This is a genomic window from Marinomonas shanghaiensis, from assembly GCF_003259175.1.
Taxonomy (GTDB): Bacteria; Pseudomonadota; Gammaproteobacteria; order Pseudomonadales; family Marinomonadaceae; genus Marinomonas; species Marinomonas shanghaiensis.
Map to the genome: position 1 here is coordinate 1 of NZ_QGOK01000001.1, position 57671 is coordinate 57671.

At 44.3% G+C, this 57671-nt stretch carries 47 protein-coding genes (1 of these 47 running past the window's edge); 23 read left to right on the top strand and 24 right to left on the bottom strand.

Going from position 1 to position 57671, the window contains the following annotated elements:
• Positions 1-144 precede the first annotated feature (144 nt).
• On the top strand, positions 145-555 hold the full coding sequence (gene rnk / locus DKT73_RS00005; protein WP_111636622.1) for a nucleoside diphosphate kinase regulator: 411 nt from the start codon (positions 145-147) through the stop codon (positions 553-555).
• An 82-nt stretch (positions 556-637) separates the two neighbouring features.
• Here the strand turns inward: rnk and DKT73_RS00010 are convergent, their stop codons facing one another.
• From DKT73_RS00010 to DKT73_RS00035, 6 genes are all read right to left on the bottom strand, one after another.
• Positions 638-4651: a non-ribosomal peptide synthetase gene (locus DKT73_RS00010; RefSeq protein ID WP_111636575.1), complete on the bottom strand. Its 4014-nt coding sequence runs from the start codon at positions 4649-4651 to the stop codon at positions 638-640.
• A 186-nt stretch (positions 4652-4837) separates the two neighbouring features.
• Positions 4838-6067, bottom strand: a complete 1230-nt coding sequence (locus tag DKT73_RS00015) for an MFS transporter (protein ID WP_111636576.1) — start codon at positions 6065-6067, stop codon at positions 4838-4840.
• A gap of 18 nt (positions 6068-6085) precedes the next feature.
• The gene (locus DKT73_RS00020; protein ID WP_111636577.1) at positions 6086-6532 is read right to left on the bottom strand and encodes a pseudoazurin; all 447 of its coding nucleotides are present in this window, start codon (positions 6530-6532) and stop codon (positions 6086-6088) included.
• The gene (locus DKT73_RS00025) at positions 6522-7370 is read right to left on the bottom strand and encodes an ABC transporter ATP-binding protein (protein WP_111636578.1); all 849 of its coding nucleotides are present in this window, start codon (positions 7368-7370) and stop codon (positions 6522-6524) included. The genes DKT73_RS00020 and DKT73_RS00025 overlap by 11 nt, the downstream gene beginning before the upstream one ends.
• A 2-nt stretch (positions 7371-7372) precedes the next feature.
• Positions 7373-8425: a FecCD family ABC transporter permease gene (locus DKT73_RS00030; protein ID WP_111636579.1), complete on the bottom strand. Its 1053-nt coding sequence runs from the start codon at positions 8423-8425 to the stop codon at positions 7373-7375.
• Positions 8426-8462: 37 nt separating this feature from the next.
• A complete protein-coding gene (locus DKT73_RS00035) occupies positions 8463-9563 on the bottom strand; it encodes an ABC transporter substrate-binding protein (protein ID WP_111636580.1) in 1101 nt (366 codons plus the stop codon).
• A gap of 262 nt (positions 9564-9825) precedes the next feature.
• On the opposite strand from DKT73_RS00035, the gene DKT73_RS00040 reads away from it, so the two are divergent.
• Genes DKT73_RS00040 through dhbA form a run of 4 tightly spaced genes read left to right on the top strand, consistent with a single transcriptional unit; the run spans position 9826 to position 14290 of the window.
• The gene (locus tag DKT73_RS00040) at positions 9826-11001 is read left to right on the top strand and encodes an isochorismate synthase (protein ID WP_111636623.1); all 1176 of its coding nucleotides are present in this window, start codon (positions 9826-9828) and stop codon (positions 10999-11001) included.
• A complete protein-coding gene (locus tag DKT73_RS00045; protein WP_111636581.1) occupies positions 10998-12638 on the top strand; it encodes a (2,3-dihydroxybenzoyl)adenylate synthase in 1641 nt (546 codons plus the stop codon). Before DKT73_RS00040 ends, DKT73_RS00045 begins: the two co-directional genes overlap by 4 nt.
• 12 nt (positions 12639-12650) lie before the next feature.
• Positions 12651-13535 (top strand): isochorismatase, encoded by an 885-nt coding sequence (locus DKT73_RS00050; protein ID WP_111636582.1) that lies wholly within the window; start codon positions 12651-12653, stop codon positions 13533-13535.
• Positions 13532-14290, top strand: a complete 759-nt coding sequence (gene dhbA, locus DKT73_RS00055; protein ID WP_111636583.1) for a 2,3-dihydro-2,3-dihydroxybenzoate dehydrogenase — start codon at positions 13532-13534, stop codon at positions 14288-14290. Before DKT73_RS00050 ends, dhbA begins: the two co-directional genes overlap by 4 nt.
• 79 nt (positions 14291-14369) lie before the next feature.
• Here the strand turns inward: dhbA and DKT73_RS00060 are convergent, their stop codons facing one another.
• Complete coding sequence (locus tag DKT73_RS00060; RefSeq protein ID WP_111636584.1) at positions 14370-16442, bottom strand: TonB-dependent receptor; 2073 nt, start codon at positions 16440-16442, stop codon at positions 14370-14372.
• A gap of 112 nt (positions 16443-16554) precedes the next feature.
• On the opposite strand from DKT73_RS00060, the gene fes reads away from it, so the two are divergent.
• The 4 genes from fes (at position 16555) to entS (ending at position 28059) form a co-directional block, all read left to right on the top strand.
• Positions 16555-17877 (top strand): enterochelin esterase, encoded by a 1323-nt coding sequence (gene fes, locus DKT73_RS00065; protein ID WP_111636585.1) that lies wholly within the window; start codon positions 16555-16557, stop codon positions 17875-17877.
• A 27-nt stretch (positions 17878-17904) separates the two neighbouring features.
• A complete protein-coding gene (locus DKT73_RS00070) occupies positions 17905-18129 on the top strand; it encodes an MbtH family protein (protein ID WP_111636586.1) in 225 nt (74 codons plus the stop codon).
• Positions 18130-18140: 11 nt separating this feature from the next.
• Complete coding sequence (locus tag DKT73_RS00075; RefSeq protein ID WP_111636587.1) at positions 18141-26678, top strand: non-ribosomal peptide synthetase; 8538 nt, start codon at positions 18141-18143, stop codon at positions 26676-26678.
• A 67-nt stretch (positions 26679-26745) separates the two neighbouring features.
• The gene (gene entS / locus DKT73_RS00080; RefSeq protein WP_111636588.1) at positions 26746-28059 is read left to right on the top strand and encodes an enterobactin transporter EntS; all 1314 of its coding nucleotides are present in this window, start codon (positions 26746-26748) and stop codon (positions 28057-28059) included.
• A 61-nt stretch (positions 28060-28120) separates the two neighbouring features.
• On the opposite strand, the gene DKT73_RS00085 is transcribed toward entS, so the two are convergent.
• The 5 genes from DKT73_RS00085 to DKT73_RS00105 all read right to left on the bottom strand — a co-directional run bounded on the left by DKT73_RS00085 (position 28121) and on the right by DKT73_RS00105 (position 33618).
• Entirely contained in the window at positions 28121-28990 is an 870-nt protein-coding gene (locus DKT73_RS00085; RefSeq protein WP_111636589.1) for an ABC transporter ATP-binding protein, read from the bottom strand.
• On the bottom strand, positions 28987-30003 hold the full coding sequence (locus DKT73_RS00090) for a FecCD family ABC transporter permease (protein ID WP_111636590.1): 1017 nt from the start codon (positions 30001-30003) through the stop codon (positions 28987-28989). The genes DKT73_RS00085 and DKT73_RS00090 overlap by 4 nt, the downstream gene beginning before the upstream one ends.
• Positions 30000-31016, bottom strand: coding sequence for a Fe(3+)-siderophore ABC transporter permease (fepD, locus tag DKT73_RS00095; protein ID WP_232827744.1), 1017 nt, complete (start codon positions 31014-31016; stop codon positions 30000-30002). The genes DKT73_RS00090 and fepD overlap by 4 nt, the downstream gene beginning before the upstream one ends.
• Positions 31013-32032, bottom strand: a complete 1020-nt coding sequence (gene fepB, locus DKT73_RS00100) for a Fe2+-enterobactin ABC transporter substrate-binding protein (RefSeq protein WP_111636625.1) — start codon at positions 32030-32032, stop codon at positions 31013-31015. The genes fepD and fepB overlap by 4 nt, the downstream gene beginning before the upstream one ends.
• Positions 32033-32151: 119 nt before the next feature.
• Entirely contained in the window at positions 32152-33618 is a 1467-nt protein-coding gene (locus DKT73_RS00105) for a glycosyl hydrolase family 79 N-terminal domain-containing protein (RefSeq protein WP_111636591.1), read from the bottom strand.
• 96 nt (positions 33619-33714) lie between these two features.
• On the opposite strand from DKT73_RS00105, the gene DKT73_RS00110 reads away from it, so the two are divergent.
• Positions 33715-34248 (top strand): lipocalin family protein, encoded by a 534-nt coding sequence (locus DKT73_RS00110; protein WP_332871621.1) that lies wholly within the window; start codon positions 33715-33717, stop codon positions 34246-34248.
• Here the strand turns inward: DKT73_RS00110 and DKT73_RS00115 are convergent.
• Complete coding sequence (locus DKT73_RS00115; RefSeq protein WP_157959131.1) at positions 34240-34788, bottom strand: hypothetical protein; 549 nt, start codon at positions 34786-34788, stop codon at positions 34240-34242. The genes DKT73_RS00110 and DKT73_RS00115 overlap by 9 nt on opposite strands.
• 153 nt (positions 34789-34941) lie before the next feature.
• On the opposite strand from DKT73_RS00115, the gene DKT73_RS00120 reads away from it, so the two are divergent.
• The 5 genes from DKT73_RS00120 to DKT73_RS00140 are packed head-to-tail and all read left to right on the top strand — an operon-like array spanning position 34942 to position 41610.
• Positions 34942-36165: a pepsin-like aspartic protease gene (locus tag DKT73_RS00120; RefSeq protein WP_111636593.1), complete on the top strand. Its 1224-nt coding sequence runs from the start codon at positions 34942-34944 to the stop codon at positions 36163-36165.
• A gap of 15 nt (positions 36166-36180) precedes the next feature.
• Positions 36181-36954 (top strand): avidin/streptavidin family protein, encoded by a 774-nt coding sequence (locus DKT73_RS00125; protein ID WP_111636594.1) that lies wholly within the window; start codon positions 36181-36183, stop codon positions 36952-36954.
• Positions 36955-36989: 35 nt separating this feature from the next.
• A complete protein-coding gene (locus tag DKT73_RS00130; protein ID WP_111636595.1) occupies positions 36990-39332 on the top strand; it encodes an ATP-binding protein in 2343 nt (780 codons plus the stop codon).
• 5 nt (positions 39333-39337) lie between these two features.
• On the top strand, positions 39338-40264 hold the full coding sequence (locus tag DKT73_RS00135) for a GGDEF domain-containing response regulator (RefSeq protein WP_111636596.1): 927 nt from the start codon (positions 39338-39340) through the stop codon (positions 40262-40264).
• Between the two features lie 26 nt (positions 40265-40290).
• Positions 40291-41610 (top strand): DUF3422 family protein, encoded by a 1320-nt coding sequence (locus DKT73_RS00140; RefSeq protein WP_111636597.1) that lies wholly within the window; start codon positions 40291-40293, stop codon positions 41608-41610.
• Between the two features lie 96 nt (positions 41611-41706).
• Here the strand turns inward: DKT73_RS00140 and DKT73_RS00145 are convergent, their stop codons facing one another.
• The 5 genes from DKT73_RS00145 to DKT73_RS00165 form a co-directional block, all read right to left on the bottom strand.
• Entirely contained in the window at positions 41707-42462 is a 756-nt protein-coding gene (locus tag DKT73_RS00145) for a GntR family transcriptional regulator (protein ID WP_111636598.1), read from the bottom strand.
• A gap of 61 nt (positions 42463-42523) precedes the next feature.
• Positions 42524-43639: an ABC transporter ATP-binding protein gene (locus DKT73_RS00150; protein WP_111636599.1), complete on the bottom strand. Its 1116-nt coding sequence runs from the start codon at positions 43637-43639 to the stop codon at positions 42524-42526.
• Between the two features lie 34 nt (positions 43640-43673).
• Complete coding sequence (locus DKT73_RS00155; RefSeq protein WP_111636600.1) at positions 43674-44537, bottom strand: carbohydrate ABC transporter permease; 864 nt, start codon at positions 44535-44537, stop codon at positions 43674-43676.
• A 10-nt stretch (positions 44538-44547) separates the two neighbouring features.
• Entirely contained in the window at positions 44548-45483 is a 936-nt protein-coding gene (locus DKT73_RS00160) for a carbohydrate ABC transporter permease (RefSeq protein WP_111636601.1), read from the bottom strand.
• 101 nt (positions 45484-45584) lie between these two features.
• A complete protein-coding gene (locus tag DKT73_RS00165; RefSeq protein WP_111636602.1) occupies positions 45585-46880 on the bottom strand; it encodes an ABC transporter substrate-binding protein in 1296 nt (431 codons plus the stop codon).
• A gap of 223 nt (positions 46881-47103) precedes the next feature.
• On the opposite strand from DKT73_RS00165, the gene nagB reads away from it, so the two are divergent.
• The 6 genes from nagB (at position 47104) to DKT73_RS00195 (ending at position 51737) form a co-directional block, all read left to right on the top strand.
• Positions 47104-47904: a glucosamine-6-phosphate deaminase gene (nagB, locus tag DKT73_RS00170; protein WP_111636603.1), complete on the top strand. Its 801-nt coding sequence runs from the start codon at positions 47104-47106 to the stop codon at positions 47902-47904.
• The gene (locus tag DKT73_RS00175; RefSeq protein WP_111636604.1) at positions 47901-48782 is read left to right on the top strand and encodes a glucosamine kinase nucleotide-binding domain-containing protein; all 882 of its coding nucleotides are present in this window, start codon (positions 47901-47903) and stop codon (positions 48780-48782) included. The genes nagB and DKT73_RS00175 overlap by 4 nt, the downstream gene beginning before the upstream one ends.
• Entirely contained in the window at positions 48779-49930 is a 1152-nt protein-coding gene (nagA, locus tag DKT73_RS00180; RefSeq protein ID WP_111636605.1) for an N-acetylglucosamine-6-phosphate deacetylase, read from the top strand. Before DKT73_RS00175 ends, nagA begins: the two co-directional genes overlap by 4 nt.
• Positions 49931-50147: 217 nt before the next feature.
• Entirely contained in the window at positions 50148-50357 is a 210-nt protein-coding gene (locus DKT73_RS00185; protein WP_111636606.1) for a cold-shock protein, read from the top strand.
• 214 nt (positions 50358-50571) lie between these two features.
• Complete coding sequence (gene msrB, locus DKT73_RS00190) at positions 50572-51060, top strand: peptide-methionine (R)-S-oxide reductase MsrB (protein ID WP_111636607.1); 489 nt, start codon at positions 50572-50574, stop codon at positions 51058-51060.
• A 104-nt stretch (positions 51061-51164) separates the two neighbouring features.
• A complete protein-coding gene (locus tag DKT73_RS00195) occupies positions 51165-51737 on the top strand; it encodes a fasciclin domain-containing protein (RefSeq protein ID WP_111636608.1) in 573 nt (190 codons plus the stop codon).
• Between the two features lie 74 nt (positions 51738-51811).
• Here DKT73_RS00195 and DKT73_RS00200 read toward each other — a convergent pair whose 3' ends face one another.
• Positions 51812-52750 carry a DMT family transporter gene (locus tag DKT73_RS00200; protein WP_111636609.1) on the bottom strand — a complete coding sequence of 313 codons (939 nt, stop codon included), beginning with the start codon at positions 52748-52750 and terminating at the stop codon, positions 51812-51814.
• 97 nt (positions 52751-52847) lie between these two features.
• Here DKT73_RS00200 and DKT73_RS00205 point away from each other — a divergent pair, with 97 nt between their 5' ends.
• Positions 52848-53765, top strand: coding sequence for a LysR family transcriptional regulator (locus tag DKT73_RS00205; RefSeq protein ID WP_111636610.1), 918 nt, complete (start codon positions 52848-52850; stop codon positions 53763-53765).
• Here the strand turns inward: DKT73_RS00205 and map are convergent.
• From map to trpB, 4 genes are all read right to left on the bottom strand, one after another.
• A complete protein-coding gene (gene map, locus DKT73_RS00210) occupies positions 53762-54547 on the bottom strand; it encodes a type I methionyl aminopeptidase (RefSeq protein ID WP_111636611.1) in 786 nt (261 codons plus the stop codon). The two genes, DKT73_RS00205 and map, sit on opposite strands and share 4 nt — an antisense overlap.
• Before the next feature lies 1 nt (position 54548).
• Positions 54549-54755 carry a ParD-like family protein gene (locus DKT73_RS00215; RefSeq protein ID WP_111636612.1) on the bottom strand — a complete coding sequence of 69 codons (207 nt, stop codon included), beginning with the start codon at positions 54753-54755 and terminating at the stop codon, positions 54549-54551.
• A gap of 67 nt (positions 54756-54822) precedes the next feature.
• A complete protein-coding gene (gene trpA, locus DKT73_RS00220; RefSeq protein ID WP_111636613.1) occupies positions 54823-55623 on the bottom strand; it encodes a tryptophan synthase subunit alpha in 801 nt (266 codons plus the stop codon).
• Entirely contained in the window at positions 55620-56882 is a 1263-nt protein-coding gene (trpB, locus tag DKT73_RS00225; protein ID WP_111636614.1) for a tryptophan synthase subunit beta, read from the bottom strand. The genes trpA and trpB overlap by 4 nt, the downstream gene beginning before the upstream one ends.
• Before the next feature lie 164 nt (positions 56883-57046).
• Here trpB and DKT73_RS00230 point away from each other — a divergent pair, with 164 nt between their 5' ends.
• A complete protein-coding gene (locus DKT73_RS00230) occupies positions 57047-57607 on the top strand; it encodes a TetR/AcrR family transcriptional regulator (protein WP_111636615.1) in 561 nt (186 codons plus the stop codon).
• Positions 57608-57619: 12 nt separating this feature from the next.
• Here the strand turns inward: DKT73_RS00230 and DKT73_RS00235 are convergent, their stop codons facing one another.
• A protein-coding gene (locus DKT73_RS00235) for a lipoprotein N-acyltransferase Lnb domain-containing protein (RefSeq protein ID WP_111636616.1) crosses the window boundary here: on the bottom strand, positions 57620-57671 show its 3' end. Its footprint extends 1622 nt past the window's final position; the window shows 52 of its 1674 coding nt (coding positions 1623-1674); its start codon lies off the right edge, out of view — the gene reads right to left on this strand; its stop codon occupies positions 57620-57622.

Consider the following 57671-nt stretch of genomic DNA (forward strand, 5'->3'; position numbering starts at 1 on the left):
GACGGCCTAAAGGCCGACCTACATGTGATTGTTTTTTTACACACTGGAAAAATGTCTGAATGAAGTCGTAGGTAACGTGTTTACTTACGACTTTTTCTATTTTATGTCATACGTTAGATCAAGAAAAAGAAAAGGTAGATGATTATGCAAAGACCGCCAATAACCATTTCATCATTAGATGCTGTGAGACTTGAGAAAATACTGGATTCATTAAGCTATTCTCAATTCCCCAACAAGGATGATTTGCAAGAGGAGATTAATCGCGCCGACATTGTTGAACCACGAGAGATGCCAGACAATATTGTGACAATGAACTCGACGGTAACATTTAAAGTGGCATCATCTGGAAAAGAGTTTTCGAAAACCTTGGTGTATCCAAAAGACGCCAATGGGGCAGAAGATGTGATATCGGTTTTGGCACCAGCGGGTAGTGCGTTACTTGGTCTTAAAGAAGGTGATCAAATTGATTGGCCAAAGCCCAATGGAGAGGTGCTTTCTGTGGCTATCATTAAAGTAGATTATCAGCCTGAACGTGCGGGTGAGTTCCAGCTTTAGTGCATGTTGCTCAACCCTTGCCTTGTGAATAAAAATAACCCCTTGCCGTATCGCTTGGGGTTATTTTTTGTCTTGTTGGTTCCTACTGTTTTTCCAGAGTTTTGTCTATTCCAGTCGATTGTTGAAGACGTTCCGCAATGATAGGGGCGATGGCATTAAGCGGCTCGGAATCAAGCATGTCTTGATGTCGACATGGGATGTGGTGAGTCTCTATGGTGCCTGTTATCCTTGACGTCCAAGTGCTGGCCTGATGTTCGAGTATATTCCCCATTGAGCCGTTTGCACTGTCTTCAGCAACAAAAAACAATAGATCGGCATTTACTGTGCCGGGTTGGAAGCGGCCCGCCAATTCTAAATTGTTTTCGATAATATGTTGAACTCGGTTCATAATATCGGCTTGTTTTTTCTGCATGTCTTGCACCACAGACATGGATGAATCATCGTAATCACGCCATAACAATGAGGCTAACTCTTCCTTGTTAATGGGCAGTGTCTCTAATGTGCTGAGATCATAGCCAAGAAAGAGCAGAGCGGCTCTGACAATGTCCGCTTCGTTGTTGGGTTGCTGGTAATCTAGCTTGTATGGGTAGGTGTCTAACATACATAAAAATGACACGCTGTCATTTTCTGCTTGCAGTTTTTCAGCGATGGCATGGGCAACCAGTCCGCCAAATGACCAGCCTAATAGACGATAGGGACCTTCAGGCTGTACGCGTTTAATTTGCTGTAAGTACTCTTCTGCCATGTCTTTAATTGACGTTGGCAAACGCGCTGCGTGGCGTAATCCCGTTGCTTGTAAGCCATATACAGGGGTTGATTTGGACAGATGGCGCAGCAAACCAGCGTAGCCCCAAGCTAGCCCTAGCGCAGGGTGGATACAAAATAGCGGTGGCTCTGTGCCGTGCGATTTGATTGGTAGCATACCAATCATCGGATCCCAATCTTCGTTTTGGTTGAGATACTCGGAAAGGTCCGCAATGGTTGAGGCTTTAAATAAAACCCCTAATGGAACCTCGACTAATAAATTCTTTTGAATGTGATTCAATATTTTTGTGGCGGAGATGGAGTCGCCACCAATTTCAAAAAAGTTATCGTGAATGCCAACAAGAGTAAGGCCTAGCGTTTCGGCCCAAAGATGGGTCAGCATTTCTTCTAACTGGTTTCTGGGTGGTTCATAACGATTGGATGTTTGCCAAGTGGGTAAGGGAAGCGCCTTGCGGTCTACTTTGCCATTGGGGGTGAGTGGCATTTCATTTAGCAGCATGAAGTGCGCTGGTACCATGTAATCGGGTAGTAGATTAATGAGTTGACGACGCAGTTCGTTGGTTTCTAAGTGGTTATCCATGGGAACCACATAGGCAACCAATTGTTTGTCGCCATTGGGTGTGACTTGAGCGACGACAATGGCTTGTGTTACTTCTCTACAGCCTAATAAAGCCGATTCTATGTCGCCAATTTCAATACGGAATCCGCGGATTTTAATTTGATGGTCGTCTCGACCTTGATACTCAACAATACCATCGCTGCGCCAACGAGCTTTATCGCCAGTTGCGTACAAACGACTGCCTTTCTTGCCAAATGGGTTCGCAGTGAAGCGTTCTTTCGTTAGGTCTGGGCGCTTATAATAGCCTAACGCCAAACCGTCTCCGGCAATATATAAATCCCCTGTGACACCCACAGGAACAGGTTCCATAGCATGATCCAATATATACAGTTGGGTATTTAAAATGGGTTTGCCGATTGGCGGATGTCGAAGGTCTGCTTGTTTTGTAAGTGGCATAATGCTCGACCATATGGTGGTTTCTGTTGGACCATATAGATTGATAACAGGATGCCCGAGCTTTGCCATAGTTTGGGCCAGTTGACCGGGTAATGCTTCGCCTCCAACCAAAGGTCGGATGCCTTTTAGTTCATTGCTATAGATTGGTAAAAGCGCTTGCCAAAGAGAGGGAGTGGCCTGAAGCAGTGTCACGTTTTCTTTCACCGCGAGCGTGCTTAATGCTTGTGGATCTCGAACGGTCTTTCTATCAGCAATGACAACAGAGGCACCAACCGTCAATGGCAAAAACAATTCCAGAATAGAGATATCGAATGAAAGGGTGGTAACCGCTAAGAACTTATCTTGTTTTGTCAGATTCAGTTCTTTTTGCATAGCGTATAAAAAATTTATTAACGCATGGTGCGGAATTTCTACCCCTTTCGGTCGACCTGTCGAGCCAGATGTATAGATAACATAGGCTGGATTGTGTCCGGAAAGGGTTAGTCCTGTCGGATGCGAAACAGACGGATCTAGTGAAATATCCGTGTGCTGATCGTCGATGAGTATTATTGGCGCGACGACTTTAGGGAGTTGTGCCATAGCGTCGTGGCAGCTGAGAATGAATTTTGGGTTCGCATCTTCTACGATACTGCGCAGGCGTTCTTCGGGAAAATCGGGGTCGAGTGGTAAGTAGGCCGCGCCTGCTTTTAATGTGCCAAGTAACGCCACCAGCATGTCGGCATTGCGAGAGAGAGCAATCGCCACTAAGTCGCTGGGTTGAACTTGCTCTTTTATCAGCTTATTTGCCCAAGCATTAGACAGTGCATCTAATTCGGAATAGTTGAGCGTTTTACCCTTTGAAGCCACTGCAATGGCTGTTGGTGATGATTTTACTTGAGCATGAAAGGCCTCAATCACTGACTTTTGTGGGATAGGGTAAGCGGTATCATTCCAAGCATGAAGGATCTTATGGCGCTCTTCTTGGCTTAACAGCGTTGCTTTACTGATCGGCCCCGCTGGAGTAAGCATCATGGCGTCGATCAGGCGTGCAAATTGTGCTAGATGGTTCTCTAATTCTTGCTCAGTGTACCGTGTTGGGTTGGCATCAAATTCTATTTTTAAGCCGTTATTATCGTGTCTATCGAATATGAAGACGGTAAGGTCATCGATCAAGGCATTGCTTAAATTATGAAGGGAGGTTGAACAATCTCCGAACGCTAACTGATAGTCGAAAGGCTCGATATTAACCCCTAATGAGGCAATTTGTTGTCCTGCTGACATGAGCCCAAGTTCGCGCTTGAGATCCTCATATCGATATTGTTGATGTCTAAGGGCTTTAAGAACCACTTTAGAGACTTGTTTGATTAGCTGCTCTAATGTTATTTCGTTAGACAAGTTGAGACGGATGGGGACAGCGTTTGCCATCATGCCAGGAATACTGCGTTGTGAGCGGTTGGTTCTGGCGGTCACGGGCATGGCAAAGACCAAATCCTCAGCGCCTGTCATGCGATAAAAATAGGCGGACACCAGCGCGATTAACGTTTGCGGTAAGCTCGCTCCTAGGGATTGCGCTAACAACGCTATTTGGTTGGTGAGTGACTGGGAAAGGTGCATGTTTTTGCGTAGCAGCTTTTTGCCGTTTTCTGGTAAAACTCTTCTAGAAAGCGAGGCTGTCTCAGGCAAATTGATGAGGTTTCCCAGCCAATACTGACGGTCTTTTTTGTAACGACTGGAGGATTTATATTCTGCTTCGCTTTGCAAAAGAGTTTCTAACGGAGCAAATGGGCTTTCCCCAATGTCGTTTTGATTGAGCAACGCGTTGTATATGGCTGCGAGTCTCAAGGTCAGTAAATTACCACCAAAACCATCCAGTGCAACATGATGACAACGGTGATACCAATAATAATGTGCTTCACCAATGTGTATTAACGCGCTTAGCCACAGTCTATCATTGGGTGTGTTAAGCGGTTGCAGCATGTCTTTTGTCATCCAATCTATGGCTGCTTGGTGAGGGTTTTCTGTTGAACGAAGATCAAGGGAAGAAAAATAGCCATCGTTTGCGTTGTCTATTATTTGTATGAGCTGATCGTCTTTTTCAATGATACGTGTACGTATGCATTCAGCCTCGATGATCAACTGCCTAATAGCGGCAGAAAAGCACTTTACGTCCATATTGCCTTGTATTTCGACGTACTCAGCAATGTTAAAAGCGGTATTTTTAGGTGAGAGTTTTTGAGCTATCCATTGTCCGCGTTGGGCGGTTGAGAGAGGAAGTGACACAGTGGGAGGGAACGTCGTGTTTTTTAGGTCATAGGTACTATCTTGAGTTTTCATCATCTCTTGCTCCTGCAAAACTATAATCCGTGTAAAGTACGTGACTATTTCGTACTTATTTTTACATAAAATAACATAAACCACTTTATGATTTTAGTGTATTAATAATAATTTACATATATATGAATTTAATAGGCATAAAAAAAATTTATGAGAGGATGGGAGAAAAATATCTTATTGAGCGACTGACTAAAGTGGTGTTGCATTTTCTGAATGACGTCTGATCTGTATGAACAGCAGCGTACCCGACAGCGTACCAAAGCCAGCTAAGCCAAGCCAGATCCAGCCATGATCCACCGTGCTGGAAGACAGTAGCCAGCCTGTGCTGATGTTGCCAATAAAAGCATATAGCCCACCAATACAGGAATACAAACCATAATGACTGCCTAGTTCTTTTGGGGAGCAAAATTTAGGGACATAGGCGCCTAAAAGTGGAAATACCAGCATGGAACCGATACTGAAAACGACAGCACATAGAATAAAAGGCAGAGCAGGTAACCAAGGTGTGTTGAGAATAAGCCAAAGATAGCTTGATCCCATAATGCTCATACCTAAGCCAACACCGCGAGCTGTGCCTAGATGGGCTGCCACAAACCGACTAACGGGCATCTGCATGAGTACGCCCATAATGGAAGATGTCGCGAAGACCCAAGTAATAATACTGACGTCTTGGGTGACGACACGAATTTCATGGGGGATGGCAATGTAAAGTTGATGAAACAGCAAATGATAAACAGAGCTACATAATACGAAATGTATAAAGGTTTTGTGAGTCAGCATTTGCCCCCACTGTTTCCAAAAGGCTTGATCAGTATGGGGGCGCGTTTTTTGCGAAGCCAGTGCCGGTAAAAAGCGCCACTGAATGACGAATAAGAGACTAAATAAGCCCGCTGAGACTAGGCCTATTACGGCAAAGTCGATATAGAGAAGGGTCAAGCCAACCAATGGCCCCAATAACATTCCCGCCTCTGAGGTGATGCTTTGTAGAGCAAACACTTTGTTTCTGGCGTGCGGATCCGGATACTCTGAGGCCAAGTAGGCTTGACTGCTAGGGGTGAAAAGAGCACCAGCAAACCCTGAAAGGAAAGCGCCCAGCATTAAAATAGGAATAGTTTGGCCGATACCCAGCAAGGCAAAACCAGCGATACGGACAGCACAACCCAAAAGAATAAGACGTTTATAGCCGAGACGATCGCCAAGAGTACCGCCGACCAAAAATAAGCCTTGTTGGCTCAACACGCGAAGACCAATAATCACGCCAACGTACCAGCCACTAATGCCGATTTTATGCTCTAAATGATCTGCTAGGTAAGGCAGCAGCATGTAAAAGCCGAGGTTAAAGGTGAAGCCATTAATGACCAATACCTGTCCAGCTGGAGAGAGGAGCTGCCAATCTTTTAAAAAGTGTCTAAAAAGCATAATTAGGATGTGGCTTTATTATGGCGTGACGATTTGTTCAAGTAACGCGTCCATACGTTCTGGCTTTAATGCCACTTTAGAGCGTAAGCGCGGTGCTTTTTGTTGCAGAGCATCGAGATTGATGGCGTCACCTACTTGAATAACACCTACCATGCCCATCATTAAATGTGGTGGACAGTAATAGAGATGCACGCCTTCTTGATTCACTTGGATGGTATAAGTTTGATCTAAAGCCGATTTCCATTGGCTTTCGCCTTCTGGTACCACATAGGATTGCACATTATGTCCACTATGGCTGGGTACAAAGGTAATACTGTCGCCAAGCTGTGCATGAATGAAGGCTGGCTCGAACGTCATTCCCTCTGTTCCCGATCCGTAGTTAAGCATTTGAATTTGCCAGTCTTTGGCAAAACTTGCTGAGCTGATGCAGACGAACCAAACCACTAGCATTCCTTTAAATAACATTTCTTAATCCCTGTGCTGCTGTAGTGCGAGACGGCGAACGATGAGTCTGCGAGTTTGTTTTAGGCGGCAAAAACCCTTGTCGAATGGTTCTAACAAATGGAATGCCATATGCATCTTTGGTGACTTCAGCATTGACATCGTAGACATCTTTCACCAAAGCTGGCGTTAAAATATCGCTTGGGTGTCCACTTGCAATGACATTGCCGTCTTTTAAAACCAACAAATTGTCCGCGTACTGAGCCGCTAAATTAAGATCATGCAGAACCATTAAAGTAACCCAGCCTTGTTGCTTGGTTTCGGTATCCAGATGGTCTAATAAAACATGTTGAAAATGCAGGTCTAATGCACTGACAGGTTCATCAAGCATGAGAATTTTGGGGTTTCTCATCAGTGCTTGGGCAAATAATATCATCTGACATTGCCCGCCACTTAATCTATTTACTGGGCGATTAGCAAGGTGCAATAAACCAATTTTTTCTAGAGCGGTTAACGCTTGTTTTATCAACGCATCGTCTAGACGCAAGCTCAATGCATCGAGCTTTCCCAGTAGCACGACTTCAAGCACACTAAGTTCAATATCCAACTTAATGTCTTGGGGCATGTAACCGAATTGTTCTCGCCATTGGGAAAGGTGTTTGCGTTTCAATGTGGCGTTGTTAAAAGAAATATCACCTGACTCAGGTAAAATATCACCAAATAGGGTTTTTAACAGCGTACTTTTCCCCGTGCCATTTGGCCCTATGATGACATTCACTTTACCGGGCTCTAGGGAAAAAGACATATCCCTCGCAAGAATCAGATTATCTAATGAAACGTTCAAATTCTTAACTTGCAGCATAATTAGCGTCTCTTTCCTAGAATGAGCCAAAAGAAAAAAGGCACACCGATAATAGCCGTAACAATGCCGATCGGAAAAAGGGCACCAGGGACAATAACTTTTGATAATACTGAGGCGCTAGACAGAAGAAAAGCCCCAATTAAAAAGGACAGCGGCAAAAAGAAACGCTGGTCTTCACCGACTAAAATCTTAGCAATATTGGGGGCTACTATGCCGATAAAACCAATGATGCCAACAAAGCTGGTGACGGTTGCCGTCATGATGGCGACAATAAAAAGTGTTTTTAAACGCAATTGGCTTACGTTGACACCTAAGCTTTTTGCTCTTTCTTCACCCAAGCGCAAAGCGGTTAACTTCCAAGCGTCTTGAATTAAGGCAAATAAACACACAGATATGACACACGCCACAATGGTTAGGTTGGTCCAAGACGCTTTGGATAGACTGCCAAACAGCCAGAATAAGATTTGCTGACTCAGCTCTGGGGACGACACAAACTGAACTAATGACAATAAAGACTGGAACAGGAAGAGCAGGGCGATACCTGCGAGAATGAGTTGACCTGAGCTAATGTGTCTCATGGTGGCCAGTGCAAACAAAAATGCTGCTGCGAGCATACAGCAAATAAAGGCTCCTAATGGAACCGCAATGTTAGCGCTTAGACCTAATGAACCAACATACAGGGTGAGTGCTGCACCGAATCCTGCTGCCGCAGCCATACCTAAAGTGTAGGGGCTAGCCATTGGATTGTTTAGTAAGGTCTGCATTTCAGCGCCGCCCACCCCAAGAGAACCACCAACTATCACGGCCATAATCGCAATGGGAAGACGCAAATTGGTGACAATCACTTTGGTGGTCGAGTCTACTTCAATGGGGAAGCCCACTAAATGAAGCAGTGCATTCGCGACTTCCTTTATGTTGAGTAAGGAGGGTCCTGTGGCGATATCCAGCACAAAGGAAGCGATTAACACAATAAACAAAATGCCAATAACAGACCAGCGACGCTTTTCACTGCGTCGCTGATTTGATATCGCATCAGAAAGGAGGTCTGACTGCATAAATTCTCTATCTACTGGAACGTATTCCAATACGATATTACTCCGTAATATTGACAGTAAAGGTACCTGTAGGTGTCACTGGAAGGTACTTTTGATAAAAGTTCAAATAGTTTTGTTCTGGATTGATGTCCTTGAACAAACTTGGGTACATGGATTTTGCCATGTATTGTGCCATAGATGCGTCAAGAATGGTTCGAGAAGCGCCTTGGTAAATACCGTAGACTTGATTGTTTTCTACCGCAGGAATTTGGCTCCAGCCTGGGCGTTTGGTAAAGCCTTGGAGACGTGACGCCGCAAGTTTGCGATCAATACCTTGTCCCATTGGAAAAGCATCGCCTTTTATGCCAGACTCTGTTCCAGCAAGAAAAATCACTTCCGGTTTTGACGCCAGTACCTGTTCAGGATTCATTGGCCCCCACCACTCAACAAAAGGCGCTGCAATGTTATCACCGCCAAGCATGGTAATCATAGCGCCCCACATATTTTTTCCGTAAGTGAAGCTGTACTGTTCAGGGCCTTTATTACCAAATTCAACGTATGTTCTAGGCTTTGGTAAGTTGGCTGCTTCAATGCGCTGTAAGGTAGATTCGATGGTGTTTTTATAGTCGTCAGCAATGTCCTTGGCGCGTTTTTCTTGCCCTGTTAATTGGCCAATGATGTGCGTGCTTTTAATATGACGATCAAGGGTTTGAGCGTTATAGTCTATTACGACAATTGGAATACCCGCCTCTTCAAGACGATCGACATCCATCCCCAAACCTTTGTACTGCCAATCGGCTAGTAAAATAACGCTCGGTTTAAGGCTCAATACTTTTTCAATGGAGAAGGTCTGTGCTTCCACTTCGCCAACGTCGGGGATCTCTTTCAGAGAGGGACGATAATCCGTATAAAGAGTCCAGCTTGCTGGACGCCATCCTTCCCAAGTGTCACGAGACAAGCCAACCACATTATCAAAGGCTTTTTCTGTGCCGATTGCCATATAGTCTTCGGCATAAAAACCCAATATGACGCGTTTTGCAGGCAGATCCACTTCTACTTTTCTATCGAGTACATCATTGATTACCGTTACTTTTGCTTCTAATGAACCTGCAAAAGTTGAGAGACCTAACACAAGGGTAAGGAGTGCGCGTAGAGCCATCAAGAATATCCTTTTATTGAGAATGATTTTTGTTTGGCATCTTACTGATAGAGCGGAATTTAGCAAGTGCTTTATTAAGATTTAAGGTGTATTTAAGAATCATTATTAAAATTACGTTTGTTTTATCAAGGGTTTTAGTTTCTCACCTTAGTTGTCAGGTGATGACAAAAAATTTACACCAAGTCTTCATATGTATCAATTGCAAGTGATTATCATTAGCTTTATCATATTTTTGATAATGGTTATCATTTATGGAGACTTTATGGACAGTACTTTCCAAGACTATGCGGGCGCGTTAGCAATAAACCAATCTAAAAATGATGTTTTTTTATTCAATTCAAATGGCAATCTCGTACGCGGCAATGGTGTTAGTCAGCGGCTTTCTGTTCCGATTTTGTCGCCTGATTTTAATCAAGAAGTGCAAGCCGTCTTTAGACGGGAGCGTAATAGGGGTATAGCGAATCCTATCCTCGTTGGAGCTATCCCTTTTGATATGAGGCAGCCAACACACTTGATTGCCCCAGACTGGTCTGAGCGAATAAACGCTTTAGGCTACAGTTTGTCGCCTTTTATGGATGAAGGTTTTACGCACCGAGTTATGGAGCATCGTTTTTCGCCGGATCATAATGATTTTTTGGCAATGATAGAACAGGCCTTGTCGATTTTTGAAATGGGACACTTAAAAAAAGTGGTGTTGTCAAAAGTCCTGATATTAACCTTAGATCGGATCATTGATATTCCACGTTTGTTATCAAATATCATGGCACAAAACCCGAATGCCTATCATTTTAGTGTGCCACTTGAGCGAGACGTGTTGGTCGGTGCGAGCCCTGAACTGTTGCTTCGTAAGCAAGGTAATAAAATTTTTTCCAATCCTCTTGCAGGTTCTGCTAGGCGTTTGGATTGCCCAGATAGAGACCGTCAAGCTGCACAAACCTTGTTAGAGTCCTCAAAAGATCAGTATGAACATCGTCTTGTAGTAGAGGCCATTCGATCATCACTGTCACCACTGATTCATAACTTGCATATTCCTGATCACCCCGAATTGATATCAACACCGACCATGTGGCATCTATCAACGCAAATTGAGGCCACGCTTGCCGATATTAATCCACCTTCCTTGTTTGAATTGATTAAACACGTTCACCCAACGCCAGCGATGTGCGGTACGCCGACGTTAGAGGCTCAGCATTGTATTGAGAGTTTAGAGCCTCATCAGCGTGGTTGTTTTAGTGGCTTAGTTGGCTGGTGTGACTTCCAAGGGAACGGTGAGTGGGCCATCGCGATTCGTTGTGCGCAAGTGTCAGGAAATACAGCTACTTTGTTTGCAGGAGCGGGGGTTGTGCCTGATTCAAATCCAGAGAGTGAATGGTTAGAAACCAGCGCAAAAATGCGCACCATGCTGAATGCATTTGGAATAAAGGAAAATGTTATATGAGTATTGCTTATACACCTTGGCCTGAATCGTTTGCCAAACGATATCGGGAAAAAGGCTATTGGACGGATCGTCCACTGGTAGACTTAATTGACAATGCACCACAAGATAACATTGCGGTTATTTGTGGTGACAGGTCGTTAAGTTACCAAGAACTGTGTTCTCAATCGAAACGATTAGCCATTTATTTACAGGATCTCGGTTTGCGAACGGGTGACACGGCTTTGGTCCAGCTGCCTAATATTGCGGAGTTTTATGTGGTGTTTTTTGCGTTAATTCGCCTAGGAGTGGCGCCGGTTAATGCATTATTTAGTCACAACCGAAACGAATTAACCGCATACACCGAACAAATAACGCCCAAGATTCTTATCGCAAGTAATGAGCATGCCTTGTTTCGAGACAGCACTTTTTTTAAAGCGCTAAGTATGTCTTCAATGGCATTGCAGCATGTTTTGCTGGTTGGCCAATCAGAATGGTCAGAATCCCTTGGTGCGATTCTTCATTCGTCCACAAGTCGTGTATTAAAACCATCCCCTAGCGCGGCGGATGAGGTGGCGTTTTTTCAATTGTCCGGAGGGAGCACTGGAACGCCAAAACTTATTCCAAGAACGCATAATGATTATTTTTTTAGTGTACGTCGTAGCTCGGAAATCTGTCATTTTACCGCGGCCACAAGGTATTTGTGTGCGCTGCCCTGTGCACACAATTTTCCCATGAGCTCTCCAGGCGCTTTTGGCGCTTTTCATGTGGGTGGCTGCGTGGTTATGTCGCCAAGTCCTGATGCGAATACGTGTTTTGAATTAATCGCGCGTCATCACGTTACGGTTGCGGCTTTGGTTCCTCCGGCTTTGGCTCTGTGGTTACAGGCGGCACCGTTTCATAAAGCGGCTTTATCTTCATTGCAGTTGATGCAGGTTGGTGGGGCAAAATTAAGCGAGAGTCTTGCTCGACAAGTGCCAGATGTACTTGGCTGTCAATTACAACAAATCCTCGGTATGGCAGAAGGGTTAGTCAATTACACCAGGCTGGATGATGACATTGAGACAATAGTAACCACGCAAGGGCGTCCTATGTGCTCGCTTGACGAGGTAAAAGTGCTAAATGCAGAAGGTGATGAGGTGGCGAATGGGGAAGTTGGTGAGTTGGCGACTCGTGGCCCGTATACCATTCGTGGTTATTACAACGCGCCAGAACACAATGCCAAGGTGTTTGATAAAGAGGGCTTCTATCATTCTGGCGACTTAGTGCGTCGAAACGACAAAGGCTATTTGACTGTTGTCGGGCGTGATAAAGATCAAATCAATCGTGGTGGTGAAAAGATCGCTGCAGAAGAAATAGAAAATCTTTTATTGAAGCATGAGCTGATTATGCACAGTGCCCTTGTCTCTATGCCAGACAGCATGATGGGAGAAAAGAGCTGTGCTTTTATTGTGCCGAAAATCGCCAGTCATGGCATGAAAAGTCTCACTTTGCGTAAATATTTAAGAGGGCTGGGTGTGGCAGATTATAAAGTACCCGATCGCTTTGAGTTTATTGATTCTCTTCCCCTAACGCCCGTTGGCAAACCAAACAAGGTTGCATTGCGTGAGGTGATTCGTCAGCGCCTACAACATACTTCACAACAAAATAACATTCTATAAAAAAGGACCATTATGAGCATTCCAACGATACTTTCTTACCCTATGCCTACCTCAGATACCTTCCCTAATCAAAAAGTGAACTGGGTGTTGGAGCCAAAGCGTGCAGTATTTTTAATCCATGATATGCAGGCTTACTTTTTGCGCTTTTATGATGCCGAGTCTGATTTAATAAAAACCTTGAAACAAAACCTTGCCGCTATCAAAGCCTATTGTCGAGCCAATGATATTCCCGTTGTGTATACCGCGCAGCCCAATGACCAGAAACCGGAAGACCGTGCTTTATTAAATGATATGTGGGGAAGTGGGCTTAATGATTTTCCTGAGTTACAGCAAGTCGTCGAAGAGTTAGCGCCAGACGAAAAAGACACGGTTTTGGTAAAGTGGCGATATAGCGCTTTTCATCGTTCTAATCTTCAAGAGCTAATGCAGAGCTGGGATCGCGATCAGTTATTGATAGGTGGGGTTTATGCACACATTGGCTGCATGATTACGGCTGCTGATGCGTTCATGCGTGATATTCAGCCTTTTATGATAGGTGATGCCTTGGCGGATTTCAGTGAAGAGGAGCATCGTCAAGCACTGGTCTATACCGGCGGTCGAACGGGTAGAGTGGTGGCGACTAAAGAGGTGCTTACCGCAACGGATGTGCCTATTACAGTACTGCATTTTGAGCAGTTTAAAGCGCAAATTTTTGCATTTTTAGACGAAGAGGATTTGCAAGAATTTGATGCCGACGAAGAGCTCATTGATTATGGCCTGGACTCCATTCAAATCATGTCCTTGGTGTCGAAATGGAAGGCGCAAGGGGTTCATGTGTCATTTCAAGAGCTCGCAACGTCAGCAACGTTGAATGGCTGGTGGAATCTTATTCAAAGTAAAAGAGAGTGCGCTGCATGATCAATCCACTCGACTTTTCAGGCAAAACAGTTTGGGTAACTGGCGCTGGTAGAGGAATAGGATTAGAAGTTGCTAATCAGTTTGTCTCTCTTGGTGCCAAGGTAATTGGCTTTGATTTGTCATTTGCTAACGCGTCTTATGATTTTGATTGTGTACCGCTTGATATTAGCGATGAAAGTGCGGTTTCACACACGATTCAAAACGTGCTGTCTGATTTTCCACGATTAGATGTGCTGGTGAATGGTGCGGGAATATTGCATCTAGGGAGTCTTGAAAAGACTCGCTTTGAGGATTTCAAACACTGCTTTAACGTCAATGCGGGCGGTGCGTTTTTAATGATAAAACATACCACGCCAACGTTTAAGCGTCAGCAGGGTGGGGTGATTGTTACCATTAGCTCGAACGCTGCAAAAGTACCGCGTCAAAATATGGCGGCTTATTGCGCATCAAAAGCGGCGTTATCAGTGCTCAGTCATACCGCTGGACTAGAGCTCGCACCTTATGGCGTACGGTGTAATCTAGTGTGTCCTGGCTCCACCGATACGCCCATGCAGCGTATGTTGTGGACAAGTGATGACGCTGAGCAACACACCATCAAAGGTTTTCCAGAGCAATATAAGCTCGGTATACCCTTGGGCAAAATAGCTCAACCGAGCGATATTGCTCAAGTGGTGTTGTTTTTTGCTTGTGATATGTCGAACCATATTACCATGCAAGATGTGGTGGTGGATGGGGGAGCGACATTGAATGCTTAGTTGGAAGGATGTTTAATTAAACTAAAAAGGCGAATCAGAAATGGTTCGCCTTTTTAGTATTTGTTCTACATCTAATGAATTACATGTTGTATGTGGCACTTAAGCCAACAGTACGCGTTTGACCAACAGAAGCGCGAACGGATCGTCCGCCACTGATTTCGTAAACAATGGCTTCGTCTGTTAGATTTTTAACATACCCATCTATAGTGAGGTTGCCGTTAACGTACTGTATACGAGCGTCGGTACGGATGTAGTCGCCAGCTTTATAGTCTTCTGTATTATCTAAATCAGAGTAATACTCACCAACATGAGTGGCATCCGCTCCAAAGGACCAGTGTTCACCGATATATTGAGTAAAGCCTACGCTTAAGTTCGTTTCAGGTGCGCTGGGAAGATTATTTCCTTCAGAAGATTCATAATGATCAATTTTGCTACGTAGTAATCCAATAGAGCCACGTAACTGAAGATCATCGGTAGCCCAAGCTGTGGCTTCAACTTCTAAGCCATATGTGTGTGCCGAATCAATATTATTGATGCGATCGTTATACATGGCTTGATAATCTGAGTAGTCGTTATAGAACAAAGAGGTATTCAATGTGATACCGTTAATGAATCGACTCTTACCACTCACCTCGTAAGCAATAACTTCTTCACTGTTATAAGTATAGAACTCACGAGTCGAGTCCCATTGATAAGCTGACCCACCTGGGCTATAGCCTTTTCGTACGTTAGCTCCTAATGTTGTAGTATCTGATATTGCGTGTGTTAGGCCGATTTTTGGTAGTAGATTTGTTTCGCTATCGTCATGATCAACGTCAGTGCGGCCATCATTAACTATAAAACGGTCTGCGTCTTCTCTTTCGAGGCGAACACCGCCAATTAGATTGGTTTTTTCAGTTATTGCGTAGTTTCCTTCTCCATATAAGGCTAATGTGGTCGTTGATGTATCGTTAAAAGTGTACCAACTTTGACCCCGGTAGGTTATGTCTGTGTCAGCGTCTTTTTTGGACGCAAATAGACCAATAACGCCCGTTAGTGTAGCGTTGGGTTGGTTGAAAATAATGCGGTTTTCAATCGTGGTGGTGTCTTTTGTTATATCGAGTAGTGTCGTTCCGGGGTATTCGTCAAAGCTTACTTTGCTTTTTCCGTAAGCGACATATAAGGCGTTGCTGATGCCATTATCTAAATTGTAATCAATATCTATCGCAAATGAGTCAGTTGTAGAATCTTGTAGGCGTGTGTTGCTCCCGCTGCCTAATGTTAATAGCGCCCCAGAAAAATTATTTTCTTGATCGCTCGCCCAGCTAAGATATTCACCTTCGTACTTGTGGTGTTCAATGGACAGTTTAGCACTTAAATTTGGATTTGAAGCAGGCTTCCAGAGTAACTTTCCTCGCATATTGTAGTTTTCTGCGTCGTTTACATCGGGTCCAATATCGAGCTCATTACTTGCTTGGGCATAGTTCATCCAGCCTTCGCCTTTTGTTCCATCAAGTGCAATACGATACGCTAACTCGTCATCTATTAAGGCTCCAGAAGACATTGCTCCTAAATTATATTTTAAATTACCGTTTTCATAATGTTCGAGTCCTGCACGAACGGCGGCTTCATCGGTAAAGGTTGGGTCGTTCGTTTTTATTACCACCGCACCTGCGATTGAGCTAGTACCTTGGGTTGTAGATTGCGGCCCACGTAACACTTCTACTTGCTGTGCATCCCACACACCACTCGGTGTGAAATTATAGCCAGACCAGTCTTGCGTGCCACCATCAATAACGGTAGATATGCGTGAGCGTGCACCGGTTATTAAGGCGTAACCTCCAGAAGCAGCCCCATTACCACTCATTCCTCGAATCGCTATATTACCAAATGATGACGTAACAACGTTTGGGGCTTGCGTTGCCAGCTCTTTTACATCTTTGGTTTCGCCACTAGCAATATCCTCACCATTAATTACAGTCACAGCCGTGGTGGTTTCTTTAATATCCTTGTCCATTTTTTCACCCGTAATAACCAAAGCTGGAAGAGCTGTGGTCTCTTCAGCAAAAGTGCTCGATGAAACGCAAGCGGCATTAATACTGATTACCGCGAGGGCGATCTTTGATAAAGAGCTTGGTAATTGAGTGGATGAGTTTTTTTTAGAGAGATACATATTTTTCCTTTTTTGCATCGAAAGAGTAAAGAACCAGTTAATCTTATTGATAATAATAATGATTCGCAATAGTATTTGTGTGGTTTTTTGGTATTTCTGGGATTTGTAGAGGATGAGAGTGTTGAATGAGAAGTCTGAGTTACCAGTCGAGCTAGAGTGTTATGGTTTAAGTCAAGACCAAATTGGCAATAAAGGATGGTGGCGGTCAGTTTTTTCTAAAGGAGCGCCTTTTATTATGGAGGAAAATGAGCTCGTTAGTTCGATATTGTTTGTTTGGCAAGATCCACAAGGCAAAGAAGCTACCTCAAATACAGCAGCAGTTTTGCTCGATGTTAACTCGATAACGGACCACCATACTTGGGATCCTGTGTGCTTGCGACGCGTCATTGGAACCGATGTTTGGCTTGGTCAATTAACTATAAACTCTAAATGGAGAGGCAGTTACTCCTTCATTCCGATCGAAAAGCACCAGTTGCCAGATTCTGTACGACAAACGGGCGATGGTTCTAGAGAAGCGCAACGTGCTTGGTGGCTGTCTGTTGCCGTTAATCAGATTTCTGATCCATTAAATCCATTACCTGAATTGGTTTCGGGGTGGGGGGGGAGTTCACCGCTTCATCTTCCTAAAGCCACAACTGAATTGGGTTGGCAAGAATGGGATCGTGGAGAGTTGAATGCTATTCCGGTGAGTCGTGTTCATTCTATCAATTGGTCTTCAAAAGAACTGGGTAACCAGCGAACAGCTTGGCTTTTCTCGACTGCAACGAGTGACGCACCATTGGTTATATTGCTTGACGGGCAAAAATGGGGAGCGCCAAGTGGCACACTGTCGGTTCTCCAGTATTTAACAGATACCTCTAAAATAGCACCTGCTCATTATCTTTTGGTGCCTTCAATTGATGGGCCAACTCGCTGGAAAGAGCTGAGTTGTCATCACCCTTTTTGGCAATCTTTGTTAGGTGAACTTTTGCCAATAGTAACCTCAATACTTGCTAAAGACGATTGCTCTACTACTGATTTTCTTGTCGCAGGCCAGAGCTTAGGTGGGCTTTCTGCTTTGTATGCAGGTATTACTTTTCCAGAGTGTTTTTCTAAAGTGATTAGTTTATCTGGCTCTTTTTGGTGGCCAGAAGACAGTCGAATGCAAGCACCTAATGATACGACTTCCAGTGACGAATGGATTAAGAATGTACCTGCAAATAGCCTAGCTGACCAAATCCTAAAAAATCAAATAAGCGTTTCTCATTTACATGTTTTTTTGAATGTGGGAAGTGGCGAAGCAGATATGTGCCTATATAACGAAGCGACTTATCGAGCGATTCAGCAAAAAGGCGGTCGTGTGCATTACGAGATAGTTTGTGGTGGTCATGATTGGTTGTCTTGGCGCTCAGGCCTTACTGATGGTTTGCGATATTTAATGCCAGCTAGATCCTAACTTTATTGAATTAACAGGGAGTAAAAAATGAGTAATGAAGTAATTAACCCATTTGACGATGATTCTTTGGCGTTTTTGGTCTTGGTGAATGCACTGAAGCAGCACAGTTTATGGCCACTTTTTAAGGCAATACCACCAGGTTGGCAACAGGTTTTTGGACCGAGCTCTCGTGAAAATTGTCTTGAGTATGTCGAAACGAATTGGACGGATATTCGCCCTCAAAATTCCCCTTCACTTTCTAGCGGTTCTTAAAGAAGTTTATTATGGAAAATAACATCGCATCGCGCATTAACAAATCAATAGACTTAGTGGATAGTACGGTTGTGCCCCTTACTGATGTGCAAATGGGCATATGGCTAGCCGATCATATTTCTTTACAACGTAACACCTTTACCATTGCACATAAGGTCCACATCACGGGGAATCTGGATTCTAAGTATTTACTAGAAGCGATTCAGCTAGGGTTGAAAGAAGCCGATACCGTACAGGCTGTTTATTGTGAATATAATGGCGTTCCGACTCAACAGCTGGAATGCAGTGACTTAGAGTTTACCCCTGAATGGTTGGACATCTCGAATGAAAGTGATGGACAAGCTTATATGGATTCCCTTATTCAGCAAGATTTGGATGCTGAATTAACATTGTCTTCTGGCATGCCTTTGGTACGACAAACTGTCTTTAAAGTGTCTGGTCAGCAGTATGTTTGGTATCAACGCTTTCACCATATCATGCTAGATGGGTTTAGCTTTAATGCCTTTACTGCCAGAGTAGCGAGCATATATCAGGCGCTTGTTTTGCAAAAAATGGTTTCGAATACACCTTATGCTTCGTTTTATAAGGTAGTAGAGGAAGAGCAATCCTATAAGAAATCAGATAAATACCTACGTGATAAAGCCTTCTGGGCTGAATACTGTTCCGATTTGCCTAATGTGATCAGTTTATCTAATCGTGAAGTATCGACGGATGCAAAAAGTGCTTCGGTATCCCAGCGCTTAATTAGAGTAAATGGCCGTATTAGTGGGGAAAAATTACAAAGCTGCCTAGATCGATTCCCCTCTTCTAATCTTACCGTTGCTGATCTGGCAATGGGATTGATCTCAGCGTATTTGATTCGAATGACGGGGCAATGGCGACTTCCGGTTGGTTTGCCATTTATGGGGCGCGTCGGCAGTGTTTCTTTAAGTGCGCTTGGGCCAGTGGTGAATGTGTTGCCTGTCATTATTGAAGGGCATCTAGACGACGGTATTTTTGAGTTGGCGCGACGAATAAAGCAAAGTTTGAAAGCCATACGCAAGCATCAAAAATACAATGCTGAGCAAATTTCTCGTGATTTGAATCGCGTTGGAGAAGCCTTATATGGTCCAACATTAAACTTGCGGCTGTTTGATTATGATCTCTCGTTTGGCGAAGCCTCTGCAAAAATAGAACACCTTGCAGCTGGGCCTGTCGAAGATCTGGATTTCGGCTTGCACTTTGACAGTGGCGATCTTCATATAGAATGGGTGGGGAATGATCAAAAATACGATGTCGAATCGTTAAATACGCATCTGCGGCGTTTTGAAGAATTTGCTGAAAGACTTTTAGGTGATTCTGATTCTCCTCGTATTGCCGATGTTTCAACGTTACTAACCTCTGAGCAATTGCAGATTCAACGTTGGCAGAAGGGTGTGGTCGCATCTAGCAGTCACTATGTGAGTTTAATTGAACAGTTTCATGGATTAGATAATTCTTTGGCAACTAGGCCCGCGCTCGTAGTGAAAGAACAGCCAATTAGCTTCGCACAATTACATGATAATGTCGCAAAATGGGCGCAAGTGTTGAGTGAGTTTGGGGTGAAAAAGGGCGCTTGTGTTGGACTGGCTTTACCACGAGACGAGCGCATGGTTTACGCCATGTTTGCGACCATGGGGCTTGGTGCCCATTATTTGCCGATTGATCCTAATTATCCAGAAGAACGCATCCATTGGATGCTAGAAGACTCCGCTCCTCTGCTATTGATTACCTGTGATGCTTATGATTTTAGTGTGTCTGATGAAACACGTGTTTTGTCGGTTGATGATGCCAGTTTTATACAATCAGTAGATAAACAAGACCCTTTAAAAGCCGTGTTTGATTTTCCTTCCTCAGATGACTTGGCTTATATCATGTACACATCTGGTTCGACTGGAAAAGCAAAGGGGGTGGCGATAGCTCACAAAGGCCTAGTTAATTTAGCAATTTCTCATTGGCTACGCGATGCCAAGGTGTTGGCAGAAAAGCATGGAACAGTGAATGTCATGCTGACGGCTTCTTTCTCCTTTGATACCAGTTGGGACTCGTTATATTGGCTGTGCTTTGGACACACTCTTCATATTGTTGACGATGAAGTATGTAAGGACCCTGAGCTTATTGAACAGTATTTTAATGAACATAGAGTTCATGTCGCTGACCTTCCACCCACAGTACTAGGTCAGCTTTTTGATCTTGAGGCGATAGAGTCAGCCAAGTGCTTTCCTGAGTTAATTTACATTGGTGGCGAGGCACCATCTTCTCGTTTATGGCAACAAGCACGACGTTACCCAGCATTGAATGTGAGAAATTACTATGGCCCGACTGAGAATACGGTAGACAGCCTAGGAGCCGATATAAAAGACTCGGATCAAGTTGTGATAGGCCGTCCGATCGCCAATACTGAATCCTATATACTCGACTCCAGTCTATCGCCAGTTGCTATTGGAACCACCGGAGAGCTCTATGTTTCAGGACCTGGCTTGGCGCACGGATATCTAAATCAAAGTTCTTTAACCGCAGCTCGCTTTATTGCTAATCCATTCAAATTGGGTGAGAGGATGTATCGAACGGGTGATTTGGCGAGATGGCTAGAGAGTGGGCAAGTTGAGTTTATTGGGCGGATAGATCATCAAGTGCAAATTCGCGGACATCGTGTTGAACCAGGTGAAATTGAGACGGTTCTCAATGCATTTGAAAATGTGAAAAGCAGTCTGGTTGTCGCCAATAAACAGGGCAGTACACATCGTTTAGATGCTTATGTCGTGCTTGATCACTATCAAAAAGTTGCTGATGAGCAGGGAATACAAAACGAAGTTCAAACTTTTATAGATGCTTTGTCTCGTCAACTTCCTTCGTATATGGTTCCGGCTACTGTGACGTTATTGGAGCAATTTCCATTAAACACAAACGGTAAGATAGATCGAAAAGCCTTACCAGACCCTGTCATTATTCGCAGCCGTGGAATCTTGCCAAAGAACGATAAAGAAGCGCTAGTGTGTGAATGGGTTCAGAAGGTTTTGAATCTAGATTGTGTCTTTATTGATGATGACTTTTTTGCGTTGGGTGGTGACAGTATTGTTGCTATGTCTTTAGGCGCTTTGGCGCGAAAAGATGGCTACTCTTTACGAGCAAAAGATGTCTTTGAAAGTCGTACAATCCGCTCAATAGCAACGCGATTATCACGATTAGATGCTGTAAAAAAGCGGCCAAGTGTTCAATCTGGTCAGCTATCGAATTTACCTATTTATCAATGGATGCAGGAAGCTGGAGGTCTTAACCAGCCTTATTTTCAGGCCGTATGTTTTGCTTTACCAGATTCTATGTCACATCAGCAGTTTGAACAGGTTATTGCCAAACTGATTGTGGCTCATAGCATTCTTACGGCTCAGGTTCATACTTCTCATCTTGAGATTGGCTCGTCTGAAAATGCTTGTTCTGTAAAAGTATTTGAGAAAAAAGGCGCTTTATCGAATTTGGCTGACGATGCTTTCGAGCAGCTTGTTCGCATTGAATCGAATGAGCCTTTTGCTGCTATGCGAGTGGCTTATTTGCGTGCTGAGAATAAAAAAGCGGCTGTGTTTGTTATGCATCATTCGATAATAGATGGGATGTCATGGCGAATTCTTTTTTCTGATATAGCGAGTTTATTGAAAGACCCAGAGAGAAGCTTATCAAATTCACCCAATAGCTTAATAGATTGGGAAAAGGTGCTGGCAGATGAGATGCCTCACTGGTTGTCTCAGCAAGCATATTGGTTGAAACAACGAAAAGGCCAGCCTCTGATAGAACGGGAAGCCTCAAATGAGCGTGAACATCAACGAATTCTATTAGATGAAAACGTATCTAAACTCTTATTGGACGTTATACCCAAGCAATATCAGTGTCAGCCGCAAGAGGCTATTTTGAGTGTTTTGTATATTGCTCTCGCTAAACAATATAAGAAGACAGACATCTCAATGATGCTGGAATCCCATGGTCGGGCAGAGTTAGGTGAGCTAGATTTAACTCGAACCTTGGGCTGGTTTACCGCTGAATACCCGATACGTATGGCCGGAAAAGGCGCTCTACTATTTGACCTTAATCACCCAGAAGCGCCTTATGAAGAAGTCGTACAGTTGGTGCGTAGTAGTCTGCTTAGAGTACCCAATGATGGCGTGGGTTATGGTGTGTTGCGCTATTTGACTAATCAAACTTCTAGCATACTCGCTGAGAGTTGCAACACAGTAGATCCTCAAATTTTGTTTAACTACCTTGGTCGTTTTCAGCTGGATGATCTTTCTCTACTTCAAGGCGAACGCTATTTTCAAGATACCTTTGAAGTACATCAATCCGATCAGCTGAAATCGTCTTATGCGTTAGAATTAAATATTTTTGTGGATGAAAGTCAGGTCGCGCCGCAGTTAGCCATTTATGTGGATCATGATGTTCAACAAATTTCCCTTACAGAAACTCAAGAACTGATTAATCAGTTATCTGATGCCACGTTGTCTATGAGTAGATTCGCTCAAACGCACCAAGCGATAGCGGCGGACACCTTGGTGCCTGAAGATCTGAAAAATTTGGATCTGAGTGAACAGAATTTACATAGGTTAAGAAGCCAATATGGTTCCTTACAAGCCATCTTGCCCGCTTTACCTTTGCAAGAAGGACTACTTTTTCATGCGCAGCTAGAAAAGGATAGCAATGCTAAGGATGCACGTTATAGCTCTTTAGTACGTTTGACATTTTCTGGTGTTATGGACACTGAGCGTCTTAAAGCATCGTTAGGGGCTGTGATGGAAAGGCATCCTCAACTCGGCGCCTTATTTGATTTTTCTCAAGGCAATACCGCGTTACAAATTCTACCTTGGCGGCGTGGCGAGCGAAAAACGTGGGTGCCGCTACAGGTAATTGATTTAGCGGATCAAGATATTCTTGCCCAACAAAAACAATTGCAGGAGATTGAGTACGAAGAGCTCAGCCGAGACTTTATGGCGTTTCAGTCGGCAGGTATTCCATTGTTGAATGCTGTTTTAGTTCATATGTCAGATAATCAACATTGTTTGTTTATAAATGCCCATCATCTAGTTGTTGATGGCTGGTCAACGCCTATTCTAATTCGTGATTTGCTTACAGCTTATGGCAGTAATGCTATTGAATTATCTGCTATTTCAGTTTCGTATTCTCAGGTCGTTGAGCGATTGATGTCTAGGGATAAAACGGTGATGCGAGATGCGTGGAAAGTGGCATTAGCGGGTTCCACCCCAACGCTGCTATTTGCGGATCAGCCGCCTTCATCACAAGTCACAACTCATGCATTGACACTTTCCGAGGATAAGTTTACCAAGCTCAAAAGTTGTTATCAGCAGCGAGGACTTACCTTAAATAGTGTATTGCAAACCTTGTGGGCTAACTTACTTTCGGGTTTAACAGGTCGCTCTGATGTGATCTTTGGTACCCCCGTTTCTGGTCGCTTTTCTGATGTGGCGGGAATAGAAGAACATATAGGGCTATTCAGTAATACGGTTCCTGTCCGTGTGCAATTACAGCCTGAATTGACCTTATGGGAGCAAATGCAACAAGTTCAATATGAACAAGTTGGTTTGTTAGAACACGATGGATTGGGGCTGGCTGAAATTCAACGCTTAGGAGGGCACGCTAATTTATTTGATACCTTGCTGGTGGTGGAAAACTTTCCTGAACAGGCGGATTTATTTAGTCAGACTTATCACGGTTTACAGCTCAACGAAGTGTATAGCCGAGGTTTCACTCATTACCCATTGACGGTATTAGCATTGCCTGGTGAGCAGTTAAATTTACTGTTTGAGTACCGAGGTGGTGCTGAAATTAACGATCTAATAGCGCGTTTCGATAGCCTGGTAACCTCGTTGTTAAGCGATGATAATTCGCCACAGCAAGCGTTAGATCTTAGGTTACCAGCCGAAAAAGCCATAACAAAAAGCGTGAATGACACTTTGCAGGCTTTGCCTAGAATGACGCTCCGTGATGGTTTAATGAAGCAGGCTAGTTTGACACCACATCAGGTTTGTATATCTGATGATGAGTACCAATTAACGTATTTAGAGGCTCGTTACCAAGTTGTTACGCTGGCCAAAGAATTACAATCCTTAGGTGTTCAATCTGGTGATGTTGTGGCGGTTGCGCTGCCTCGTTCTGTTAAGTTAAGCCTTGCCTTATGGGCGACTGTTGAAGTGGGTGCTGCATATCTTCCGCTTGATACGGGATATCCAGATGATCGACTAAATTACATGCTGGAGGATGCCAAACCAGCAGCATTGATTACGTTAGCAAGCGAAGCTAGCCGCTTTGTGACGACTAGTAAACAGTACTTTTATGATTCGCCGATTAGATCAGCTGAAATTGTTGAATTACAGAGAGTACTAGATGGCTGGAATGCACCGCTTTTGAGAGTAAATGAAGCTGCATATTTGCTTTATACCTCGGGTTCAACGGGGCGGCCGAAAGGGGTTCTAGTTTCTCATCAAGCCATAGTGAATCGTATTTTGTGGATGCAAAACCAATATCCGCTGACGTCGGACGATGTTGTTCTACAAAAAACACCTTGCAGCTTTGATGTGTCGGTTTGGGAATTCTTTTGGAGTGCTATGGTGGGAGCCAAATTGCACATGGCACCGCCAGAGTCTCATCGTGATCCGCTTCAATTACAACAATTGATAGTCAATCATAAGATTACCACTCTGCATTTTGTACCTTCTATGTTGGCGGCATTTTTGTCTTCATTAGGCGATGAAAATACAGCAACTTGTCATCGCTTGAAACGGGTCTTTTGTAGTGGTGAAGCTTTGCCTGTTGAGCTGTCAAAGCAATTCGAAGTAAGCGTTGGTTGCGAACTTCATAATTTATATGGGCCAACGGAAGCGGCGGTGGATGTCTCTTATTATCCTGCTTTTGGTCACGATTTAGCTCAGTTAAAAGGAGTTGGGGTGCCTATTGGTTATCCTGTTTGGAATACCCAACTGCGGATACTGGATAACTTCCTACGTCCAGTACCTAAAGGTGTTGCGGGAGACTTGTATCTTTGTGGTGTGCAGCTTGCAGATGGCTATTGGCGTCGACCTGAATTATGCGCCACTCGCTTTGTGGCTGACCCAGAAGCCAATGGTGGGCGCATGTATCGCACTGGTGATGTGGTTCGTTGGTTAGACAATGGGGCTGTTGAATACCTTGGTCGAAGTGATGATCAGCTGAAAATTCGTGGTCAACGTATTGAGTTGGGTGAGATAGAACAGGTGCTCGCGGCGCAAATAGGCGTGGATCAATCCGTTGTCGTGGCGAAAATATTAGGCCAAGACAGCAGCGCTATGGGAGCTGATGCTCGTCAGTTGGTGGCCTATGTCACTAGTCGTTTAGGCGAGTTGGACACTGTAAAAATTCGCTCCTCGATGAGTGAGTTATTGCCTGCTCATATGGTGCCTGTTGCGGTATTGCAATTGGACACTATGCCGTTAAGTGCGAATGGAAAACTTGATCGAAAGGCCTTGCCGCAACCATCTGAATTTTCAGGGGCAATAAAAGGTAGAGCCCTCAAATTGGGGCTTGAAACTGAAATTGCCAATGTTTTTTCTAAGATATTGGGCGTGTCAGATCTTAATGCGAGTGATGATTTTTTTACCTTGGGCGGTCATTCTATTCTGGCAGTGCGCTTGGTTTCAGAGCTGCGTAAGGTATTGAAGCTAAATATTACGGTTGGTCAGGTTATGGTGTCTCCAACTATTGAATCGTTAGCCCTGGTAATTGCCAATCAAGACCCGACACGCAGTCGCGATTTGTCTGGTTTTGGCTCGGTGTTACCGATAAAAGAGGGTTCCGGCTTACCTATCTTTTGTATTCATCCTGCGTCTGGTTTTGCTTGGCAATATGCTGGCTTTGCTCGTTATCTATCGCACACTTTTCCAATGATTGGTTTGCAGTCTCCGCGGCCAGATGGGCCCATTGCAGCACAAACTAATATGGACGGTGTGATCGAACAGCACTTTACAGTACTAAGAGAGCGACAACCCTCAGGGCCTTATCGTTTGATTGGTTACTCTTTAGGCGGTGTTATTGCTCATGCTCTGGCGGTTCGATTGCAAGCAATAGGCGAGGAGGTGAGCTTTCTTGGGTTGTTGGATACTTATCCACCCGATGAGCAAGATTGGTCTGAATCTGTTGATGCGGAAATTCAACATGAGGTTGAGCGTGAGAGGATGAAATTCATGGATACATCGGAAGATATTTTAGATGAGCAGGTTGAAGAAGCACAGGATGCCATGTTTGCCGATATTGTTCAGAATTATGCCGACTCGGTTGCTTTACTTTCAAAGGCAAAAACTGAGCGTTACAGAGGTAAGGCTGTGCTGTTTGTGGCAGATAAAACTGTGCCAGAAGGCATGGATATCCAAGCGACCTGGGCGCCTTATGTCGATGAGCTCGAAGAGCATCATTTTGAATTTGCGCATGAAGATATTTTATCGCCTGAAGCACTTACTGCGCTGGGGCCTGTGTTTAACCAATTAGTCTCAGAGCTATAGCTTTAAAACAACAACTTCAAACGTATTAGAGCGCGGCGAAATGTCGCGCCAGATTTAAAGAGTGTTTATGTCAAAATCAAATATTATGTTGGATTTTAGTTTGCTGAAAACCAACAGAAACTTTCGCGCTATTTTCATTGCTCGGCTGATGTCTGTGTTGGGTATTGGCATGCTAAATGTTGCCGTGCCGGTACAGATATATGAGTTAACGGGATCCAGTTTACAGGTTGGTTTTGCCGTAGCGTTAGATGGAATAGGGATGTTTGTCGGTCTGATGCTCGGAGGTGTTATAGCAGACAGAATGGACCGCAAATGGCTGATTCTATTTTCGCGCTTTATTTGCGGTGTTGGTTTTGTTTTGCTTGCAGCCAATGCGTATTTGTCAGAGCCAAGTCTATGGGCCGTTTATGCCATTTCCCTTTGGGACGGTTTTTTCAGTGCGATTGGAATGACAGCATTAATGGCGTCTATTCCTCATTTAGTCGGGCGAGAAAATTTGCCAACAGCGGGTGCATTAAGCATGTTGATTGTCCGTATTGGTTCCGTCATTTCACCCGCTGTTGCCGGTGTGGTGATTGTGTCATTTGGGGTGACATGGAACTATACTTTGGCAGCGATAGGCACGCTTTGTACGCTGATTACGCTGGTAACATTACCCAATATGAAACCGCAAGAAGGTGGGCCTAAAGAGCATCCAATTCGCTCTTTAATAGACGGATTTAGCTTTGTGTTTACGCATAAAATTATTCGTGCCGTTGTTGCATTGGGTACGCTAGAAGCGGTCACTAAATCTATTCGTATTTTATTTCCTGCTTTAGCGGCAACCGCGTTTGGTGGCGGGGCGTTTGAAGTGGGGCTCATGTACGCCGCGGTGCCTGTAGGATCGACCTTAGGAGCACTTACTAGCGGTTGGGTTCGTCATGCGAAGAGGCCAGGTATGGTTATGCTGTTCACGGCGTTTTTCTCCTTTTTGTGTGTCTCTGCGTTGGGGTTTATGGGACATTTAGTGTTAATGCTGCTTGCCTTGGCGGTGTTTGGTTATCTAGGGTCGATTGGTGGTTTGCTGCAATACACCATTGTACAAGGTCATACTCCCGATCATATGTTAGGGCGAATTGGAAGCTTCTGGACCGCGCAAGATGTGGTAGGGGATTCTGCGGGTGCATTAGGCATTGGTGCACTTGTAAAGGTGTTGTCGCCGATTATGGGGTTAGTCGCCCTTGGCTTTGGTTGTGCCGCAGCAACGGTATTATTAAGTGTCGGCAATCGATCATTAAGAAATGTTAGCTTGATCGATACTACGCTCTTTCCTGATGAAGGCATTGCTAAAGAAGGATCTGATAAAACAGAAGCCATTGAGGCAAAAGAGGCGACGGCGTAATGACTTTTTAGATGGTGTAATCTTAAAAATGGCGATGTCGCAGGACATTGCCATTTTTTATTTATAGCTTGCAGCTCGACGACACTTGTCGACCCTTTGGAATGATTAATGGTGTACCTGAAACAGGGTCTTCTAGAATCATACAGGGTAAGCCAAATACGTTTTCAATAAGTGCTTCAGTAACTACGTCTTTGGGTGCGCCAGAGGCAATGATTTTTCCTGCTTTCATAGCAATAAGATTGTCAGCGTATCGGCAAGCGTGATTAAGGTCATGCAGAACCGCCACCATGGTATGACCTTGTAGGCGGTTTAAGTCTTGAAATAAATCCATTAGCTCAATTTGATGGGCAATATCTAAGTACGTCGTTGGCTCATCTAATAACAATAATGGTGTTTCTTGAGCCAAGGCCATTGCTACCCACACACGTTGTTTTTGCCCGCCAGACAGTTGATCAACATGATGCTGAGCGAACTCCACGATGCCTGTCGCTTTCATTGCAGACTCAACGGCTATCTGATCTTGTTCGCGCCAAGGTTGAAACCACTTTTGATGGGGGAAGCGGCCACGAGCGACTAAATCGACCACTTTTATACCATCTGGCGCAATGGCGCTTTGTGGCAAGAGTCCCAGTATTTTTGCTACCTCACGGGTCGGTAAGGCATGAATGTCTTGGCTATTTAGTCGTACTTGGCCAGATTTTGGTGGCAGCAATCTACTCAATGCTCTTAGTAAAGTGGATTTTCCACAGCCATTTGGGCCAACAATAATACTGAATTTTCCTTCAGGAATATCAACCGAGAGATTGTCTGTGATGATGTTTTGATCGTAACCGAGGGTAACAGAATGGGTCGACAAAGAAAGTTCAGGTAGCGCTTGAGAGGTGCCGTTGTTCGGTTTGATCTGATGAATTTCTGTGACTGTCGCCGTCATTTTCTTCCCTCACGAATAATTAAAAACACTAGATAAATACCGCCCAAGCTCACGGTGATGAGTCCTACCGGCAATGTCGAGCCTTCCCAGCTATGTTGCGCGATAAAATCTGCGCTAAGTAATAATAACCCTCCTACTAGCGCGGATGATCCCAATGAGGTACTCGCGCTGTTTTCAAGCCGTTTTGCTATCTGAGGCGCGGCCAAGGCAATGAAGGCTATTGGGCCAGTGATGGCGGTGGCGACAGCGGTTAGAGCAACGCCAACAAACATTAGGGCGAGACGGGTTTTATTCACTGAAACGCCCAGAGCCGCCGCGGTATCGTCGCCCATTTCGAGCAACTTCATACGAGTATTAAGCAAAAAAGCACAGATTATAAAGACCGCAATGAGTACCGCGGCGGGCAATATGCGTATCCAGGTCATACCATTGAGTGTGCCAGCGCCCCAAAGCGCGGCGGTCATTGCTGTTTCTAATGAAACGCTGAGTATAAGCCATTGGTTAAACGCAGAAAGAGAGGCGCTAATCGCGATGCCGACAATGATTAATCGAAAACCGGAGTGACCATCTCGGTAGGCGAATAAGTAGACGAGCAAGGCAGAAAAAAGACCGCCTAGAATGGCACCCAATACACTGAACCAGTATAGATTGCCAAACAAAGCAATAGACAGCAAAACCCCGGTAAAGGCACCCACATTAAAACCCGTTATATCAGGACTACCCAAAGGGTTACGAACCAATGATTGAAATACGGCACCGCTGATTCCTAGCGCCGCACCGAGCACTAAGGCGGCAAACAATCTAGAGGCTCGCCATTGCCACACAACAATGGATTGATAGGGGGCAGCTTGGCCTGTGACAAGTTGCCAAATATCTTGAGCATTTTTGGCAATGTGTTGACCAAAAAAAAGTGTGGCAATGACCAACGCAAGAGTAAAAAGACAAATGATTTGCTTTGAGTAGTGGCTGACAAAGTTAGTTATTGTCAGTGTGTGGGGACGATCGACATTCATAGTCCAGAAGCTCCTTTTCTGCGCACTAAATAAATCAGAATAGGTGCACCGATAAACGCGGTCACAATAGAAACCCGTAATTCCCCAACAATTAATACACGTCCGATGATGTCAGCGGTTAATAGCAATATGGGCGTTAGAATAAAGCAAAAGGGGATGATCCAACGTTGATCTGGGCCCACCATCCAGCGAGCAATATGTGGCATCATGAGACTGACAAAGCCAATGGGGCCGGCCGCCGCAGTGGCAGCGCCACAAAGTAATGTAACTGCTATTAGTCCTAATAACTGAATACGAGCGGGTTTGCTGCCCAGTGCAGATGCCAAAGAGTCGCCTAGTCCAAATGCATTAAGGGCTGGGGTAATCGATATGGCTAACAAACAGCCGCCGATGACAATAGGGGCAATAAATAATGGGACAGATATCGCGCGAATATCTAGGCTGCCAACCGCCCAAAAACGCATCTGATCAAATGCGCTAGGGTTGAAAAGGGTAAGGCCAGAGCTAATACCGCCAAATACGGCGCCAATGGCAACCCCTGCTAGCGTAAGTTTCAGTGGGTCGGCTCTACCACCGCCGATGCTACCAACGAAATACACTAATAAGCTGGCTAAAAAAGCCCCCAGAGCCGCATAGCCAAAAAATTCGGTCAGCTGAGTTGCGCCTAAAAAGACGATGGCAATCGCGATGGCTAAACTGGCACCTAAGTTAACGCCAAGAATACCGGGGTCCGCCAAAGGGTTTCGGGTTATTGCCTGAATCAGTGCGCCAGACGTTCCAAGCGCCATACCAACAAAAAGCCCGTTTAAAGTGCGTGGTAAACGACCTTCAATAACAATGGTTTTAGCCAGTCCATGCTCTTCGCCCATGAATATATTCCACAGAATGCCCATGGAAATCGGCTTTGCCCCAATGCATAAACTGGCGATCATAATAATGAGTAAAAATAGCAGCAATGCGAACAACCAAGCGTATCGCTTGCTCTTTGACGCAGACATTGTGTTATGGGTCATGACTTTTCACGCCCAAACAGTGCTTGCAATCGCTTCAATAAATTGGTGGCGCTGTAATAGTCTAAGCGAAAAGTGTCTTCGCCAACGGCGAATACCTGATGGTTTTGTACAGAACTTGTTTCATGTAAATAAGGGTTATCTATAAAGGCTTGCTCTCTATCAGAGCTGGCTGAAAACAGTAGTGTGGTATTGCCAGTTACCGCATCAGGAAAGCGTTCCCCAGTAGCAATGATTATGTCATGACGAATTCCCATGCTGATATTGCCTTTTACGCTCTCAGGGACGTCAGCTAGAGTAAAACCAAGTTCTTGTAATAATCGACCCTGTGCTGACTCTGAGGTCCAAATATTGGCACCAGTGTCGTCTTGGTAATAGACCATGGCCGTGGTCGGTTGAGGCGGTAGGTTAATCGTCGTTTTGGTGTGTTTCACTTCTTGTTCAAAGCGTTGGATCATGGTTTTCGCTTGCTCTTCTAAACCTAGAAGGTCACCAAAAATGTTTGCTAATTGCATCCAGCTTTTGTCGTCATACGCAATAACCAATGTTGGTGCGATATCTTTAAGCTGTTCATAGAGCTTGATGGCGGAATCTCCACCAGTTGCAGAAATGATGATTAGATCTGGGTTGGCCTTGATGATCGCTTCGGCATTGGGTTCGGTTTGATAGAGGGGAGTGACACCTCGAGTTTCTGCGATGTCTGCCCACTGGCGCATAAAGCCTTGTTCAGATGCTACGCTGGTATTTGCCATAGTAGCGCCAGAAGCGACAAGGGGTGCCTTGATAGCAAGTAAAGTCCCCGTCAAGGTGACGCTGGTGGACACAATTCTGGTTGGTTTTTTATTGAGAGTGAGCAGACCTTCCGGGGTCATGATTTTTCTTGGCCAACCCGATGTGCTTTTTTCTACCTGATCTATTTTTAATTGTGGTTTGTCTGGCGCGGCTGTGGGGGATTGGTCACAGCTTGCTAAAGTAAGACTTAAAAAAAGAAGAGCGAGAACTTGCTTGAAGTGTGTCATAAAGCGAACCATGTCTAAAATCCTGTAGACCGTGAAGAACGCGTTATTATATAGATGAGAATAGAATATTTATACTATTGATAATCATTTCTATTTATTTTTTTAAGAGTCTCTATTTGTTACACAGTAAAACACCAAAAGTTGATGCTGTATGGGCTGACGAGGTTGAGCTTAGAGAGCTTAGGAAAATCACTCAGTTTGACTTTGCCATTTCTAAATTTTGGCTTGAGGCCGTTGATACGAATTTTTTTTGAAGTGAGAGAGTCCGCAGTGATTTCAAAGCGCTTTTTCTTTGATCCAAAGCCGTTGCAGTGCAGGATTTTAGGGCTGGCAGACATATTGATAATGAGTAAGGTGCATTTGCCTTCCTTTTTCGCGCTATGGCAGTAGATTTGCACATAGGGATCGTTGCTTTGTACATCAAAAACACGCTCTCCCATGAGCTTGCCCCATAGCCAGCTAATCCAATAATCTGGGTTTGGCTTCAAGGTTTGGCGGTTAATAAGAGCATAATCTCCACCAATTAAGCTTTGTCTTACCATGACTTTTTGACCAATTTTAGCGCCACGTCCCAATTGGTCTGCCCACCAAAAGCAGGATACAAAACGGTCTGAAAGCTTGGCTTGTCCACCGCATTGAGCTGAGCCTGTCTCCCCCGTCCACAATTGCGCGCTAGGTTGATATTGATTACGAAAATTTTCTAATTGCTTCGAGTATCGCTCATAATCCAAGAGAGAGCTTGGCGAGAGAATATTTTTGATAGTGGCAGCTCGCGTTTTGACAGGAGATCGGCTGCTTTGGAATGGATAATAATGCCAATCAACAATATCGAGGGGCTCTTCTAAGTAATCCAAAAAGGACGCTGATATGTTGCTAAGGGGTTTGATGGCTTCGCCGATTCTTGGCCAAAAAGCACTGCCAGGACCAGCAATCTTGCTATTAGGGCTATATTGGCGCACACAACGGATAAACGTATCGTAGTCTTTGGCAAGATTACGCGCACTGGGTTGAGAGGTTAAACCATGAAACGCCCAATAGGCATTGAGCTCATTACCCAATTCACAAATGTCGATGTTTTGTCTATGCGCTTGGCTGTACTCCAACAGTGCTTTGACTTCGCTTGCTTGCCAGTGACCTTGTTGACGTCGTTCAAATAGACCGTATTTCATGGTGAACATCAGTGCTAATTCGTTACGCTGACAAAAATCATGTAGCTGATGCCACATGTTTTGGGTGATGATGAGGATGTCTGAGTTGCGAGCAAGGTGAGAAGGCTGGCTCGTAAAATAGTGAATCTTATCGGCTTCTGAACCGCCAACGCGCACATAGGCTGGACCTAATGCTTTTACTAATAAGTCGAGTTTTTCTTGTTGTAAATCGAGGGGGGCGACCCGTTCTGTACCAAGCCCACGCTGCGTACCTTTACTGCCTTCCCACCAAAAACCTCCCGCCAATACTGAAATATCAATCGAGAAAGATAAGTATCTTAAGTCTATGGTGGTTATGGGCGTCGTGCTGCTAAGATTAACGACCAGTGATTTATTTTGGCGAACGTTTTGTTGCCTTTGCAATCTAGAAAAAAACAAGTGCTCTTATTCCTCATAAAGATTTTGCTAGACTGCAATAAAAGTGTGACATTTGTGTGATGCTTTTGATGCCCCCATTTTATAAAGGACACTTCAATGAAAGTAATGGTTTGGATGATGGCGATGTTGTTGGCAAGCTGCACTTTATTGGCGGGTTGTACTGGTGCTCCGAAAAATATTGATCCGGTCACCCAGTTCCAAGTGGAGCGTTATCTAGGAACTTGGTACGAGATAGTGCGCCAAGACCATGCTTTTGAAGAGGGGCTGTCTAACGTAACCGCAACCTATTCTATGCGTGATGACGGTGGTGTTGCGGTATTGAATCGTGGGTATTCGGCGGAAGATAAAAAATGGCGAGAAGCAGAAGGTCGCGCCTATTTTGTTAATTCCTCGGATGTCGGTCATTTGAAAGTCTCGTTCTTTGGGCCATTTTATGGGGCTTATGTCATCTTTGAACTGGATAAAAAAGATTATCAATATGCCATGATTTCTGGCCCAAGCCGAGACTACTTTTGGCTCTTGTCTCGCACGCCTACTATGCCAGCCGACGTTAAGAATCGACTACTAGCACAGGCTCAGGCGTTAGGCTTTCCAATGGATAAGTTGATTACCGTCATTCACTCAAAATAACGAGCAAGTAATAGACCGCTTAGCGTTTTCGTTGGAGCAGACAGCGGCGTACGCCGTAGGACTTTGAAGAAGAGCGTAATGAGCGTCAGAATTTCGACAGTAGGCCATAAAGGCTTCGTATTGCTCATTAAAATCTATTCTGACGAGATCGTATTCGATGTAGGCGTGGTCGACATCCTCGATTTCTTTTATGCTTTCTTCTTTTGCTCGTTGTATTAAATAATTAATTTCGTTGTATTGATAGCGTATCTGATGGCAGTAAGCACTATTGGGATCGGTGGCTGCACAGTCTGCTATGATGGCTTCTAGCTCTGCTTTTTTCTCTTGATAAAGATCTACATCATTTCTTGCATGATGAGTTTGCCCCTGCGTTCTGTGTGTACTTAATGATAGGGCGTCGAGTTCGTCTTTCGCGGCTTTCAAGCGTTCCTCTTTTGCTAAGCATTCCTTTCCAAAGGCGATCAGATCACTGCTATGGGCTAAGCTTAGGGTGGTTAGCCCAGTCAAAAAAATGCCGAATTGAACGAGTTGGCGACGCATGGAATTTTTCTGCTTATTTTTCATATGTCATTACGTTTTTAGATCAAGTATAAGGGAATGAAAGGTTGTCTATTTAATAGGGTGTTTTCATCGATTTTTAAGCCTGTTTTATCGACAGGCAAATTGAGTATACACGTGCTTATTGGGGGAAATATGAAAAAATCAGTATTAGTTCATGATAAGGCGACAGGTCTTTCCATTTCACTTGATCGTGGGCCTTATCAGAACAATGGTGCGTCACCTTGGTATGCTTATGTTGGCGTCGGTACCTCTGCTCAAATGTTGAAATTTTCTTTTGATACGGGCAGTAACTTTATCTGGGTTACCTCAAGTTTATGTAAGTCTGATACCTGTCATCATTATGGCGATCAACAATTTATTTATCAATTATCATCCAGCTTTTCATGGGTTGACCAACAGACCATGTCAGTCAATTTTGGACCGTGGGGCAGCATGGCGGTTAAAACAGGTCAAGATAGATTGACGCTAACGCCCGATGCACTCGGGCAAATCGACACTGGACCGATATCGTTGTCTTCAGACCTCTATTTAGCGCAAGCGTATGAAGGTGTGCAGTTTCGTGAGCTGGATTGGGATGGCGGGATTGGCATTCCGAGCACAACCGAATTATCCGAAGTTTCCAGCGCCTATTTTTCTTATCGTGGAATACACAGTCAACAAGTAAGCGAACCGACTTCGTTTCACTTTTTTCAAAGTTTAATCGAGCAAGGAGTGGTCAGTGCCAAGCACCCCTATGTGGGGTTTTTAACGGACATAGATGAAAGACATGGACAAGTTGAATTTGGCCAGTTAAATCAAGATTACCGAGACAGTAAAGAGTATTTGTTTTTGCCGTGGGATAAATACAGCGTGCCTTATTTGTGGACCAGCAAAATGACATCGCTTTCTATCGGCGATACTCAGGTTATTGCTCTCGACTCCGCGGCCAAATCCCCTTATTTTTTAGCGTTAGATTCCGGTTCATCGCAATTTAAGGGCGACTGTAATGTGATGACGACGCTGTACGACATCGCCTCCCAAACGAAGGCGGATTTGGTCATCGAAATCAGCCAAACTGATTTAGGGGAGGTGGGCAAATTAGTGGTGACCTCAGATATGTACAATGTCTTAATTGAAGCAGGCGAGGAAAAGGGCAAAGTAGTCACGCAATTTCAGCCAATGGAAGGAGCCGACTACATTGCTTTAGTTGGCTCAGTGCTCATGGATTATCTCTATACGGTATATGAATTTAACGTGGAGGAAGTTGCAGGCAAAATAACCTTGCTTCCTATCGGTATGTGGGTTTTTAACAAATCCACTGGGCCTAAAGTCATTACGACAACGCAAAGTAAACCAGCACGAATTTTTCACTCTTAGTGTAAGGAGAAAGCAATGGCATTGATTTTAAACGGGACATGGAAAAACAGTTATGGTTCAACCATGGTGTTGGAAGTTGATGATGAGGGGTTTATTTTCGGTGAATATCGCTCACATACCGGTTCAACTGGGACGTATTTGGTGACTGGCCATTGTGCTCCAAGTGACCCAACACATGAGGGTGGGCAGCCGCTTGTTTTATCGATTTATTGGCGTTCTATCGGTGGCGAAGAACCCGATGGTGGCTCACATTGGGTATCGACTTATTGTGGTCAGCTTGATGACAATGGTCACATGACAGTCATGAATGCCTTGGTGACAACGACAAGTTACCAAGCGTTTTCGCCCGGTGATTATATTGACAAACTGGTGTTTACCAAGCAATCCGATGCGAGTGAGTTACGCACTCATAATATTGCGTTATTGGCGAAACCTAAAATACAGGTTGCGAATCCAATTAACGGCGTCTGGTCGGATAAAGAACAAGGAGTGGCGTTAACCTTGTTTTTGCAAGATCCAGAATACGGTGTTGTCAATGGTTGGCTTTCTTACAACAACGAGATAATGAGTATGCTGGGTTTCACGGATATCTTAGTTGATAACAATATATTACAAAGTGTTAGCCTGAGTGGATATATGCTGAATACTAAACAGCCCATATCCCTTGTTGGTCGTATTAGCCAAGATGGTAGGGCACTAGTGCTTTCTCGTTGGTTATCGAACTCAACTACGGCTGAAGAGGCGTATTTTCAAGCCAGTTCGATGAATTGGGAGCTCACTAAAAATTAGCCTTTAGGTTTTTATTCAAATGTGAGGGAGAACAAATGATCTTAAGTCATGTTTATAACAAAGAAGAGCATGATCAAACCATCATAGACTGCTTTTTACAGATGTGGCGTTATTCTGCCGACCTGATGTTTATTATGGCGGTAGAAGATGGTGATGAGTTTTCCCTCTACGATAACAACCCTGCTTCCAAAGCGGTCATGGGTCTAGAAAACGGTTCTGAAATACACAGACTCAATTTGCGAGTGCAGTTTGGTGATGAAATGGCCGAACAAGTCTTTGCAACGTACCGCCAAGTCATTCTTAATCGAACCCCTGTATCCATCGAGCAAGCTGGCATAAGGGGTGATGGTAGTCGTATTTATTTTGATACCTTGTTTGTACCTATATTTGATTTAACCGGAAAGGCGGTTTTCGTCTGTGGTGTCAGTCGTGATATTACCAAAATAAAAGACGCCGAATTGATGGCATTACAGGCTAATGAAAAGCTGCTTGAATACAGTGTTGCACTTGAAACCATTAATCAAGATCTAGATCGCAAGGTGCAAGAACGAACAAAAGAATTGGAAAGCGCCAAACGTATCGTAGAAGAGGCGTTAGAAGCAAAGTCTTCTTTTGTCGCTCGAATGAGTCATGAAATACGCACACCGATTAATGCTGTCATCGGACTGAGCCATCTCAGTTTAAAAACGCCTTTAAACGGCGAGCAGCAAGATTACATTAATAAAATACTTACCTCAGGCGAAGTCTTGCTCAGCTTGGTCAACGATGTACTGGATTTTTCGAAGATTGAAGCCGGAAAGATGAGCATTGAAGTCGTGCCGTTTTCACCTCGATCGATTGTTGATTATGCGACTAATATGGTTGCTATTAAGGCAAAAGAAAAAAAGCTTACATTAACCATCGATATTTCCTCTTCTCTACCGCCTATTTTGTTAGGGGATCCATTACGTATCCAACAAGTTTTAGTCAATTTAATGAGCAATGCGGTTAAGTTTACGGAGCGAGGCGGTATTTGCGTTCGTGTTTATGCTGAGACGAACCGTGATCAGGATCTCTTGTTGCGCTGTGATGTTATTGATACGGGAATTGGAATAGCAAAGACGTTTTCAGAACAGTTATTTCAGTCTTTCCAACAAGCGGACGACAGTATTACCCGTGAGTTTGGCGGCACAGGTTTAGGATTGGCGATTTCTCGTCAACTTTGTGAGCTTATGGGGGGAAGAATTTGGTTTAACAGCGAAGTAGGGCAAGGTTCCACTTTTAGTTTCTCTTTACCATTAACCACACCGACCCCAAAAAAATCACCTGACCAGATTGAAATGCATGCCAATACTACGGCACCTGATTTATCTCAGTATCACATTCTGTTAGTCGAAGATAACATCATTAATCAAAAAGTTATTTTAGGATATTTAGATGAGACAGGCATACGGGTTGATGTGGCGGGAAATGGTGAAGAGGCGATTAGTAAAATGAATAGGCAAGATTACAGTCTGATCTTTATGGATATTCAGATGCCTGTGATGGATGGTCTGACAGCCACGCGTAAAATTAGGCAAAATTCTAAGTATCATTCTATTCCCATCATAGCCATGACTGCTCATGTATCTCAAGAAGCAAAAAAACAATCCGCAAGTGCTGGAATGAATGCCCATTTAGACAAACCGATTAAAAAAATCGATTTATACAAAATTTTACAAAAACACTTGAATGTAAGGGAACCGCACAGTACCTCACAAACAGATCGTTTAGAGAGCGGTCACGAGGCGAGTAGTCATCTACAGCTATTGTCTAATCTGTCATCAATCGATACATTAGAAGTCTACGAAGCCGTTAAGAGTTTGGGTGGAAAGACAAACCTATATATCGACTTAGTTATGGCGTTTTATGAAAAATATCAAGGTGTGTATCTAGAAGAAATATCTGGAGATAAGTTTTTTTCTATATTGCATTCGCTGAAATCTAATTCAGCTTATATTGGTGCTTTTACCTTATCCTCTTACTGTTTGGCATTAGAAAATGAATTGAATACTGACGTCGCTTATTCGAAAAAATTACCATTATTAATAGACGCGTTTCGTGAACTGATCAGTCAACTAAATACTGTGTTAGTGCCTCATATCTCTAAAATTGAAGCGGGTATTAATGATATGGTGTTTTCCGATGCTGAGCTTAGGGAGGCATTGGAACAGATCACTCCTTTATTAATGAGTTCAGATTTTTTGGTGGAGAGTCATTTTGATGCATTGCGCAAAATGGTAAGAGAGACTAAATACGCTTTCGAGATAGAACATATAATTGATGATGTACATAATATTGAGTTTGAGACGGCTTATGTTAAAGCTACTCAGCTTATTTTAGAGCTTCAAGGTGATTAAAGGCGATGGCAAAAGAACAAAGAGTTTTAGTCATTGATGATGAAAAAATCAATCTTAAGATAATTGGCGACATGCTTAACGATGATGTCCATATCATAATGGCCAAAAGTGGTGAGCAAGGAATTAGAAAGGCCATTGAGTATCAACCTGATTTGATTTTATTAGACGTCGTCATGCCAGAGATGGATGGTTTTGAGACCATGAGTCGCCTTCGTCACAATGTACAAACCAGCGCCATACCGGTCATTTTTATCACTGCCTTGAACGATGCGAGTCATGAGGAAAAAGCGCTCTTGATGGGCGCAAGTGATTATATTCAAAAGCCGCTTCACACCAATATCGTGCAAGCCAGAGTGCGGTTGCATTTAGAGCTAGTTAAACAGCGAAAACTACTAGAAGAATTAGCGAATATTGACCCGTTAACGGCTCTGGCTAATCGTCGAAAATATCAAGATGTCATCGCGGACGAATGGCAAAACGCCATCCATAACCATCGCTGTATTTCTTTGCTGGTAATAGATATTGATAACTTTAAACAGTACAACGATTGTTATGGTCATGCCACTGGTGACACAGTATTAAAGCAAGTTGCTGCCGTGTTGGCGAATCAAGTGGCCGATAAAGGGTTGGTCGCGCGATATGGTGGTGAGGAGTTTGTTATTGTTTTGCCAGGCTATTCGCAAGAAGCGTCTATAGAAATTGCGCGTTATTGTATGCAAGATGTTGAATCACTAAATTTAGTGTATAGCCATGAAGAATTCAGTGGCAAAGTGACGGTGAGTGTTGGGGGGGCGACAAAAGTGCCCACAACAAAATGCGATATCGACGATTTTTTTAACATGGCCGATGAGATGCTCGGTGTGGCTAAGAAAAGTGGTAAAAATAAAATATTATGGAAATTACCCTGTGATCTACCTATTGTTGCTAAATGATCATAACAAGATATCGGTAAAGTAGAATGAATAACTCCTACGGGTTAGATATGCACCCGTTGCGTGATGCGCTCTATGCTGAGTTGCATTCCCGCCCCTTTCAAGTTTTGCCCAGTCCAGCCAGAATAAGTTATCTAGCAGTTATTGTTAGGCCAGATCAAAAACAGGATGAGTTCGAGCATTTTTGTTCGCTCTACGACCATTTTAATGGCACCCCACCAGAACAGGATAGTGCCTGTTTTGAAGTCGATTTTGGTCCTTTTAAGGTTCGTCGTGACAAGCATCTTGAATTTATCTCTTATATGGTCATCCGCACTGAAGTGGATGCGCAGCTAGGTTTTTTTGATCAAAATGCTTTGGCTTATTTGCCGCTTGAGTGGTTATCAAGTATGCCAGGTACTACCATTGCTGCTTTTCATGTTTCTGTTGAAGATGCTCGAACGATTCCTGAACCTGATCTTACTCTTGTTAAAAGTCATTTCGAAGGTATGCGTTTGGTGGGCAGTCGTCCTCAGAATGGCGATGCGCAGGTTTGGACAACGTTTCAATTGCACAGTGATGGTTGTGGGCGCTTTTTGATTTACAACAAAGGCATGAGTGATAGTCAATTAGGTCGAATGGTTCAGCGTGTCGTTGAGATAGAAACCTACCGTCTGATGGCGTTATTAGCCTTACCGATGGCGCGTAAATACAACGCAGAACTCGTTGTTATGGATGAAAAACTGGCACAAACCACCGCCAGCTTGTCTGATGCGACGGAGCCGCTTGATGAGCAAGCCCTGTTGAGCGAGCTTATTGACATGGCAGCTTGGGTAGAAGCGACACGAGCAAAAACTTCTTTTCGGTTCAGTGCCACAAGAGCCTATCATGAATTGGTTCTAAAGCGCCTGAATGAGTTAAAAGAAGACGAAGTGTCTGGTCATTTAACTATTACTGAATTTATGACGCGTAGATTAACGCCAGCTGTACGAACCTGTAATAGCACCGGAAACCACTTAGAAAGCCTTTCTATGCGTATTGATAGAGTGTCAGACATGATGCGTACACAAGTGGAAATGTCCATCCAGTCACAGAATCAACAATTGTTGACATCAATGGATCGCCGTTCGAAAATTCAACTTGCCATGCAACATACCGTCGAAGGCTTATCCGTTGCTGCGATCAGTTATTACAGCGTGGGCTTGTTGAAGTTTTTGATTGAAGCTGTGTATGACAAAGGTGTGAACTTTGATAAAAGCCTGGTGATTGGTTTGTCAGTGCCTATTGTTGTCGGAAGTGTATGGTTGGCGACGCGAAAAATACATAAGCGCTTTTTGTTGCTGGCTAAGGCCAAAGAAGAAAAGTAGTCGTTGTTTTATTTTTTTCAAACACACATAAAAAAAGCTTTCTATTGTTACCGTAGAAAGCTTTTTTTTGTGATTAGAGATTTTTTAAGATCTTTATCAAACCGTATTATGAATCTCGGCAACGAAGTCGTAAGAATCCCCAGGGAACCATGAGCGCGTAAACTCGATAAGCGTCCCATCTTGGGTCACTGCGGTACGTTCAATATAGAGCACCGCACTGAGTTCTGGGATATCCAATAAGCTTGCTCTTTGCCCGTCTATGCTAATAGCGCGTAAACGCTGAAAGGCCCGTACTGGGCGACAGCCTTGCTGCTCTAACAAATCGTACAGTGATCCTTCCATCGCAAACGGGTTCAAAATGTAATGGCTTGGAATGGTTGCCAGCTCCAACGCCATTGGTTTTCCATCCGCGTAACGCAAACGATAAAACCGAACGACCTCTTGCTCAGCTGAAAGGCCCAGTGCTTTGCATTCATCCGCATGAGGCATACCCAAAGAGCGATCCAGCCATTTAGAGGTAATCGTTTTGCCGCGAGCTTGCATGACTTCGGTAAAGCTGCGCAAGTGGTTGAGTGGTTGTTCAACCCGCTCACTGACAAAGGTGCCTGCACCTTGACGTTGTGTCAGTACATCTTCTTTTACCAATTCATCAATGGCTCGTCGAACCGTTACCCTTGAAACATCAAGGTATTTGGCAAGATCTCGTTCCGGTGGCAGTGTGTCGCCACCGTGAACTCGGCCTGCAGAAATAGACGCTAAAATGGCTTTTTTCAACTGCACATAGAGAGGAATGCCTTTTTCTCTCAATGCTTCGGCCTTGCCAAATAACGCATTAACCCGATTTTGGTTCATAGTTCCTGTCCTGAATGGGAAGGGGTCCCGTCGTCTTTTTTTAGGGCTAGGTATGCCAGCGTTAAAGGGGGATGGCCGCTGACGTATGGGCGTTGACTCTCGTTAACGCTTTCCCTTGGTGATCAAATAGATACAAGTGATTGGCTTGTATCCCAAAGGTGATGAGATCACCTGCTTGGTGCTGATTATCGCCATCTACTTTCAATACGAGTTCACCTTCTTGATCAATATCGACATATAAATAGGATAACTCACCAAGGTGCTCAACCAGAGTCACTTTGCCTGTAACGATGTTGCTATCACAGTTGAGAGCCATATGCTCTGGGCGTAAGCCTAGTTGCACTATATCGCCCTTATTCAACGATGATGTATCGACTGAGGCGTGAATGACGCGGCCGGATTCTAGCACAAGTTGCGTGTTTTCTGGGTCGGGATGACTGACTTTTGCGGCTAAAAAGTTCATTTTGGGTGAACCAATAAAGCCTGCAACAAACTGTGTTTTTGGATGATGATATAAATCTAAAGGTGCACCAACTTGTTCGACACGACCTTTATTCATCACAACGATTTTATCGCCTAAGGTCATGGCTTCGACTTGATCGTGAGTCACATAGACTACGGTGGCTTTTAGTTCCTGATGAAGTTTACCCAGTTCGACACGAGTTTGTACCCGCAGCGAGGCGTCTAAGTTAGATAAAGGTTCATCGAATAAAAAGACCTTTGGATCGCGTACAATAGCACGGCCGATGGCGACACGTTGACGCTGACCACCCGATAACTCCCTCGGCAATCGCTCCAAGAGATGATCAATCTTTAATTTCTTTGCGGCTTCTATCACTTTGTTGTTTACAAAAGCTTTGTCTTTGCCTGAAATCTTCAAGCCAAAAGCCATATTTTTGAATACATTCATATGTGGGTACAAGGCATAAGACTGAAACACCATAGCAATGCCGCGTTTGGCTGGTGAGCGCCCATTGACTCGCTCGTCATCGATGTACAAGTCGCCTTCGGTGATGTCTTCCAGCCCAGACAGCAAGCGTAATAGGGTGGATTTACCGCAGCCGGATTCGCCAATCAGCACGACAAACTCACCGTCTTTGATATCAAGGTCAATGCCATGCAGCACATCCACATCGCCAAAGCGTTTTTTAATATTGTTCAGTTTTACACTAGCCATGAAATAAACCTCCAACGGTCAACGATATCAACGATTACTTGACCGCTCCGCTGGTTAAGCCGCGGATCAATTGTCTTGAAAAAATGGTGTATAGGATCAGTACAGGAACGATTGCCAAGGTTAACGCTGACAATACCGAGTTCCAATCCGTGACGTATTGCCCCACAAATTGCTGTACGCCAAGGGTAATAGTGCGTGTTTCTTCACCCGGAGCGAGTATCAGCGGGAACCATAAATCGTTCCAAATTGGAATCATGGTGAATACCGCAACGGTCGCCATCGCAGGTTTCAGTAGCGGTAAAATGATACAAAAGAAAATCTTATATTCGCTCACGGAATCGCAACGTGCCGCTTCGGTCAGCTCTTTGGGAATCGTGCGTACAAACTCCGATAATATGTACACAGCGAGGGGCAAGCCTTGGGCTATATATACCAGCACCAGTGCGGTCAGTGTATTGACCAGATCTAAGCTCACCATTAGGCTCAAAATACTCACCGTGCCAAGACGTATTGGAATCATGATGCCCATGGCAAACAAAAAGGTAATTAGCAAGTTGCCCTTAAATTTGTATTCTGTCAGAGCCCAAGCGGCCATAGCGCCAAGTAAAAGCACCAACCCGACTGCCAAAATAGTGACGACCAAGCTGTTCCATGAATACAATCCAAAATCTGATCTGAGTAATACTTGTTCAAAACCCATTAAGGTAAAGGAATCACTGTCTGGTAAGCCGAGTGGATCGCGGAAAATGGCACGACGTTCTTTAAAGGCGTTGATCACAACGACAATAATCGGAAAAAGAGCAATCACGGTATAGGCCAATAACACAGCGTGCACGGTGACACTTTTGGGTACTTGCCTCATTCCAGAGGAAGGCATAAGACGACTAAATAGTTTCATTATAACCTCCTTAAAATTGGAATCGCTGAATGCGACGTTGAATAAAGAACAGGAACAACATAACGCCCACCAAAATGATTAAAAACATCAAGGTCGCCACCGCTGCTCCCATGGAAGCGCTGCCTTGCTGAAGTTGGAAGCCAAAGAAGGTTCGGTAGAAGAAAGTGCCCATTAAATCAGTCGAGAAATTAGGGCCTGCAAGGGCGCCCTTTACCGCATATATCAGTTCAAATGCGTTGAAATTTGCCACAAAGGTCAAAATCGATACCATAGCGATGGTGGGTAAAATCAATGGCAATTTAATGTGCCAAAATGTTTGCAATGAATTGGCACCATCCACCACACTGGCATCGACAATATCGTCTGGAATATTGAGTAAGGTGGCATAAATCAACATCATTGGAATGCCGACAAACTGCCAGACTGATATAAAAGCTAAAGTGATCAGTGCGCTGCTTTCTTTGCCCAGCCAAGCGTCGAAGTACTGACCAAGGCCAATGCTGTAAAGAAAGTCTTCAGAAATGCCCCAGATAGGACTTAATAGCAACTGCCAAACGAAACCTATGATCACCACAGAAAGCATGGTTGGCATAAAAATGAGTGTGCGATAAGTACCAGACAAACGCAGCTTTGGTGAGCTTAATAACACGGCTAAAAGCAGACCAATGGGGTTTTGCACCAGCATATGAATGGCGAAAAATTGGAAGTTATTGCCGAGCGCGTTCCAAAAAGCCTGTGACCAAGTATCGTCAGTTATCAAGGTAATGAAATTTTGCAGACCGACAAAGTGACTTTGCCCTTGTTGCTCGTTATAAAGGCTTAATACAAGCGTATCGAGCAAAGGGTAAACACTGAAAACAACGTAAATAAGCAATCCCGGCCCAAGGAAAAATACCACGTGCCATGGGAAGGGTTTCTTTTCGTCATGTTGGTTGGATGGAGTCATGGTTCATCTCAAATGGTTATTAATCTTAACCCTCCCAACCTCTTACTAGAGGAGGGCGTTCCCTCCCCTTGTGTTTTTGAAGGGGAGGGCTAGGGTTTAACTTATTGCTGAGGTTTGTACCATTGTTCTAAGCCATCCTGTGTTTCTTTGGCGGCTTGCTCTGGCGTCATGGTGCCATTGATTACTTGGGCGCTCACATTCCAAAGCTGGCTTTCTAGATTTGGCGTACCACGAGACAGGATTTGATATGAGTTACGAATGGTCGATTCGCACTGCTGACGCCAGCTCATAAACTCTTGTGCCACGGGGTCTTTGATGTCGATTTGATGATCTGACAAGGGGAAAAAGCCTGGTACTTCATTGGCGTAAAGTGTGGCGAATTCTTTGCTGGCCATCCAATTTAAGAAGACTTTTGCGGCTTCTTTGTTGGTAGCGTTTGCATTGATGCCAATACCCATGTCGGTGTGGTCACTGATGTAGCAAGTGTCACCCGCTTTCGCTACTGGAGGTGGAAAAGCACCAAATTCAAAATCGGCTTGATTGTTGAACGTTTGAATGTCCCAAGAGCCTGCAGGGTAAATTGCGGCACGACCTAAAGTGAAAAGATTTTGTGAATCGGAATATTTTTGTGCTTCAAAACCTCGGCCTAAATACGGTTTCCATTGGGCAAGCTCTGTCCAGGTATCCACATACGCTTTGTCGGTTAGCTTTGCTGCACCGCTTAATAACGCCTTACGGCCTTGTTCGCCTTCCCAATAATTTGGACCGATATTTTGGAATCCCATTGTTGCGGCTTCCCATTGATCAGCCGTTCCCATAGCTAACGGGGTGTAACGACTTTCTGATTTGATGGTATCAAGGGTTTTGAAGAATTCCGCCCGTGTTTTTGGTACAGACAGATTCAGTTCTTTGAATATTTCTTTGTTGTAAACAAAGCCGTGAATGACCGAGGCGACCGGCATACAGAATTGGTCTTTACCGTCGTCTGTCACCCATGCGCTTTTTGCTACATCAGAAAATTGCTTTAGACCTTCTAGGTCATTTAAGTTGGCAAGATAGCCGTCTTTATAAAGATCTAATGCTGTATCGAATGGACGACAAGTGATGAGGTCGCCTGCGGAGCCAGCTTTTAATTTTGCTTGCAACGCAGAATTGTATTCTGTTGGTGGGGTGGGGGCGAAGTTTACTTTTGTATCAGGGTGGCTTTTGTTAAAAGCTGGAATGATAACATCAGACCAGATGTTCGCATCGTCACTGCGCCAGCTTTCAATAGACAAGGTGCTGGCTGCTTGAATGGTGCCTGTACTGCTCATCAGTATGGTGGCCAGACAGGTTAACTTTAAGGCTGTGTTTATGGCTGTTTTGCTTTCAAGTGGAGCGGAATGAACATTGAACATGGTGACTCTCCGTTTGTGATTTCCAATTGTGCTTTAGGTGCTTTTTTATTAGTTTTTAACGTACTATTGGTATTTTTTAGGTATTGCTGAGTTTTGAAAATTAGCACCAATTATTCTATCAAGCAAATAAATATGACAATTTTGTGGAAAATAAATGCGCATTGGGCTTTAATTGGTTCTATATTGGTTTCTTATTTTGTTCTGATTGGGAAAGAGGGTTCCTATGCAAGTAATCATTCTCTCGTCTGCTCATGATGTTGCTGTCTATGCGGCCGATCGTGTTGTTGATGTGATTAATACCAAAAAGAATCCAGTTTTAGGGTTGGCGACGGGGTCGACGCCCATTGCTTTGTATGAGGAGCTCGTAGCGCGTCATCACTCTAGGCAAGTATCGTTTCGTCAAACGGTCAGTTTTAATTTGGATGAATACATTGGTATTGCCGATTCCCATGAGCAGAGTTATCGCACCTTTATGAATCAACATTTGTTTAATGCGATTGATATCATGCCGACAAACACGCATGTTCCATTGGCGCAGAGCAAAGAGGTTGCGGTGTTAAAGAAAAGTGCCCAAGACTATGAAGCGAGTATTCAACAAGCTGGGGGAATAGATCTGCAAATTTTAGGTATTGGCTTAAATGGTCACATCGGTTTTAACGAGCCAACTTCCAGCTTTGCGTCACGAACGCGTATTAAAACCTTGTCAGAATCAACGGTTGCTGCGAATAAGCGTTTTTTTAAAGCTGGAGAATATCAACCTGAGTTAGCTCTAACCATGGGTATTGGTACTATTTTGGACAGCCGAGCGGTGTTGTTAATGGCCACAGGAAAAGCCAAAGCGGAAGCGGTAAAAGCCATGATCGAAGGGCCGATCTCTGCAATGTGTCCTGCGTCGGCACTGCAGCTGCACGAAGCGGCAACCATCGTATTGGATGAAGAGGCGGCTAGTTTGTTAGCGTTAAAAGAGTACTACCAATGGTGCGAGTTGAAACGCCAGCAATTGCACGAGGGAAGTTTGATATGAGTGGTTTATACATTGGTATTGATGGTGGCGGCACTTTTTGTCGCGCTCGTTTGGTGGACTCTAATGACAATGTCTTGGGCGAAGCCGTCGGTGGTTCGGGCAATCCAAGAATCGGAATTGAAGCGGCATGGCAAAACATTATTAACGCTTGTCTAGAAGCCTGTCACCAAGGCAATGTTCCTCGTGAAATGTATTCGAAAATCACGCTAGGTCTTGGATTAGCAGGAGCCAATCAGCCATTAGAGCAAGAACTGGTGATTGCTCAAAAGTCTCCATTTGGGCAGCGATACTTATTAACCGATGCGCACGCTGCGTGTCTGGGCGCGTTTAACGGTGAAGAAGGGGCGTTATTGATATTGGGCACGGGCAGTTGCGGTGTGGTGTATCAAAATGAAAGATTCAGTATTGTCGGTGGTTGGGGCTTTCCGCTATCGGATCAAGGTAGCGGAGCGCGTATTGGCCTATCTGCACTAGAATATTCACTGGCTGCACTGGATGGGATTTCGCCGTCGACGCCTTTTACGGACAGTATTAACGCTGAATTTTCGTTGTCAGCAGAAGCGTATGTTTTGTATCAAAATCGTTCGCCATTACCCAAAGAATACGGGGCTTTTGCTGTGCAAGTGTTTCAATTCGCCCAACAAAAAGACCCTATAGCCCTGAAAATTATCCAGCAGCAAGTGGAATGGGTAAGCCAATATTTAGACGCTTTGATAGCGAAAGGTGCGCAGAAAATAGTGTTAGTGGGCGGCGTGTCGGAGGCCATTCTGACCTATTTGCCGGAACGTTTTTCGGCCTACTTTTGTCAACCACAAGGTGATGCTATGGCGGGGGCCATTTTGATGGCCAAAGCGCAAATAGGGAGAAAGGCAATATGATGGATCAGGAAGTGTTAAGCGTTTTTGCAAAACGTCTGTTCGATGGCGAGCAATGGCTAACGAACCAACAGGTTATATGGAAAGGACAGATGATTGAATCTGTTAAGTCGGCAGCCATGCCCCTTAATGGGGAAATGGAGATTTTTGATGTATTGGCGCCTGGTTTTATCGATGTGCACGTAAATGGCGGTGGTGGTGCCTTGTTTAACCACACGCCAACGATTGAAACATTGGCGCGCATGGTGGCGGTGCATGCTCAATTCGGTACTGTGGCCATGATGCCGACATTGATATCGGATGATTATGAGATCATGTCGCAAGCTCATCATGCGGTTTGCCAAGCGCTGGAACAAACTATGGCGGGGATTTTAGGCATGCATTATGAAGGCCCTTATCTTAATCCCATCCGCAAAGGCGTTCATAATGAATCTAAATTGCGCAAACCCACAGAAGGTAAGCTTGCCACGCTATTAGAAGTGAGTCGTAGTGGCAAACTTATGGTGACTTTGGCGCCAGAGCAAGTGCCAGAAGGCTTTATCGAATGGCTAGTGTCGCAAGGCGTGATTGTCTGCATTGGTCATTCTGCGGCAAGCTATGATCAAGCGAGACGAGCGGTAGAGAGTGGCGCGCGTGGTTTTACGCATTTGTTTAATGCTATGACACCCTTAGTCAGTCGTGAGCCTGGTGTGGTGGGGGCAGCATTGCAAACGGATAAACCAACCTGGTGCGGATTAATCGCCGATGGCCACCATGTTCATCCTGCCAGTATGCGAGTCGCTGTTGCTGCAAAAGGCTGTGAGCATATGCTTTTAGTCACCGATGCCATTCAGAGTGTGGGTTCAGAAGCAAAAGAAATGCCTTTCTTGGGTAAAAAGGTGCTGCGTAGCGAAGGCAAAGTCACCACCGAAGACGGCACGCTAGCGGGTTCGGATTTGGATATGGCAACCGCTGTACGTAATACGATTAATTTAATCGGCCGAACATCCACGGAAGCTTTACAGATGGCGTCTTTAAGGCCAGCTGAGTTTTTAGGCATAGACCAAGAATTTGGTCGTATTAAAGCGGGATATAGAGCGAGCATAGTGGCACTTAATACTGATTTTTTTGTCACCGCAACCTGGATCGATGGACAAAAAGTGTGGGGGTAGGTGGCTGTCTATTTTCAAGTAAATGGAAATAAAGCTATCTATCTGAGTGTGATGCCTATAGTATGACCTCTCCAGCTAGAAAGAAGTCTATAATTATTAACTCTGCAATACGTTGTTTTATTCATAAAATCCTCGTCCTGAAAGTTTCTAAGTACCAGTCTATTTTTTTTGCAAAATCGGTCTTTAACAAGACTATCCAAACTTCAGGAAAATATTTATGTCTAATACAGTAAAAGGAACCGTTAAGTGGTTCAACGAAACAAAAGGTTTTGGTTTCATCGAGCAAGCGTCTGGCCCAGATGTGTTCGCACATTTTAGCGCTATTGTAAGCTCTGGATTCAAAACATTGGCTGAAGGCCAACAAGTAGAATTCGTTGTGACTGCTGGCCAAAAAGGTCCTCAAGCAGAAAATATTACAGTACTTTAATTAGCTACTAAGCATATTTAAAAAAGGGTAAGTTCTTCGGAGCTTGCCCTTTTTTTATATTTTTCAACCCAAGCTTCATGACCTCACCTTCGCTCGTCCTCCATTTTCCTAACCTAAAATATCTGAAACTTTTCCTACTGTTGTTACGTATTTCTAAAGAGACATAAAGTGTGTCGTTGTGACACTCAATGCATCACTGTGTAAGGAGTAATGTATGAATCGTCGATATTTTCTGCTTCAAGCGGCCTGCCTAGTTGGCGTTGCAAAAACATTTAATGTATCTGTTTCGAGCATGGCGCTGGCGTCTGACTCAACCTTTGAAGTGGTTCGTACCAAGAAAGAGTGGCAAGCAAGATTAAGCGATTTTGAATATCAAGTGATGAGAGAAGAAAAGACAGAGCGAGCAGGGTCAAGCGCTTTATTAAATGAAAAGCGGGCAGGGGTTTATCACTGTAAAGGCTGCGATCTCCCCTTGTATCCTAGTCAGACTAAATATGAAAGTGGTACGGGTTGGCCAAGTTTTTACGATAGTTTGCCTAATGCCATTGGCACAAAAGAAGACAATGGTTTCTTCATGACACGCACCGAAGTGCACTGTCGTCGTTGTGGTAGTCATCTTGGGCATATTTTCGAAGATGGTCCAGCACCAACGGGACTGCGTCATTGTTTAAATGGTGTTTCTCTCGTGTTCCAACCGACTTAAATTTTATGGTTAATTTTTTTTAAACCTGAAACCTTTTTGAATCCACACCGTATCTTTTTATAACCATGACGCATTGTTATGGACAATCAGACTGGAGAATAACAATGAAATTATTAAGTCTTGTTTCTGCTGCGACAATCATGACCCTTGCTGGTTGTTCTGCTGGAGGTATGAAGAGTGCCGATGAAAATACCAATCCAATGGTTGGTGGTGCTCCTATGTATGCGAGCAAAAATATCATAGAAAATGCGGTGAACTCAAAAGACCATACCACCCTCGTTGCGGCGGTAAAAGCAGCCGGTTTAGTTGAAACATTGCAAGGCCCTGGTCCTTTTACCGTCTTTGCACCAACGAATGCAGCGTTTGATAAGTTGCCAGAAGGTGCCGTGTCGACTCTTCTAAAACCAGAAAACAAAGCGGCCTTGGCGAAGGTGTTAGCCTGTCATGTCGTAAAAGCCGATGCTTTATCTGGCGCGATCAAAACGATGATTGATGATGACAAGGGCAAACACCCAGTGCCTACTGTCGGTGGATGCACATTAATGGCGACTTACATGGGCGATAAAATTATGCTTGAAGACGAAAATGGTCGTGTTGCCCACGTGACCATTGCCGATGTTAAACAATCCAATGGCGTTATTCATGTGGTTGATGCGGTACTTTTACCTAAGCAATAAGCGCCAGAACGCCAACAATGATTACGTGGTACAACCACCTGCTTGGTCTCTAGCTGGATAGAGACCAAGTTTTTTCAGAGTTGAGTGTGTCTACTTTTCCTAGAAGCCATGATGCTTGCGATTAAAATGCAACCTCCGCCAATCATTTGTACTGTATTCAGCGATTCCCCTAACCAGAAATACGCAAATAAAGCGCCAAAGGCGGGTTCTGACCCTGTGAGCAGGGCGACTCGTGATGGGCTAGTGTGTTTGACACCGAAGTTTTGTGCAAACAAGGCAAAGACAGTGCAGAAGAGTGCGAGATAAAAGGCCGCCAGCCAAAAAGTCATATTAGCTGGAAAGAGTTGCTCTATCGAATGGTCATTGCTTAAAAAAATCAATAAAGCACCAAGGGTAACGACATTAGCTTGAATGCTGGTCGTACTGAGTGCTGAGAGTGTTTTTCCTTTCAATAGCGTTTTGGTGGTGACGACCATGCAGGCGCGCAAAAACGCGGCGAGTAAAATACAGCCGTCACCCTTGTTGAGCTCTAAAGACAGAAAGTCAAAAGCGTTTGAATTTGTGTTTTGAGTGGTCAATAAGAAGACGCCGACCAATGACAGTAAGGCAAACATGACAATGTTCGCGCTGGGTAGCTTTCGCTCTGTGATGGCTTCGACAAAGGGAGTAATAAGTACACATAGACTAATTAAAAAAGCGGCTTTTGAGGCTGTGGTGTGAAAGACACCATAGATTTCCGCAAGGAAAATGCACAATAAAATGCCGCCTGTTGGCACAGCAAATTTCCAATCTTTTATTAATCCTTTGCGCAGCTCTTTGATAAAAATGGGAGCGAGTATGAGCGATGTTAAACCAAAGCGAATCACGATAAAGGCCAGTACACCTGTGTAAAGTAAGGCCTCTTTTGTAATGCCATAGCTTGTTCCCCAAAAAAAAGCGGTCAACAAAAGGGATAATTCTGCCATGGGAAATTTTGACAGGATGAAGGGGGTGTTAAGTGTTTTTGATTGCATGTTTTTCTCGAAAATATGGGTGAGTGATGTGAGAAAGCATGCTAACTTGTGTTTATATGAAAGATAATTGGCTCAATAATCAAAAGACTTATGATTCATGGACACAAATAAATTGATTGCCTTGCTGCCTGATATGGCTGCGTTTGTTGCTGTGGTAGAAACGGGCAGCTTTACTAAAGCCGCGCTGAAGCTTGGTGTGACGCCATCTGGGGTGAGTCGACAAGTGTCTCGAATGGAGACGGCCTTGTCGGCGGTGTTAATAGAGCGTACCACACGACAACAAACCCTTACATTGGTGGGTAGAGCGGTGTATGAACAGTGTCGTCAAATGTTAGACAGCGCAAAAGAAGCGGTTGTCGCCTCTGAAAATAATGCCAACGAGGCGTCCGGCCGTTTGCGTATTGCCGCGCCAGATTCATTGGCAAGGCAAGTATTAGAGCCCTTATTGATGGAGTTTATGGCTTTATATCCCGCAATTTCGTTACAGGTTCAGGTGACGGATTTGCGCGTTGATCCAGCGTATCAGAATGTGGATCTGGTGTTTTATGTGGCTGAAAAGCCCTACGAGCACTTAGTGTGTAAAACTTTGGGCGGAGTTCGCTCTATTCTTTGCGCAAGCTCACACTATTTGGCTGAATACGGTGTGCCAAATTCGCTTGAAGACTTGGCCAACCATCGTTGTTTACCACTTGGATTATTCGATGGTGATAATGTCTGGGCTTTCACTCAAGGTATGCGAAAGTTGGTTGTTAAAGTTGATGGACGCTACATCAATAACGATGCCGAAATGCGTTTAAAAGGGGTAAGGCAAGGTTTTGGCATTGCACCTTTTCCAGATTTTGTTGTGCGGGAGTCGTTAGAAAAAGGCGAGGTCGTTCAGGTATTAGCAGATTGGCAACTGAACAGTGATTTTCAAGGGGGCATTCACATGCAGTTTCCTGCGATGCGATTCATGCCCAATAAACTTCGAGTGTTTATCGATTTTATGGAAAAACGCTGGGCAGATTCTGTTTAAGACTGTCCATATTGTAAGATTTCTTCGTCTCTCAAGGTCAGTACTTCATATCCTGTTGGTGTGACGAGCACGGTGTGTTCCCATTGTGCGGATAATTTTTTATCCGCTGTTACTACCGTCCAGCCGTCTTTTTTTGTCTTGGTTTTGGCTTTGCCTTGGTTGATCATGGGTTCAACAGTGAAGGTCATGCCAGCTTCCAGAATCATCCCCGTTCCTGTTTTGCCGTAATGCAGCACTTGTGGCTCTTCATGCATTTCGCGGCCAATGCCATGACCACAATATTCTTTGACCACTGAGTAACCTTTGCTTTCCGCTAAGGTTTGAATCGCTGCGCCGATATCTCCTAAGGTTGCGCCGGGTTTTACTTTTTTGATGCCCGCCCACATCGCATCATAGGTAGTTTTGACTAGGCGTTTGGCAATGGGGTTGGCGTCGCTCATAACATACATCTTGCTGGAATCGGCGATAAAGCCGTTTTTTTCTAGGGTGATGTCTAGGTTGATAATGTCTTTTGCTTTGAGCGTCTGGTTTTTGCTTGGCACACCATGACAAACGACTTCATTAATCGACGAGTTAAGCACAAACTCATAACCGTATTGTCCTAGACTTGCCGGCCTGGCGTTCAGTTCATTGCGAATAAAGTCTTCGACTTCGTTATTAATCTCTAAGGTCGAAACGCCTTCTTTGACAAAATCATCGAGCATATGAAATACGCGGGCTAATAGCTTGCCAGACTCACGCATAAGCTCAATCTCTTCTGCGCTCTTAATATGCACTTGCATGTTATTTAACCGCTTTTAATGGTGCTTCTGTATTGGCATTAGCCAGTTCATTGGCAATCAATTCAGAAAAGGTGAGCGTGGGATTGAGTTCTGCAAGACGTCCCATTTTGATCCAGAATTCGGCTTGTGCATTGATAGAGCGAGACATGACATGGCAGCTTTTGCGGATGTCATCGTGAAGTTCGTCGGAGATTTTAATAATACCCATAAGATATGATCCATATATAAAGTGTATATGGATCATATATTCATGATTTGATCTTTTCAAGCGCTATTTATTGATTAGCTTTTAGTGAAAACAGATCTTTTATCAACTTAATACCGGCTTCTTGACCACCTTTGTTGTAGGCATCTAGAAGCGCAGAACCAAGAATAGCAATGTCAGCTTTGCCGATAAGCTGTTCTATTTGCGCGCGTTCGCGTAAACCAAAACCTACGCCCATCGGAGCGCTGGCGTGTTGCTTAATCAGCGTCAAATAGTCATCAAGTGATGTCTGCTTGGCTTTGCTCTCGTGGCTAGAATGTCCAGTGACACCAGAGCGAGCCACACAATACAAGAAACCGCTGGCTTGGCTTGCTAACATGGCTAAGCGTTCTGGTGGCGTGACGGGTGTCACCAACCAAACTGGATCGATGTTATTAGCCTTACAAGCTGCTTGATAGGTGGCGGCTTGTTCAATCGGCAGATCTGGAAGGATTAGTCCGAGAATGTTTTCCTCAGCGGCGCGTTTAGCTAATTTGTCTAAGCCAAAACGGTACATTGGGTTTAAATAGCTCATCAACACGATGCGGCTGTTAGGGTAGTCTTTCGCAAGGTTACCAAGCTGAGACAAACAGGTTTCCACGTCCAGCTTTTGTTCTAATGCCTTATGACAAGCGGCCACGATACTAGGGCCGTCAGCCACAGGGTCCGAAAAAGGAAATTGCACTTCGATGAAGTCCACACCTTCTTTCATTAATCGTGCCATCCAATCCAAACTTTCTTCCACACTTGGGTAGCCATACACCACATGAGTCATCGACAAAATAGGTTTTTGCTGGCGTTTTTCTTTAATAAAAGCAGCTAATTGGCTCATGCGTTTTGCTCCTCATGGTCAGCGTGGTTAGTTGGATAAGAGGCTAGGTAGTCGGTTAAGAATTGCGGAAAAGTTTCATCTTGTACGGCTTTCGCTACGTTAAAGATGTCTTTGTCGCCACGACCAGACAAGTTGATAACGATCTTTGAATCTTTCGGCAAATTTGGCGCATCTTTAAAAGCACCCGCCAAGGCATGAGACGATTCTAGAGCTGGAATAATGCCTTCTTTTTTCAGTAGAAGTGTACAGGCCGCAATGACTTCATCGTCCATGGCATAGGTCATTTTAATACGACCGATTTCCGCTAAATGGGCAATGATAGGAGAGACACCAACGTAATCCAAACCCGCTGCGATAGAGTGGGTTTCTTGTAGCTGTCCAGCGTCATCTTGTAGGAACATAGTGGCAAAGCCTTGGGCAATTCCAGGTTTTCCAAGATTGTGAGACAAACGAATAGAATGCTCGCCAAGTTCCAAACCTTTACCGCCCGCTTCGACACCTACCATTTCCACCTCTTTGTCATCGAGGAAAGGTAGGAACAAACCACAAGCATTTGAACCACCGCCAACACAAGCGTACAAACGGTCTGGAAATTGACCGAATTGCGCCACACTTTGCTCGCGCACTTCGTTGCCAATCACAGATTGAAAATACGCCACCATTTCTGGGAAGGGGGCGCAACCACAAGAGGTACCGATTAAATAATGGCTTTCTTCGTGGCTAGAAGACCAATCACGCAGCGCTTCATCTAGCGCATCGCGTAACGTTTGTGCGCCCGTGGTAACAGGAACAACGGTTGCGCCAAGTTGTTTCATCCAGAATACATTTGGATATTGGCGTTCAATGTCTTTCGCGCCCATGTAAATCGTGCATTCCAGTCCTAATCGTGCGGCAACCAAAGCGGTGGCGATACCATGTTGTCCGGCACCTGTTTCGGCAATCACGCGTTTTTTGCCCATGCGTTTGACCAATAAACCTTGGCCAATCACATTGTTCATCTTGTGCGCGCCACTGTGGTTTAAATCTTCACGCTTTAGATAGATTTGCGCACCGCCAAAGTGTTCGGTCAAATTCGCACAAAAAGTCAGCGGCGTAGGGCGGCCAGAAAATTGCTGCCATTGTTTATTAAGCTCAGCGAGAAACTCTGGATCGTGTTTGGCTTCTTCGAACGCCTGTAAGATTTGCTGTTGGCTCGAATAAAGGATTTCAGGGATGTAGCTACCGCCGTATTGCCCGTAGAAACCGTTCTCGCTTTGCATGACTTGCTCCTAAAATTGCCATTTATTTAACTATACCGTTTAGTTAATTTAATGAGATGATAGGCGTTCGTCAAGTGTTTTCAAATGAAAGCGAACAGATCCTTTCAAAAGACAGTAAAACACTCTAATGGACTACAAAAAAGCGCAAACAAACAGAGGCAATCATGGCAAGAGGAAGACCCAGTAAAAAAGACCACATAGTGACCGTGGCATCGGGGTTGTTTACTGAACAAGGGTATCAAAGCACCAGTATTGATCAGGTTGTACTGGCTGCAGCGGTGTCAAAACCGACAGTCTACAGTAATTTTCCAACCAAGCTTGTATTGTGGGAAACGGTATTGATGTTACTTACCGAGCAAGCCCAAGCTAAAATGCAGGCGCGTTTAGATAAATTACGGGTGAAAAAAAACGTGACCCTAATTGCTGGGTGGATCGTCTTATGGGAAGCGTGGATTAGCAAGTCAGAGCACTTAGCGGTGTATCGTATTTTGCTAGGCGAGCAACACAAAATGGCACCGTCTACCTTTGCTTTATTTGCAGCATTTGAAGCGGTATTAGAATCCACTCTGCGGTCATGGATTGCTGAGTTTTCAGTATCACCGATGAATTTTTTTGCGTTAAAAGCCGTTAGCAAAGAGGCACTTCTGATGCCTGCATTGATGAATCAAGCGATGATGGAGAAAAAACAGTTTACTGACTTGATTTGTAGCATTTCGCCCAATTAATCTTTTTTATCACTAAAAGTAGTAAGAAAAGGCAATTTGCTGCGTTGTGGTGTCGTGTTTGGTG

What these genes read in the sequence shown, in the direction of transcription:
- map (WP_111636611.1), bottom strand. Translation starts at nt 54,547, where the DNA reads ATGCAAGTGCATATTAAGAGCGCAGAAGAGATTGAGCTTATGCGTGAG.
- nagB (WP_111636603.1), top strand. Translation starts at nt 47,104, where the DNA reads ATGCAAGTAATCATTCTCTCGTCTGCTCATGATGTTGCTGTCTATGCG.
- DKT73_RS00195 (WP_111636608.1), top strand. Translation starts at nt 51,165, where the DNA reads ATGAAATTATTAAGTCTTGTTTCTGCTGCGACAATCATGACCCTTGCT.
- DKT73_RS00120 (WP_111636593.1), top strand. Translation starts at nt 34,942, where the DNA reads ATGAAAAAATCAGTATTAGTTCATGATAAGGCGACAGGTCTTTCCATT.
- DKT73_RS00135 (WP_111636596.1), top strand. Translation starts at nt 39,338, where the DNA reads ATGGCAAAAGAACAAAGAGTTTTAGTCATTGATGATGAAAAAATCAAT.
- DKT73_RS00085 (WP_111636589.1), bottom strand. Translation starts at nt 28,990, where the DNA reads ATGACGGCGACAGTCACAGAAATTCATCAGATCAAACCGAACAACGGC.
- fepD (WP_232827744.1), bottom strand. Translation starts at nt 31,016, where the DNA reads ATGACCCATAACACAATGTCTGCGTCAAAGAGCAAGCGATACGCTTGG.
- DKT73_RS00145 (WP_111636598.1), bottom strand. Translation starts at nt 42,462, where the DNA reads ATGAACCAAAATCGGGTTAATGCGTTATTTGGCAAGGCCGAAGCATTG.
- DKT73_RS00175 (WP_111636604.1), top strand. Translation starts at nt 47,901, where the DNA reads ATGAGTGGTTTATACATTGGTATTGATGGTGGCGGCACTTTTTGTCGC.
- DKT73_RS00110 (WP_332871621.1), top strand. Translation starts at nt 33,715, where the DNA reads ATGAAAGTAATGGTTTGGATGATGGCGATGTTGTTGGCAAGCTGCACT.
- DKT73_RS00200 (WP_111636609.1), bottom strand. Translation starts at nt 52,750, where the DNA reads ATGCAATCAAAAACACTTAACACCCCCTTCATCCTGTCAAAATTTCCC.
- DKT73_RS00165 (WP_111636602.1), bottom strand. Translation starts at nt 46,880, where the DNA reads ATGTTCAATGTTCATTCCGCTCCACTTGAAAGCAAAACAGCCATAAAC.
- DKT73_RS00040 (WP_111636623.1), top strand. Translation starts at nt 9,826, where the DNA reads ATGGACAGTACTTTCCAAGACTATGCGGGCGCGTTAGCAATAAACCAA.
- trpB (WP_111636614.1), bottom strand. Translation starts at nt 56,882, where the DNA reads ATGCAAAGCGAGAACGGTTTCTACGGGCAATACGGCGGTAGCTACATC.
- DKT73_RS00020 (WP_111636577.1), bottom strand. Translation starts at nt 6,532, where the DNA reads ATGTTATTTAAAGGAATGCTAGTGGTTTGGTTCGTCTGCATCAGCTCA.
- trpA (WP_111636613.1), bottom strand. Translation starts at nt 55,623, where the DNA reads ATGAGCCAATTAGCTGCTTTTATTAAAGAAAAACGCCAGCAAAAACCT.
- DKT73_RS00025 (WP_111636578.1), bottom strand. Translation starts at nt 7,370, where the DNA reads ATGCTGCAAGTTAAGAATTTGAACGTTTCATTAGATAATCTGATTCTT.
- DKT73_RS00045 (WP_111636581.1), top strand. Translation starts at nt 10,998, where the DNA reads ATGAGTATTGCTTATACACCTTGGCCTGAATCGTTTGCCAAACGATAT.
- DKT73_RS00150 (WP_111636599.1), bottom strand. Translation starts at nt 43,639, where the DNA reads ATGGCTAGTGTAAAACTGAACAATATTAAAAAACGCTTTGGCGATGTG.
- msrB (WP_111636607.1), top strand. Translation starts at nt 50,572, where the DNA reads ATGAATCGTCGATATTTTCTGCTTCAAGCGGCCTGCCTAGTTGGCGTT.
- DKT73_RS00125 (WP_111636594.1), top strand. Translation starts at nt 36,181, where the DNA reads ATGGCATTGATTTTAAACGGGACATGGAAAAACAGTTATGGTTCAACC.
- DKT73_RS00010 (WP_111636575.1), bottom strand. Translation starts at nt 4,651, where the DNA reads ATGATGAAAACTCAAGATAGTACCTATGACCTAAAAAACACGACGTTC.
- DKT73_RS00160 (WP_111636601.1), bottom strand. Translation starts at nt 45,483, where the DNA reads ATGACTCCATCCAACCAACATGACGAAAAGAAACCCTTCCCATGGCAC.
- nagA (WP_111636605.1), top strand. Translation starts at nt 48,779, where the DNA reads ATGATGGATCAGGAAGTGTTAAGCGTTTTTGCAAAACGTCTGTTCGAT.
- DKT73_RS00070 (WP_111636586.1), top strand. Translation starts at nt 17,905, where the DNA reads ATGAGTAATGAAGTAATTAACCCATTTGACGATGATTCTTTGGCGTTT.
- rnk (WP_111636622.1), top strand. Translation starts at nt 145, where the DNA reads ATGCAAAGACCGCCAATAACCATTTCATCATTAGATGCTGTGAGACTT.
- DKT73_RS00115 (WP_157959131.1), bottom strand. Translation starts at nt 34,788, where the DNA reads ATGCGTCGCCAACTCGTTCAATTCGGCATTTTTTTGACTGGGCTAACC.
- entS (WP_111636588.1), top strand. Translation starts at nt 26,746, where the DNA reads ATGTCAAAATCAAATATTATGTTGGATTTTAGTTTGCTGAAAACCAAC.
- DKT73_RS00130 (WP_111636595.1), top strand. Translation starts at nt 36,990, where the DNA reads ATGATCTTAAGTCATGTTTATAACAAAGAAGAGCATGATCAAACCATC.
- DKT73_RS00030 (WP_111636579.1), bottom strand. Translation starts at nt 8,425, where the DNA reads ATGCAGTCAGACCTCCTTTCTGATGCGATATCAAATCAGCGACGCAGT.
- DKT73_RS00035 (WP_111636580.1), bottom strand. Translation starts at nt 9,563, where the DNA reads ATGGCTCTACGCGCACTCCTTACCCTTGTGTTAGGTCTCTCAACTTTT.
- fes (WP_111636585.1), top strand. Translation starts at nt 16,555, where the DNA reads ATGAGAGTGTTGAATGAGAAGTCTGAGTTACCAGTCGAGCTAGAGTGT.
- DKT73_RS00015 (WP_111636576.1), bottom strand. Translation starts at nt 6,067, where the DNA reads ATGCTTTTTAGACACTTTTTAAAAGATTGGCAGCTCCTCTCTCCAGCT.
- DKT73_RS00185 (WP_111636606.1), top strand. Translation starts at nt 50,148, where the DNA reads ATGTCTAATACAGTAAAAGGAACCGTTAAGTGGTTCAACGAAACAAAA.
- fepB (WP_111636625.1), bottom strand. Translation starts at nt 32,032, where the DNA reads ATGACACACTTCAAGCAAGTTCTCGCTCTTCTTTTTTTAAGTCTTACT.
- DKT73_RS00155 (WP_111636600.1), bottom strand. Translation starts at nt 44,537, where the DNA reads ATGAAACTATTTAGTCGTCTTATGCCTTCCTCTGGAATGAGGCAAGTA.
- DKT73_RS00090 (WP_111636590.1), bottom strand. Translation starts at nt 30,003, where the DNA reads ATGAATGTCGATCGTCCCCACACACTGACAATAACTAACTTTGTCAGC.
- dhbA (WP_111636583.1), top strand. Translation starts at nt 13,532, where the DNA reads ATGATCAATCCACTCGACTTTTCAGGCAAAACAGTTTGGGTAACTGGC.
- DKT73_RS00140 (WP_111636597.1), top strand. Translation starts at nt 40,291, where the DNA reads ATGAATAACTCCTACGGGTTAGATATGCACCCGTTGCGTGATGCGCTC.
- DKT73_RS00050 (WP_111636582.1), top strand. Translation starts at nt 12,651, where the DNA reads ATGAGCATTCCAACGATACTTTCTTACCCTATGCCTACCTCAGATACC.
- DKT73_RS00075 (WP_111636587.1), top strand. Translation starts at nt 18,141, where the DNA reads ATGGAAAATAACATCGCATCGCGCATTAACAAATCAATAGACTTAGTG.
- DKT73_RS00215 (WP_111636612.1), bottom strand. Translation starts at nt 54,755, where the DNA reads ATGGGTATTATTAAAATCTCCGACGAACTTCACGATGACATCCGCAAA.
- DKT73_RS00060 (WP_111636584.1), bottom strand. Translation starts at nt 16,442, where the DNA reads ATGTATCTCTCTAAAAAAAACTCATCCACTCAATTACCAAGCTCTTTA.
- DKT73_RS00205 (WP_111636610.1), top strand. Translation starts at nt 52,848, where the DNA reads ATGGACACAAATAAATTGATTGCCTTGCTGCCTGATATGGCTGCGTTT.
- DKT73_RS00230 (WP_111636615.1), top strand. Translation starts at nt 57,047, where the DNA reads ATGGCAAGAGGAAGACCCAGTAAAAAAGACCACATAGTGACCGTGGCA.